The sequence below is a fragment of the Streptomyces sp. NPDC026575 genome (assembly GCF_055567415.1).
On the sequence record NZ_JBVHQM010000018.1, the window covers coordinates 115,344 to 170,957 of the forward strand.

General features: G+C 69.4%; 53 protein-coding genes. 30 read left to right on the forward strand and 23 right to left on the reverse strand.

The annotated features are described in order from the left end of the window. Nucleotides 1–3: 3 nt before the first annotated feature. Complete coding sequence (locus ACZ4NB_RS24720; protein WP_467664782.1) at nucleotides 4–1,089, reverse strand: M4 family metallopeptidase; 1,086 nt, start codon at nucleotides 1,087–1,089, stop codon at nucleotides 4–6. 298 nt (nucleotides 1,090–1,387) lie between these two features. On the opposite strand from ACZ4NB_RS24720, the gene leuA reads away from it, so the two are divergent. From leuA to ACZ4NB_RS24735, 3 genes are all read left to right on the forward strand, one after another. Next, entirely contained in the window at nucleotides 1,388–3,166 is a 1,779-nt protein-coding gene (leuA, locus tag ACZ4NB_RS24725) for a 2-isopropylmalate synthase (RefSeq protein WP_467664784.1), read from the forward strand. A 180-nt stretch (nucleotides 3,167–3,346) separates the two neighbouring features. After that, a complete protein-coding gene (locus tag ACZ4NB_RS24730) occupies nucleotides 3,347–4,384 on the forward strand; it encodes an SGNH/GDSL hydrolase family protein (RefSeq protein ID WP_467664786.1) in 1,038 nt (345 codons plus the stop codon). A 172-nt stretch (nucleotides 4,385–4,556) separates the two neighbouring features. Further along, nucleotides 4,557–5,264 (forward strand): TerB family tellurite resistance protein, encoded by a 708-nt coding sequence (locus tag ACZ4NB_RS24735; protein ID WP_467664891.1) that lies wholly within the window; start codon nucleotides 4,557–4,559, stop codon nucleotides 5,262–5,264. A gap of 154 nt (nucleotides 5,265–5,418) precedes the next feature. Here the strand turns inward: ACZ4NB_RS24735 and ACZ4NB_RS24740 are convergent, their stop codons facing one another. The 8 genes from ACZ4NB_RS24740 to ACZ4NB_RS24775 all read right to left on the reverse strand — a co-directional run bounded on the left by ACZ4NB_RS24740 (nucleotide 5,419) and on the right by ACZ4NB_RS24775 (nucleotide 12,161). After that, a complete protein-coding gene (locus tag ACZ4NB_RS24740; protein ID WP_467664788.1) occupies nucleotides 5,419–6,648 on the reverse strand; it encodes a cytochrome P450 family protein in 1,230 nt (409 codons plus the stop codon). Further along, on the reverse strand, nucleotides 6,573–7,991 hold the full coding sequence (locus ACZ4NB_RS24745) for a cytochrome P450 family protein (protein WP_467664790.1): 1,419 nt from the start codon (nucleotides 7,989–7,991) through the stop codon (nucleotides 6,573–6,575). The genes ACZ4NB_RS24740 and ACZ4NB_RS24745 overlap by 76 nt, the downstream gene beginning before the upstream one ends. Next, a complete protein-coding gene (locus ACZ4NB_RS24750) occupies nucleotides 7,988–8,614 on the reverse strand; it encodes a GTP-binding protein (RefSeq protein WP_467664792.1) in 627 nt (208 codons plus the stop codon). Before ACZ4NB_RS24750 ends, ACZ4NB_RS24745 begins: the two co-directional genes overlap by 4 nt. Continuing rightward, complete coding sequence (locus ACZ4NB_RS24755; RefSeq protein ID WP_393486992.1) at nucleotides 8,589–8,951, reverse strand: DUF742 domain-containing protein; 363 nt, start codon at nucleotides 8,949–8,951, stop codon at nucleotides 8,589–8,591. The genes ACZ4NB_RS24750 and ACZ4NB_RS24755 overlap by 26 nt, the downstream gene beginning before the upstream one ends. Beyond that, nucleotides 8,948–9,376, reverse strand: coding sequence for a roadblock/LC7 domain-containing protein (locus ACZ4NB_RS24760; protein ID WP_393486993.1), 429 nt, complete (start codon nucleotides 9,374–9,376; stop codon nucleotides 8,948–8,950). Before ACZ4NB_RS24760 ends, ACZ4NB_RS24755 begins: the two co-directional genes overlap by 4 nt. Nucleotides 9,377–9,378: 2 nt before the next feature. After that, nucleotides 9,379–10,809: a sensor histidine kinase gene (locus ACZ4NB_RS24765; RefSeq protein ID WP_467664794.1), complete on the reverse strand. Its 1,431-nt coding sequence runs from the start codon at nucleotides 10,807–10,809 to the stop codon at nucleotides 9,379–9,381. A gap of 243 nt (nucleotides 10,810–11,052) precedes the next feature. Continuing rightward, entirely contained in the window at nucleotides 11,053–11,346 is a 294-nt protein-coding gene (locus ACZ4NB_RS24770) for a DUF397 domain-containing protein (RefSeq protein WP_467664796.1), read from the reverse strand. Then, nucleotides 11,328–12,161, reverse strand: a complete 834-nt coding sequence (locus ACZ4NB_RS24775) for a helix-turn-helix domain-containing protein (RefSeq protein WP_467664798.1) — start codon at nucleotides 12,159–12,161, stop codon at nucleotides 11,328–11,330. The genes ACZ4NB_RS24770 and ACZ4NB_RS24775 overlap by 19 nt, the downstream gene beginning before the upstream one ends. Before the next feature lie 137 nt (nucleotides 12,162–12,298). On the opposite strand from ACZ4NB_RS24775, the gene ACZ4NB_RS24780 reads away from it, so the two are divergent. From ACZ4NB_RS24780 to ACZ4NB_RS24795, 4 genes are all read left to right on the forward strand, one after another. Further along, nucleotides 12,299–12,517 carry a hypothetical protein gene (locus tag ACZ4NB_RS24780; RefSeq protein WP_467664800.1) on the forward strand — a complete coding sequence of 73 codons (219 nt, stop codon included), beginning with the start codon at nucleotides 12,299–12,301 and terminating at the stop codon, nucleotides 12,515–12,517. Nucleotides 12,518–12,595: 78 nt separating this feature from the next. Continuing rightward, entirely contained in the window at nucleotides 12,596–13,069 is a 474-nt protein-coding gene (locus ACZ4NB_RS24785; RefSeq protein WP_467664802.1) for a cupin domain-containing protein, read from the forward strand. Between the two features lie 269 nt (nucleotides 13,070–13,338). Further along, nucleotides 13,339–14,085: a DNA repair protein RecO gene (gene recO / locus ACZ4NB_RS24790; RefSeq protein ID WP_467664804.1), complete on the forward strand. Its 747-nt coding sequence runs from the start codon at nucleotides 13,339–13,341 to the stop codon at nucleotides 14,083–14,085. 75 nt (nucleotides 14,086–14,160) lie between these two features. Then, on the forward strand, nucleotides 14,161–14,979 hold the full coding sequence (locus ACZ4NB_RS24795; protein ID WP_384426929.1) for an isoprenyl transferase: 819 nt from the start codon (nucleotides 14,161–14,163) through the stop codon (nucleotides 14,977–14,979). Between the two features lie 96 nt (nucleotides 14,980–15,075). Here the strand turns inward: ACZ4NB_RS24795 and ACZ4NB_RS24800 are convergent, their stop codons facing one another. From ACZ4NB_RS24800 to ACZ4NB_RS24815, 4 genes are all read right to left on the reverse strand, one after another. Continuing rightward, nucleotides 15,076–15,504, reverse strand: coding sequence for a Fur family transcriptional regulator (locus ACZ4NB_RS24800; protein WP_393487002.1), 429 nt, complete (start codon nucleotides 15,502–15,504; stop codon nucleotides 15,076–15,078). Nucleotides 15,505–15,689: 185 nt separating this feature from the next. Then, nucleotides 15,690–16,589, reverse strand: coding sequence for a metal ABC transporter permease (locus ACZ4NB_RS24805; protein WP_467664806.1), 900 nt, complete (start codon nucleotides 16,587–16,589; stop codon nucleotides 15,690–15,692). Nucleotides 16,590–16,603: 14 nt separating this feature from the next. Beyond that, nucleotides 16,604–17,383, reverse strand: coding sequence for a metal ABC transporter ATP-binding protein (locus tag ACZ4NB_RS24810; protein ID WP_467664808.1), 780 nt, complete (start codon nucleotides 17,381–17,383; stop codon nucleotides 16,604–16,606). 41 nt (nucleotides 17,384–17,424) lie between these two features. Continuing rightward, on the reverse strand, nucleotides 17,425–18,390 hold the full coding sequence (locus ACZ4NB_RS24815) for a metal ABC transporter substrate-binding protein (RefSeq protein WP_467664810.1): 966 nt from the start codon (nucleotides 18,388–18,390) through the stop codon (nucleotides 17,425–17,427). 210 nt (nucleotides 18,391–18,600) lie between these two features. Between ACZ4NB_RS24815 and ACZ4NB_RS24820 the strand changes: the two genes are divergently transcribed. Next, nucleotides 18,601–19,983, forward strand: coding sequence for a glycine--tRNA ligase (locus tag ACZ4NB_RS24820; protein ID WP_467664812.1), 1,383 nt, complete (start codon nucleotides 18,601–18,603; stop codon nucleotides 19,981–19,983). Between the two features lie 324 nt (nucleotides 19,984–20,307). Here ACZ4NB_RS24820 and ACZ4NB_RS24825 read toward each other — a convergent pair whose 3' ends face one another. Next, the gene (locus tag ACZ4NB_RS24825) at nucleotides 20,308–20,751 is read right to left on the reverse strand and encodes a hypothetical protein (protein WP_467664814.1); all 444 of its coding nucleotides are present in this window, start codon (nucleotides 20,749–20,751) and stop codon (nucleotides 20,308–20,310) included. A gap of 176 nt (nucleotides 20,752–20,927) precedes the next feature. Here ACZ4NB_RS24825 and ACZ4NB_RS24830 point away from each other — a divergent pair, with 176 nt between their 5' ends. The 4 genes from ACZ4NB_RS24830 to ACZ4NB_RS24845 all read left to right on the forward strand — a co-directional run bounded on the left by ACZ4NB_RS24830 (nucleotide 20,928) and on the right by ACZ4NB_RS24845 (nucleotide 24,798). Next, nucleotides 20,928–22,154: a sensor histidine kinase gene (locus ACZ4NB_RS24830; protein ID WP_467664816.1), complete on the forward strand. Its 1,227-nt coding sequence runs from the start codon at nucleotides 20,928–20,930 to the stop codon at nucleotides 22,152–22,154. Between the two features lie 8 nt (nucleotides 22,155–22,162). Next, nucleotides 22,163–22,801 carry a response regulator gene (locus ACZ4NB_RS24835; RefSeq protein ID WP_399147937.1) on the forward strand — a complete coding sequence of 213 codons (639 nt, stop codon included), beginning with the start codon at nucleotides 22,163–22,165 and terminating at the stop codon, nucleotides 22,799–22,801. Between the two features lie 202 nt (nucleotides 22,802–23,003). Further along, nucleotides 23,004–23,897, forward strand: a complete 894-nt coding sequence (locus ACZ4NB_RS24840; protein ID WP_467664818.1) for a D-alanyl-D-alanine carboxypeptidase family protein — start codon at nucleotides 23,004–23,006, stop codon at nucleotides 23,895–23,897. Between the two features lie 325 nt (nucleotides 23,898–24,222). Next, nucleotides 24,223–24,798 (forward strand): anthrone oxygenase family protein, encoded by a 576-nt coding sequence (locus ACZ4NB_RS24845; protein ID WP_467664820.1) that lies wholly within the window; start codon nucleotides 24,223–24,225, stop codon nucleotides 24,796–24,798. 46 nt (nucleotides 24,799–24,844) lie between these two features. On the opposite strand, the gene ACZ4NB_RS24850 is transcribed toward ACZ4NB_RS24845, so the two are convergent. From ACZ4NB_RS24850 to ACZ4NB_RS24865, 4 genes are all read right to left on the reverse strand, one after another. Beyond that, the gene (locus ACZ4NB_RS24850) at nucleotides 24,845–24,985 is read right to left on the reverse strand and encodes a hypothetical protein (protein WP_467664822.1); all 141 of its coding nucleotides are present in this window, start codon (nucleotides 24,983–24,985) and stop codon (nucleotides 24,845–24,847) included. Between the two features lie 47 nt (nucleotides 24,986–25,032). Next, complete coding sequence (locus ACZ4NB_RS24855) at nucleotides 25,033–25,614, reverse strand: TetR/AcrR family transcriptional regulator (RefSeq protein WP_467664824.1); 582 nt, start codon at nucleotides 25,612–25,614, stop codon at nucleotides 25,033–25,035. 92 nt (nucleotides 25,615–25,706) lie between these two features. Continuing rightward, nucleotides 25,707–26,711, reverse strand: coding sequence for an aldo/keto reductase (locus tag ACZ4NB_RS24860; protein WP_467664826.1), 1,005 nt, complete (start codon nucleotides 26,709–26,711; stop codon nucleotides 25,707–25,709). Nucleotides 26,712–26,827: 116 nt separating this feature from the next. After that, complete coding sequence (locus tag ACZ4NB_RS24865; RefSeq protein WP_467664828.1) at nucleotides 26,828–28,279, reverse strand: MFS transporter; 1,452 nt, start codon at nucleotides 28,277–28,279, stop codon at nucleotides 26,828–26,830. A gap of 101 nt (nucleotides 28,280–28,380) precedes the next feature. On the opposite strand from ACZ4NB_RS24865, the gene ACZ4NB_RS24870 reads away from it, so the two are divergent. Further along, entirely contained in the window at nucleotides 28,381–29,301 is a 921-nt protein-coding gene (locus tag ACZ4NB_RS24870) for a helix-turn-helix transcriptional regulator (protein ID WP_467664829.1), read from the forward strand. Between the two features lie 31 nt (nucleotides 29,302–29,332). Here ACZ4NB_RS24870 and ACZ4NB_RS24875 read toward each other — a convergent pair whose 3' ends face one another. Continuing rightward, nucleotides 29,333–30,796, reverse strand: a complete 1,464-nt coding sequence (locus ACZ4NB_RS24875) for an MFS transporter (protein ID WP_467664831.1) — start codon at nucleotides 30,794–30,796, stop codon at nucleotides 29,333–29,335. Nucleotides 30,797–30,973: 177 nt separating this feature from the next. On the opposite strand from ACZ4NB_RS24875, the gene dusB reads away from it, so the two are divergent. Next, complete coding sequence (dusB, locus tag ACZ4NB_RS24880; protein ID WP_467664833.1) at nucleotides 30,974–32,101, forward strand: tRNA dihydrouridine synthase DusB; 1,128 nt, start codon at nucleotides 30,974–30,976, stop codon at nucleotides 32,099–32,101. 326 nt (nucleotides 32,102–32,427) lie between these two features. After that, entirely contained in the window at nucleotides 32,428–33,045 is a 618-nt protein-coding gene (locus ACZ4NB_RS24885) for a MarR family winged helix-turn-helix transcriptional regulator (protein WP_467664835.1), read from the forward strand. A 61-nt stretch (nucleotides 33,046–33,106) separates the two neighbouring features. Here the strand turns inward: ACZ4NB_RS24885 and ACZ4NB_RS24890 are convergent, their stop codons facing one another. Next, the gene (locus tag ACZ4NB_RS24890) at nucleotides 33,107–34,024 is read right to left on the reverse strand and encodes a helix-turn-helix transcriptional regulator (protein ID WP_467664837.1); all 918 of its coding nucleotides are present in this window, start codon (nucleotides 34,022–34,024) and stop codon (nucleotides 33,107–33,109) included. A gap of 102 nt (nucleotides 34,025–34,126) precedes the next feature. On the opposite strand from ACZ4NB_RS24890, the gene ACZ4NB_RS24895 reads away from it, so the two are divergent. From ACZ4NB_RS24895 to ACZ4NB_RS24915, 5 genes are all read left to right on the forward strand, one after another. Beyond that, nucleotides 34,127–35,668, forward strand: a complete 1,542-nt coding sequence (locus ACZ4NB_RS24895; protein ID WP_467664839.1) for an MFS transporter — start codon at nucleotides 34,127–34,129, stop codon at nucleotides 35,666–35,668. A gap of 695 nt (nucleotides 35,669–36,363) precedes the next feature. Further along, the gene (gene ppdK / locus ACZ4NB_RS24900) at nucleotides 36,364–39,144 is read left to right on the forward strand and encodes a pyruvate, phosphate dikinase (RefSeq protein WP_467664893.1); all 2,781 of its coding nucleotides are present in this window, start codon (nucleotides 36,364–36,366) and stop codon (nucleotides 39,142–39,144) included. 791 nt (nucleotides 39,145–39,935) lie between these two features. Then, a complete protein-coding gene (locus ACZ4NB_RS24905) occupies nucleotides 39,936–40,886 on the forward strand; it encodes a DNA-processing protein DprA (protein WP_467664841.1) in 951 nt (316 codons plus the stop codon). Nucleotides 40,887–41,156: 270 nt separating this feature from the next. After that, nucleotides 41,157–41,783, forward strand: coding sequence for a ComF family protein (locus ACZ4NB_RS24910; RefSeq protein ID WP_467664843.1), 627 nt, complete (start codon nucleotides 41,157–41,159; stop codon nucleotides 41,781–41,783). A 39-nt stretch (nucleotides 41,784–41,822) separates the two neighbouring features. Beyond that, on the forward strand, nucleotides 41,823–43,490 hold the full coding sequence (locus ACZ4NB_RS24915; protein ID WP_467664845.1) for a hypothetical protein: 1,668 nt from the start codon (nucleotides 41,823–41,825) through the stop codon (nucleotides 43,488–43,490). Between the two features lie 188 nt (nucleotides 43,491–43,678). Here ACZ4NB_RS24915 and ACZ4NB_RS24920 read toward each other — a convergent pair whose 3' ends face one another. Continuing rightward, nucleotides 43,679–44,356 (reverse strand): P-loop nucleotide/nucleoside kinase family protein, encoded by a 678-nt coding sequence (locus tag ACZ4NB_RS24920; RefSeq protein ID WP_467664847.1) that lies wholly within the window; start codon nucleotides 44,354–44,356, stop codon nucleotides 43,679–43,681. Beyond that, nucleotides 44,353–45,111, reverse strand: coding sequence for a GntR family transcriptional regulator (locus tag ACZ4NB_RS24925; protein WP_467664849.1), 759 nt, complete (start codon nucleotides 45,109–45,111; stop codon nucleotides 44,353–44,355). Before ACZ4NB_RS24925 ends, ACZ4NB_RS24920 begins: the two co-directional genes overlap by 4 nt. 434 nt (nucleotides 45,112–45,545) lie before the next feature. Between ACZ4NB_RS24925 and ACZ4NB_RS24930 the strand changes: the two genes are divergently transcribed. The 6 genes from ACZ4NB_RS24930 to ACZ4NB_RS24955 all read left to right on the forward strand — a co-directional run bounded on the left by ACZ4NB_RS24930 (nucleotide 45,546) and on the right by ACZ4NB_RS24955 (nucleotide 50,674). Beyond that, complete coding sequence (locus tag ACZ4NB_RS24930) at nucleotides 45,546–45,818, forward strand: DUF6284 family protein (protein ID WP_467664851.1); 273 nt, start codon at nucleotides 45,546–45,548, stop codon at nucleotides 45,816–45,818. Next, entirely contained in the window at nucleotides 45,815–46,270 is a 456-nt protein-coding gene (locus ACZ4NB_RS24935; RefSeq protein ID WP_467664853.1) for a Pycsar system effector family protein, read from the forward strand. The genes ACZ4NB_RS24930 and ACZ4NB_RS24935 overlap by 4 nt, the downstream gene beginning before the upstream one ends. After that, nucleotides 46,267–47,403: a hypothetical protein gene (locus ACZ4NB_RS24940; protein WP_467664855.1), complete on the forward strand. Its 1,137-nt coding sequence runs from the start codon at nucleotides 46,267–46,269 to the stop codon at nucleotides 47,401–47,403. Before ACZ4NB_RS24935 ends, ACZ4NB_RS24940 begins: the two co-directional genes overlap by 4 nt. A 62-nt stretch (nucleotides 47,404–47,465) precedes the next feature. Beyond that, nucleotides 47,466–47,783 (forward strand): hypothetical protein, encoded by a 318-nt coding sequence (locus ACZ4NB_RS24945; RefSeq protein WP_467664857.1) that lies wholly within the window; start codon nucleotides 47,466–47,468, stop codon nucleotides 47,781–47,783. A 106-nt stretch (nucleotides 47,784–47,889) separates the two neighbouring features. Then, nucleotides 47,890–50,007, forward strand: a complete 2,118-nt coding sequence (locus ACZ4NB_RS24950; RefSeq protein WP_467664859.1) for an FtsK/SpoIIIE domain-containing protein — start codon at nucleotides 47,890–47,892, stop codon at nucleotides 50,005–50,007. 202 nt (nucleotides 50,008–50,209) lie between these two features. Next, entirely contained in the window at nucleotides 50,210–50,674 is a 465-nt protein-coding gene (locus ACZ4NB_RS24955) for a hypothetical protein (protein WP_467664861.1), read from the forward strand. A 5-nt stretch (nucleotides 50,675–50,679) separates the two neighbouring features. Here ACZ4NB_RS24955 and ACZ4NB_RS24960 read toward each other — a convergent pair whose 3' ends face one another. Continuing rightward, complete coding sequence (locus ACZ4NB_RS24960; protein ID WP_467664862.1) at nucleotides 50,680–51,618, reverse strand: HNH endonuclease; 939 nt, start codon at nucleotides 51,616–51,618, stop codon at nucleotides 50,680–50,682. Between the two features lie 92 nt (nucleotides 51,619–51,710). Between ACZ4NB_RS24960 and ACZ4NB_RS24965 the strand changes: the two genes are divergently transcribed. The 4 genes from ACZ4NB_RS24965 to ACZ4NB_RS24980 are packed head-to-tail and all read left to right on the forward strand — an operon-like array spanning nucleotide 51,711 to nucleotide 55,359. Next, entirely contained in the window at nucleotides 51,711–52,388 is a 678-nt protein-coding gene (locus ACZ4NB_RS24965; protein ID WP_467664864.1) for a DNA cytosine methyltransferase, read from the forward strand. Next, entirely contained in the window at nucleotides 52,385–53,035 is a 651-nt protein-coding gene (locus ACZ4NB_RS24970; RefSeq protein WP_467664865.1) for a DNA cytosine methyltransferase, read from the forward strand. The genes ACZ4NB_RS24965 and ACZ4NB_RS24970 overlap by 4 nt, the downstream gene beginning before the upstream one ends. Continuing rightward, a complete protein-coding gene (locus tag ACZ4NB_RS24975; protein ID WP_467664867.1) occupies nucleotides 53,032–53,880 on the forward strand; it encodes a bifunctional DNA primase/polymerase in 849 nt (282 codons plus the stop codon). The genes ACZ4NB_RS24970 and ACZ4NB_RS24975 overlap by 4 nt, the downstream gene beginning before the upstream one ends. A 3-nt stretch (nucleotides 53,881–53,883) precedes the next feature. Then, nucleotides 53,884–55,359, forward strand: coding sequence for an ATP-binding protein (locus ACZ4NB_RS24980; RefSeq protein WP_467664868.1), 1,476 nt, complete (start codon nucleotides 53,884–53,886; stop codon nucleotides 55,357–55,359). Nucleotides 55,360–55,614 lie beyond the last annotated feature (255 nt).

Sequence of the window (55,614 nt, forward strand, 5' to 3'; positions counted from 1 at the left end):
GTCCTACGAGGTCGGGACGCCGACCTTGGCCCAGGCTTCCTGCACCGCCTTGAGCTCCTTGCCCTCGCCGAAGCGGGCCCGGGCGGCGGCGACGGTCAGCGCGGCGAAGTCGGCGAACTGGGCGCCCTTGGCGAGCTCGCCGCCGGTCAGCACGTCGTACCAGACCTGGCCCGCGCGCTCCCATGCCTTGCCGCCCAGGGCGGTGGCGACCAGGTAGAACGCGTGGTTGGGGATGCCGGAGTTGATGTGGACACCGCCATTGTCGCCGGCGGTGTCGACATAGCCCGCCATGGTGGCGGGCTGCGGGTCCTTGCCGAGGATGTTGTCGTCGTACGCCGTTCCGGGGGCCTTCATGGAGCGCAGGGCCGTGCCTTTGTCGACGCCCGGGCCGAGCAGGTCGGCGCCGATCAGCCAGTCGGCCTGGTCGGCGGTCTGGCCGAGGGCGTACTGCTTGATCAGGGCGCCGAAGACATCGGAGACGGACTCGTTGAGGGCGCCGGACTGGCCCTGGTAATCGAGGTTGGCGGTGTACTGGGTGACGCCGTGGGTGAGCTCGTGGCCGATCACGTCGACGGGGATGGTGAAGTCCACGAAGAGGTCGTTGTCGCCGTCGCCGAAGACCATCCGCTCGCCGTCCCAGAAGGCGTTGTTGTACTTCTCGCCGTAGTGGACGGTGGCATCGAGCGGCAGGCCGGCGCCGTCGATGGACTTACGGCCGTAGACCTTGAGGTAGAGCTCGAAGGTGGCGCCGAGGCCGGCGTGGGCGCGGTTGACGGAGGCGTCCTTGGAGGGGCTGTCGGACTCCGCGTGCACCTTGGTGCCGGGCAGGTCCTCGCGGTGCCTGGCGTCGTAGATGGTGCGGTTCGGCTTGTCGGCGTCGGCCCGGGCCTCCTGAGGGGCGACGGCCCCGGCGGCCCGGACGCGGCGCTGGATGCGGTGCTGGCCGTCGTGCTCCAGGGTGCGGCGGGCGGGCTCGAAGTGGCGCGGGTCCTCGGACCGCGCCAGGTTGTCGAGGATGTGCGGCGGGATGATCGTGCAGAAGACGGGGGTGGAGGTGGCGGCCTTCTTGCTCGTCTCGTTGAGGTCCATGGACAAACGGTGGCACTGTGTAGTCCACGTGTCACTGGGCGCCGTCGAGATTCCTTAATATGTGTGGTTCGTCGCATTTAGGCCGTAACGCCCGACCCGGTCCCGCATACTGATACGCACCCGCCACTCAGGGCGTACCTCAGCTAGGGTGCTGTGCATCATGCGTTTCGGGCTGCTTCTCCTTAGCTGCCGCGGCGAGGGCCTGTAGTCGTAGGCCGACCCCCTCCCCGCGGAGTTCGGTGTTGCGATCTTTCGCCCCGTCGGCCCCCCAGCGGACACACGAGGAGCCCTACGCACCATGACGAATCCGTCGAGCCCCGCAGCCAACGCCGTCGGCCGCCGTACCCCGGTCACCAACGCCACGCGACTGCAGCGCCCCTCCGGGATGCCGATCCACAAGTACGGCCCCTACGAAGCCGTCGACATCCCCGACCGCACCTGGCCGGACAACCGGATCACCGCCGCGCCCCGCTGGCTGTCGACCGATCTGCGCGACGGCAACCAGGCGCTGATCGACCCGATGTCGCCGGCCCGCAAGCGCGAGATGTTCGACCTGCTGGTACGCATGGGCTACAAGGAGATCGAGGTCGGCTTCCCGTCCTCCGGTGAGACCGACTTCGCGTTCGTGCGCTCCATCATCGAAGAGGGCGCCATCCCGGAGGACGTCACCATCTCGGTGCTGACGCAGGCCCGCGAGGAGCTGATCGAGCGGACCGTGGAGTCGCTGCGCGGGGCCCACCGCGCCACCGTCCACCTGTACAACGCGACCGCCCCGACCTTCCGCCGGGTGGTCTTCCGCGGTTCGAAGGAGCAGGTCAAGCAGATCGCGGTGGACGGTACGCGGCTGGTGATGGAGTACGCCGACAAGCTGCTGGGCGACGAGACCGTCTTCGGCTACCAGTACTCGCCGGAGATCTTCACCGACACCGAGCTGGACTTCGCGCTGGAGGTCTGCGAGGGCGTCATGGACGTCTGGCAGCCGGAGGAGGGGCGCGAGATCATCCTCAACCTGCCCGCCACCGTGGAGCGTTCCACGCCGTCGACGCACGCCGACCGCTTCGAGTGGATGTCGCGCAACCTCTCCCGCCGCGAGCACATCTGCCTGTCCGTCCACCCCCACAACGACCGCGGTACGGCCGTGGCCGCCGCCGAGCTGGCGATCATGGCGGGCGCCGACCGCATCGAGGGCTGCCTGTTCGGCCAGGGCGAGCGCACCGGCAACGTCGACCTGGTGACGCTGGGCATGAACCTCTTCTCCCAGGGCGTCGACCCGCAGATCGACTTCTCGCAGATCGACGAGATCCGCCGCACCAGCGAGTACTGCAACCAGATGGAGGTCCACCCGCGCCACCCCTACGCGGGCGACCTGGTCTACACCGCCTTCTCCGGCTCCCACCAGGACGCCATCAAGAAGGGCTTCGACGCCATGGAGGCCGAGGCGGCCGCCGCCGGCAGGACCGTGGACGAGATCGAGTGGGCGGTGCCGTACCTGCCCATCGACCCCAAGGACGTCGGCCGCTCCTACGAGGCCGTCATCCGGGTCAACTCCCAGTCCGGCAAGGGCGGTATCGCCTACGTCCTGAAGAACGACCACAAACTGGACCTGCCGCGCCGGATGCAGATCGAGTTCTCCCGGATCATCCAGGAGAAGACCGACGCCGAGGGCGGCGAGGTCACCCCGGCCGCCATCTGGTCCGTCTTCCAGGACGAGTACCTGCCCAACCCCGAGAACCCCTGGGGCCGTATCCAGGTCAAGAACGGCCAGACCACGACGGACCGGGACGGCACCGACGCGCTGACGGTCGAGGCGGTCGTCGACGGCCAGGACACCGTCCTGACCGGCTCCGGCAACGGTCCGATCTCCGCGTTCTTCGACGCCCTGCAGGGCATCGGCGTCGACGTACGCCTGCTGGACTACCAGGAGCACACGATGAGCGAGGGCGCCTCCGCGCAGGCCGCCTCGTACATCGAGTGCGCGATCGGCGACAAGGTGCTGTGGGGCATCGGCATCGACCCGAACACCACGCGCGCCTCGCTGAAGGCGGTCGTCTCCGCGGTCAACCGCGCGGCCCGCTGACCTGCACAGATCACCCCGGCGCCGCCATGGCTCGCCCCGAGCCGCGGGGGCGCCGTCGTGCACCCGGGCCACCTGAAGGTGGGGTTTGAAAATCCGCCTCGGTTACTCTGCGTAGTTTCCCGGTACGTTCGGTGGTGCGCCCGTCGGACCGGCCGCGGCGCGGACACCAAGGACGTGCGCATGAGCAGATTAGGTATGCCCGTCGTCGCCCGGCTGGCCCTGGCCGGGGCCGCGGCCCTCGCGGTGGTGGGCTCCTGCCTCACCCCGGCCGGGACGCCGGCCGCCGCGGCCGACCGTCCCACCTATGTCGCGCTCGGCGACTCCTACAGCGCGGGGTCGTTCGTCCGCCCCTGGGACGACAGCGACGGCTGCGGCCGCTCCTACCGCAACTACCCCCACCAGGTCGCCGAGCGGCTCGGCTACGAACTGACCGACGTCACCTGCGGGGCGGCCGAGATCGTCGACGGGGTCCTTCGGCCCCAGCCCACCGACAAGGTCCTCGGCCCGCCCACGACCCCGCCACCGGGCGGCTGGGACGAGGTCCCCGCCCAGATCGACGCGCTGTCCGACGACACCGACTACGTCACCGTCAGTATCGGCGGCAACTCCCTCGGCTTCGGGCCCATCATGACGAAGTGCCTGGAACTGGGCGCCTTCGCGCCGGTGTGGAAGCCCAGCCCCTGCGCCGACTACTACTCCGACGGCGGTGGCGGGGCGGCCTGGCTGCGCGGGCGGTTCGACCGGCTCGACGCCGACTTCGACCGGATGATGGCAAAGATCCGCGAGGCCGCGCCGCATGCGCGGATCGCCGTCGTCGGCTATCCGGCCGTCGTCGCGGACCCCTCCGGCTGCGCGTACGGGCACTTCAACCAGCTCGGCAGCGTCAGAAAGGGCGACATGCCCTGGGTGGACGGGCTCGAACACGACGTCAACGGCCTGCTGGAGAAGCAGGCCGCCGACCACGGCGCGGCCTATGTCGACACCTACGGCCCCAGCGCGGCCCATGGCGTGTGCGAGAGCGGGGACGCGAAGTGGATGTACGGGATCAAGGACGACCTCACGGGTGACGGTCACCAGACCGACCCGCCCGCGGGCCCGTGCCGCCAGATCCCCGGCTCCGGTGAGAGCTGCACCCTCATCCACCCCAACGCCCGTGGCCTGGACAACCAGGCGCGCGAGGTCACCGAGGCGCTCGGGGCGCCGACCTCCAGAGGCTGACGCGGCCCCGGCTCCTGGCCGCGTCAAGGTGCTCCGCCCTTCTCCCCCGGAAGGGCGGAGCCCGTCACCGTCCCGCCAGTTGTCCGATACGAGGTGCTGACGCCGCATCAATGATGTGGCTAACATCACGTCCAATAGGCGACGGGGCCGCAGCGGCATGGAGGCTGGCGTGATGCACAAGATGTGTGTGATGGGCGTGCGCACGTCCTGGCGTACCGTCGCCGACGGCGAGTTCTTCTGCCCGGACTGCGGCGGGGACCGCAACTACCTGCGCCGGACCGGCCAGCGCCGGCTGACCGTCCTCGGCGTCCCGGTGCTCTCCCGCGGCGCCACCGGCCCCGTTCTGGAGTGCTCCGCCTGCCACGGCCACTTCGGCCTGGACGCCCTGGACCACCCCACCACCGTGCGGTTCTCCGCGATGCTCAGGGACGCCGTCCACACCATCACCCTCGCCCTGCTGGCCGCCGGCGGGACGTCCTCCCGCGCCGTGCGGGCCACCGCCGTCGACACGGTCCGCGCGGCCGGCTTCGCGGACTGCTCCGAGGACCAGCTGCTCACCCTCCTCGCCGCCCTCGCCGCCGACACCGGCCTGCCCCCGAGGCCCTCCGCCGCGCTCACCGGCGGCCACTGCGGCCACCACGGCCTCGACCCCTGCGGCACCGCGCTGGCCATAGAGCTCCATGAGTCCCTGGAGCCGCTCGCCCCGCACCTCGCCCGCGCCGGCCGCGAATCGCTGCTCCTGCAGGGCGCCCGGATCGCCCTCGCCGACGGCTCCTACACCCCCGCCGAACGCGAGGCGCTCACCACGGTCGGCAGTGCGCTGATGCTCCGCCCCGGCGACACCCACCGCCTGCTGGCGGCCGCCCGTACGCCCTCCTGACGGCCGCCCCACGCCCTTTCGCCCTGCGCGACGCCCCGCGCGGCCGACTCCCCCGCGGCAGCCCGAGGCCCACGCAGACCGACGCCCCGCCACCGAGAAGGTGGCGGGGCGTCGGCCGTACGCGCAGCGGACCGGCGTCAGGACACGGCCGATATCAGGACGCGGCCGGCGTCAGACGGATCGGCAGGGTGCGCATCCCGGTCGTGATGAACCCGGCCGACGGCTCCAACTCCTCCTCGGGCACCGCCAGTTCGAGATCCGGGAACCGGTCGAAGAGCGCCGGAAGGGCCAGCCGCGTCTCCATCCGGGCCAGCGGCGCGCCCAGGCAGTGGTGGACGCCGTGGCCGAAGCTGAGGTGCTCCACGTTCGGGCGCCGGACGGAGAACTCGCCCGCGGTGGGCCCGTGCTGCTCGGGGTCGCGGCCGGCCGCCACGAACGACGGCAGGATCGCGTCACCCTTGCGGATGGTCGGGCCGTCCGGGATCTCGATGTCCTCGACGGCGAAGCGCAGCGGCAGGTTGGCGACGCTGGGGGACCAGCGGAGGGTCTCCTCGATGACGTCGTTCCAGGATGCCTGGCCGGTGAGCACCTGCTTGCGCTGCTCGGGGTGCGTGAGCAGGTTGTGCACCGCGTTGCCGATGAGGTTGACGGTGGTCTCGTGCCCGGCGACCAGGACGAGCAGCAGCGTGTCGATCAGCTCCTGCTCGCTCATCTTCTGGCCGTCCTCGTCCCGCGAGGCGACCAGCAGGCTGGTCAGGTCCTCGGCGGGCTGCCGGCGCTTGAGCGCGACCAGGCCGCGCAGCAGCTCCTGGGTGGCCATCAGCGTCTTCCCGGCCTCTTCCGGGTCGACGCTGGTCATGATGATCTCGGCGAGCCGGGCCAGCTCCGTGCGGGTGTCGTCGCTCGGTATGCCGAACAGCTCGCAGATGACCTGCATGGGCAGCGGGTGGGCGAAGCCGGCGCGCAGGTCGGTGACCGAACCGGCCGGGGCCGCCGCGAGGTCCTCGATCAGGGCCGCGGTGATCCGCTCGACCGACGGCTGCATGGCCTCGGTGCGGCGGGCGGTGAAGGCCGGCGCGATGAGCTTGCGCAGCCGCCGGTGGTCCTCGCCGTACGCGGTGAACATGTTGGTGACGCCGACCCAGGTCGCCAGCCAGCCGTCCTGGTACTCGCCGCGCTGCCAGGCGGGCCAGTGTTTGCGGGGGTCCTTGGAGACGCGCGGATCGGTCAGCAGCTTCTTGATGAGGGCGTGGCTGGTGATCGACCATGCCTCCGGGCCCTCGGGGATCTGGACGCGGGTGACGGGCCCTAGCCGACGGAGGCGTTCGGCCTCTGCGTAGACGTCGGATCCGGAGGGGTCGAGGGCGACGAGCTGTTGTCCCATGGGGTGGCTCCTGCCTGATCGGGGGTGATGGGAGAAAAGCGGGCCGGGAGAGCGGTCAGGGCCCGTTGGAAGGCGCCGGGGCGCCAGCTCAACTCCTCTATGGAGACGGCGAGTTCGATGTCGGAGAGCCAGGCGGTGAGACGTTCGATCGCGGTGGTGGCGATCACCAGCGCATGCCGCGGCACCGGGCAGGCATGGGGCCCGGACGCCCAGGTCAGATGCGCGCCGCTGCCCGAGCCGCTGTCCAGCGTGACCTCGCCGAACTGGGTGTTGGCCGCCGCGTAGGAGACCAGCACCAGCTGCCCCTTGCGCACCCAGGTGCCGTGGAAGAACACATCGCGGCGGGCGTAGTGCGCGGAGTACTGGCCCATCGGCGGGTCGTTCCACAGCACTTCGTTGATGGCGTCCTGGACGGTCAGCGCGCCACCGGACAGGGTGCTGTAGTAGCGGTCGTCGGAGAGCATCCGCGACAGCGCGTTGGCGATGAGGTTGGCCAGCGGCTCGTTGCCCGCGGCCATGGTCACCACGATCTGCGCGATGACCTCCTCGTCGGACAGCCCGTTGGGGTGGTCCAGGAACCAGGACGTCAGGTCCGCGCCGCGCTGCGCCTTCTTCCGGCCGACCAGCTCCATGATGTACGCCGAGAACGCCGCGTCGGCGGCCGCCGCCTCCTCCGGCGTGGCCCCGTCCATCAGCCCGCCGATGGCCGCGATCAACTGGTCGCCGTACTCGTCCGGCATACCGAAGAGGTTGTTGAACATCAGCAGCGGCAACTGCTGGGCGTAGGCGGACATCAGGTCCACCTCGCCCGTCGCGCCGAACTTCTGGATCAGGGAGTCCGCGGCCTTGCGGACCCGCGCCCGCAGCTCCTGCGGCTCGACGAGCCGGAAGCTGTCGGTGATCACCTGGCGGTAGCGGCGGTGCACGTCCCCGTCGTTGAACAGGGCGTTCGGCCGCCAGCCCAGCATCGGCATGACCGCGGTGTCGGCCGGCACCGTCTGCATCCAGGCCCGGGAGTCCTTCGACCAGGTGGCCTCGTCGTTCAGCAGCTCCAGCGCGGCCCGGTAGTCGGTGACCAGCATCGCGGTCACGCCGGTGGCGATCTCCACCGGGGCCAGGGCGCCGTACTGGCGCAGATAGGCATAGTAGCGGTGCGGGTCGGCGGCGAACTCCGGCTCGTAGAGCCTGACGAGCGGGTGGCCTTCGACCTGGTCCAGCGGATGGCCGCCCGGAGCGGGGGCGCCCTGGGCGAGGGCGTCCGCCGGCCCGGCGGCCGCTGCGCCCTGGGCATGGGCGGGGCAGCCGGGTGGTGGGGCGGCACCCGGCTCGTACGGGGAAGTCACGAGGTCTGGTTCTCCTGGGGCGTGTGGGCGAGAACGTGCCCGACGAGCGCGATCAGCGCATCGACGGACTGGTCCCGGTCGCGGGCGTCGCACATCACCAGCGGCGTCTCGGGGTGCAGGTCGAGGGCCTCGCGGAGCTGCGGCACGTCGTAGTGCGGCGCGTCGGGGAAGGTGTTGACCGCGACCGCGTAGCGCAGTCCCGCCTCCTCGATGATGTCCATCACCTCGAAGGAGTCCGCGAGTCGGCGGGTGTCGGCCAGGACGAGCGCGCCCAGCGCGCCGCGTGCGATGTCCTGCCACAGCGGACGGAATCGTTTCTGCCCGGGGGTGCCGAACAGGTACAGCACCAGATCGCCGGGCAGCGTGAGCCGCCCGAAGTCGATGGCGACGGTGGTGGTGGTCTTCTCCCGTACACCGGCGAGGTTGTCGACGAACGCACCGGACTGCGTCATCACCTCTTCGGTGTGCAGCGGCGGGGTCTCCGACAGCGCGCGGATGAGCGTGGTCTTGCCGACCCCGAACGGTCCCGCGACCAGGAGCTTGACCAGGGTCTGGTCGGCTCCCGAGAGGTACATGCCGTCGGTGCCGGTGGCGTTGCTAGGACTTGAGAGAGCGGAGTCCATCGAGAACCCTCTCCAGGATCTGCCGGTCGAATTGCTCGGCTTCGGGGATGGGGACACGGGCCTGCAGCCGCCCGGCATCGACGAGATCGGCCACCAGCACCTTCACCACACTGACGGGCAGCTGAAGGTGGGCGGCGACCTCCGCCAGAGACAGCGCCCCGGGCTGCAGCAGCTCCAGGATGCGGTGCTCTTCCGGGCGTACCTCACTGGTGATCGGCATCCCCGCGCTGTGCAGCAGGGTGAGCCGGTCCAACGTGTTACGGCTGGGCTGGGCGCGTCCGCCGGTCGCAAGATAGGCCGGTACGAGGCGCCGTCCGCTGCTCTGGCGCGGCGTCATGCCGGCGTACCGAGGTCCCGAGCCGGGCTGTTCATGACCTTGCTGCCCAGGGTCGTGACCTGGATCTGCATGTGGTGCGCGACGACGCCCATGTTCACCTCCGGGCCGCAGAAGACGGCCAGGCAGGTGTTCTCGCCGGCCGGTATCGCGAAGACGAAGCCCTCGTCGGACTCGATGACGGTCTGCCGCAGCCTGGTGTCGTCCTTCCCGGCGAACGCCGCGGTGACGGCGCGGCCGGCGCCCTGCAGCGCGGACATCATCGCGGCGACACCCTCGGCGCAATCCCGGGTCAGGCCCGGCGAGGCGCCCTCGATGAAGCCGTCACCGGAGATCACGGCTGCGTGGATAACATGCGGCAGCTCCAAGAGGGGGGCCAGCACCCAGGACTTGTCCTCGGTGACGCGGCGGCGGGTGGGGCTGTTCATGGCTAGACGTTCCCTTCGGGACTGCGAGGGGCTTCGGACTGGGCTGCCGCGCGGCCGGACTCGGTGCCCTGCTGGAGTGCGGCCCAGCGAGAGGCGGCCTCCTCCGGGGAACGCTCGTGGACGGGCTCGGTGCGCGGCAGACTCTGCTCCTGCTCGGCCACCGGCTGCCGGCGGCGCCTGCGCGGCAGTCCGCCCTCGGCGGAGGCCGCCGCGGCGTCGGGCTGTGCGGGCACGCCGTGTGCCGGAGCGGCCGGCGCGGGGGTGTGCGGTGTGGGGGGAGTGGGGGCGGCGGCTCCGGTCGGGAGTACGGCGGGCCGCTCGGACGCGCCGGAACGGCGCGGCATCGGAGCCATCACGGACATGGGCTGGGCGCTCTCGTCGAGGACGGTGAGGAGGGGGTCACCCGGGATGTAGACAACGGCTCGCACGCCTCCGTACGGCGAGGACTCGATGTGCACGCCGAAGCCGTACTGGCGCACCAGCTGGCCGGCCGCCGCGAATCCGGACCGCGGCGGGTCGCCGAGCTGGGTCAGCAGCAGGTCCGTGTCGCTCGCGAGGAGCTCCATCGCAGCCTTGACCTCGTCGTCGTGCATACCGACGCCGTAGTCGTCGATGATGACCGACGCACCGCGGTTGCCCTGCTGGAGCGTGACGGTGACGGGCAGCTCCCGGTGCGAGTGGTGCAGCGCGTTGGCGAGCAGCTCGGTGATGGCGATCGCGATCGGCTCGACGGCCCGGGCGACCACCGCGACGGGGTCGCGCAGCTGGTTGCTGACCTGTACGCGCTCGTAGCCGCGCAGCCGTGAGGCGGCGCCGACCACCAGCTCGGAGAGGTAGGAGTCCTCACGCGTCAGGCCCGGCCAGGCGCCACACACCACGCCGGTGGCCTGGATGCGCCGCAGCGCCTGCTCGTTGAGGAAGTCGGCGGCCAGCAGGTCCTGGGCGACGGACGGGTCGTCGTAGCGGTGCTGCATGTCCTGAAGCGCCGTCTGGAGGCGGTAGAGCAGCGCCTGGATGGTCGTGGTCGCGCCGCGCAGTGTGGACTGCGCCGCCGCGTCGACCCGGGACCGCTCCTTGGTGATGGCCTCGCCGACCTGCTCCAGTACGGCGTTCAGGGCCTGGTCGGTCTCCGACCCGGCGAACCGGGCGTCCAGCAGCCCGCGTACGGGCACGTGCGGGTGGGCCAGCGCCATCGTCAGGTCGGGCAGCCTGGTCCCGGCCAGGTGCCGGATCTCGGCCTCGGTGGCGCGAAGCCGGGCCGAGAGCTCCGTATTGCTGTGGAGCGTGGCGCTGTTCTGTTCCTCAGCGGCGGTGAGACGGGCCGTCAGGGCCTTGCGTTGTCCGCTGGCCCGGATCGTGAGCGCCGCCAGGACCACGGCGGCGGCCGTACCTGCGCTGAGGCACCACAACAGCGCCTCCGGTATGGATGTCATCGAGATCCTCTATATGGGGACTGAGGGGGGCGGCCGGACATCACGGCTTCGTGGTGCCGATCATCACGGGATGCTACCGGGGAGTTGACGAGCCGTAAGGGCCGATCGCGGGGGGTGACTGAGAAGTGCGGAAGGTCACGTTCCGCCCGCGTATGCCCTGGACCATAACGTGATGTGGCCCTGTCATCCAGGAGAGATGGCAGGGCCCTTGTGCTCTTGTTGTGACGGCTCGGTGAAGGCCGGTCAGGTGGCCGTGAACCGCGCGTTCTTGACGGCGTCGACGAAAGCGGACCATGCGGGCGCGGAGAACGCCACGGCCGGACCGTCCGGAACCGCCTTGCTGTCGCGGACGGGGACCAGGCCGGGGAGGTCGTCGGAGACCTCGATGCAGTTGCCGCCGTCCCCGTCGCTGTAGCTGCTCTTGCGCCAGGTGGCGGCGCCGGGGAAGTCGTGGGCGACTTCTACGCAGTCCCCGCCGTTGCCGTCGCTGTAGCTGCTCTTGCGCCACTGAGCGGTGCTCAGGTCGTAGTCTCGCATCGTCTGTAGTCCTCGGCGGCTGATTCGATCAGGGCTAGGGACGCCTCGGGCGACAGTGCGGCGGCCCTGAGCAGATCGTATGCCTCTTGGGATCGCTTCACCATTGCCGGATCATCCAGCAAATTCCCCGAAAACACGGCTTCTGTATAGGCGGTCGGCGGAGCGTCCTCGAACTCCATGAGCTTCAGCGTTCCAGTGGGCAGGGCATAGGCGCCCGCGCTGAACGGGATCACCAGCACGAGCGCGATCCAGTCACGTGCCATGGCGGCGATGTGGTCCAGTTGCTCGGCCATGACCAATGGGCCACCCACGGGGATGCGTAGCACGCATTCGTGCAAGATCGCCCAATACGCAGGCCGCGTTGTGTTCTTGAGGATCCGCGCGCGGTCCAACCTTGCGGCGACCATCTCCTCTACGTACTCGGACGTCGCGAATGGGTTGGTCGCACGAGTGATTGCCCGTGCGTACGGGGCCGTTTGCAACAGCCCCGGCATCACCGTTGGTGCGAACTCACAGATCTTCGTCGCCAGCCGCTCCAGATCTGCCGCGGCCGCGAAGTAATCCGCGTACCGCTTGTCGTCGATCAGCTTCCGCCAAGCCCGCTCGAAAAAGCCGTCGGTTTGTAGAACCTCGTCGATCCGGATCGCCACGTCCAGCTGCGGCTTGCGAATCGCCTGCTCGAACTGGCCGATGTAGCCGCCGGAGACGAACACCCGCCGCCCCAGTTCGCCCTGCGTCAGTCCGGCGAGCTCCCGGCGGTACTTGAGTTCCGCGCCCCAGTGCTCCCATGCCGCCATGCGTGAGCCATTGGCCATGGCTGACTCCCTCTAACTCCCACCGTGTGCACGGCAGTTGTAGTGCCGATCCCGTGCCGATCCCATTGCGCAGCGTAGTTCCGCAGCGTCACGCTCTGCATGCAAACCGTGAACAACCCTGCGAAAGGCGGACGATCATGAACCACCTCAAGGAAGTCGATGCCGTGACGAAGGAACTGCGCGAGGCCCTCGCCGGCGCGGGGGTCGTCCTGCCGTCGCTGCGCCCCGACCCCGTCTCGATCGCGCACCGCTACAACCCGCCGCTCGTCGAGCTGGGCCGCTGCTCGATGGAGGTCGCCCGGCAGCTGACCGCGGCGCTGGCGCCGACGCACCAGTCACGGGGCGAGCGGCCCTGAGACCTACCCGGACGGCGGCCTTCCAGCGGGTGAGCAGCGGGGACACGTGTGGAAGCTACGAGGGCAAGGAGCGACTGCATGGCGAAGAACTCCGTCGTACGCCGAAAGGGCGACGGCGACGCATTCTGGCTGTTGAACGGCCTCTACGAGGTCAAGGCGTCCGGTGACGAGACCAACGGCGAGATGACCGTCATGGAAATGACCATTCCGGAGGGAGGTGGCCCACCGCCCCACTCCCACCCCGGAACCGAGAGTGTCTACGTCGTCGAGGGGACGCTGCGCTTCCACATCGGCAACGAGACGTTCGAAGGCGGCCCGGGATCGTTCTTCCACATCCCCGCGGGGACGTTGGAGCGAATGGAACCCACGAGCACGGTCCGTGTGGTGATCACCTACACGCCGGGCGGTATCGACAAGTTCTTCGCCGAAGCCGGTGAACCGGCCCAGCGACGCGAGCTGCCACCGCCGTCGGACACGGCCCGGGACGTCGAGCGCATGGTGGAGATCGGCCGACGGCACGGCATCGACATGAGGCCGCTGCATCTGGCCTAGTACCAGCGGAGTGCGACGGTGTCTGGTCCTGGTCCTGGTCCTGGTCCGCCGGTCCACCGGCACTGGTCCGCCGGACGGAGACCCCCACCGGCCTCTCCCCAACCACCCACCCACGGGAGGGGGCGGACCGTAGGACGGAGTCCGTAGGGCCGCCCCCGCAGCCGAACAGCCCCGCGCAGCGGCACCAGCCCGCCGCAGGCGAACCACGCGAAACCCACGGCGGGACATCCGGCAACGTGGGAGGCGCCGCCATGCGGAACAATGGCCGCATGAGTCTGTTCCGCGACGACGGCATCGTGCTGCGCACCCAGAAGCTGGGTGAGGCGGACCGGATCATCACGCTGCTCACCCGGGGCCACGGCCGGGTCCGGGCCGTGGCCCGCGGCGTACGGCGCACGAAGTCGAAGTTCGGGGCGCGCCTGGAGCCGTTCTCGCATGTGGACGTGCAGTTCTACGCCCGCGGCAGCGAGCTGATCGGCCGCGGCCTGCCGCTGTGCACGCAGAGCGAGACGATCGCTCCGTACGGTGGCGGGATCGTCACCGACTACGCCCGCTACACGGCCGGCACGGCCATGCTGGAGACCGCCGAGCGGTTCACCGACCACGAGGGCGAGCCGGCGATACAGCAGTACCTGCTGCTGGTCGGCGGCCTGCGGACGCTCTCGCGCGGTGAGCACGCCCCGCATCTGGTCCTGGACGCCTTCCTGCTGCGCTCGCTCGCCGTCAACGGCTACGCGCCGAGTTTCGACGGCTGTGCGAAGTGCGGGCTGCCCGGGCCCAACCGGTTCTTCTCCGTGGCGTCGGGCGGAGTGATCTGCGGCGACTGCCGGGTCCCCGGAAGCGTCGTACCCTCCTCAGAGGCCATCGGGCTCCTCAGCGCGCTGCTGACCGGCGATTGGGAGACCGCGGACGCCTGCGAGGCCCGTCACGCCAGGGAGGGCAGCGGGCTGGTCACGGCGTATCTGCACTGGCACCTGGAGCGGGGCCTGCGCTCCCTCCGGTACGTAGAGCAGTAGCGCACAAGCACATAAGAACCACATCACGCATCACATAACGAACCCCCGAAGCGACACATAGGAGACGTGGGCCGCATGGCACGACGCGGGATTCTGGGCCGTAATCGGCGCGAGTACGAGACGCCCGAGCCGCACCCTTCCGGTGCGCGGCCGCCGAAGATCCCCAGTGATCTGGTCCCGAACCATGTCGCCGTCGTCATGGACGGCAACGGCCGGTGGGCCAAGGAGCGCGGGCTGCCGCGCACCGAGGGCCACAAGGTCGGCGAGGGCGTCGTCCTGGACGTGCTCAAGGGCTGCATCGAGATGGGCGTGAAGAACCTCTCGCTCTACGCCTTCTCGACGGAGAACTGGAAGCGGTCGCCCGACGAGGTCAAGTTCCTGATGAACTTCAACCGGGACGTGATCCGGCGGCGGCGCGACGAGATGGACGCGCTGGGCATCCGCATCCGCTGGGTCGGGCGGATGCCGAAGCTGTGGAAGTCCGTGGTGCAGGAGCTCCAGATCGCCCAGGAGCAGACCAAGAACAATGACGCGATGACGCTGTATTTCTGCGTGAATTACGGCGGTCGGGCGGAGATCGCGGACGCGGCGGCGGCCATCGCGGCGGATGTGCGGGCCGGGAAGCTGGATCCGTCGAAGGTCAACGAGAAGACCGTCGCGAAGTACATGTACTACCCGGACATGCCGGACGTGGACCTCTTCGTGCGGCCGTCCGGCGAGCAGCGGACCTCGAACTACCTGATCTGGCAGAGCGCGTACGCCGAGATGGTGTTCCAGGACATTCTGTGGCCGGACTTCGACCGCCGGAACCTGTGGGACGCGTGCCTGGAGTACGCCAAGCGGGACCGCCGGTTCGGTGCGGCGCCGGCGCCGGACGGCCACCCGGCCACGTAAGGCGACGCGAACGCGCCACGGGCCGCTCCCTTGAGGTTCAAGGGGGCGGCCCGTGGCGTTGGTGCCGGTGTCACCGCGATTTTGGTGCTCCCGGCGTTACTTCTCCTCGGCGGCCCGCTCGGCGCAGTCGCCGCACGTCCCGAAGATCTCGATGGTGTGCGCCACGTCCCGGAAGCCGTGCTCCGCGGCGATCTGGTCGGCCCACTTCTCCACCGCGGGGCCCTCGACCTCGACGGCCTTGCCGCAGGACCGGCACACCAGGTGGTGGTGGTGATCGTCGGTGCTGCACCGGCGGTAGACCGCCTCGCCGTCGCTGGTGCGCAGCACATCGACCTCGCCGGCGTCGGCGAGGGACTGCAGAGTGCGGTAGACGGTGGTCAGCCCGACCGAGTCACCGCGGTGCTTGAGCATGTCGTGGAGTTCCTGGGCACTGCGGAACTCGTCCACCTCGTCGAGTGCGGCGGACACCGCGGTCCGCTGCCGCGTCGACCGGCCGCGTACCGGAGATCCCGCGCTCGTCGCCACCGTTGCCTCCCTAGGACGTCAGGGACCTCTCCCTGCGCATGCGTCCCGCCATTGTGCCAGGTGATGCCCGGATCCCCGGTGGGACGCTTACCGCTGCGCGGACATCTCCCCGTCCCCCCGTGGGCACATCTGCACGTACCCCTTTACGTATATCCATGCGCCGACTCGGGCGGGCTTAGGCGGCGCTATCCGGCCACGTTCACGTCGTCCGCGGGGGTGCGGCCGCCGGGTACCTCCAGGGTGCACCCCGTACCGGTCTGTGCGGCAGCCTTTGCGCGCCTTTTCGCCAGCGGCCCGGCGAGCGAGGTGAAGACGACGAACAGGCCGATGGCGAGCAGCACGATCGTCGCGCCGGATGGCACGTCCACGTAGTAGGAGGCGGTGGTGCCCGTAAGAGTGACCGCCACACCGATCGCCACGGCCACCGTGAAGGTGACCGCGAAGCTGCGGCTGATCTGCTGCGCGGCCGCGACCGGGATCACCATCAGGGCGCTGACCAGCAGCAGGCCGACCACGCGCATGGCGACGGTGACGGTGACCGCGGCGGTCACGGCGATCAGGAGGTTGAGCACCCGCACCGGCAGGCCGGTCACCCGGGCGAACTCCTCGTCCTGGCAGACGGCGAACAGCTGGCGGCGCAGGCCGACCGTGATCGCCAGCACCAGCGCGGCGAGCACGCAGATCGTCGTCATGTCCTGCGGCGAGACGGTGGTGATCGAGCCGAAGAGGTAGGTGCCGAAGTTGGCGTTGGAGCCGGCGTCGGACAGGCTCATCAGCATCACACCGCCCGCCATACCGCCGTAGAACAGCATGGCCAGCGCGAGATCGCCGCGGGTCCTGCCGTACCAGCGGATCAGCTCCATGACGACGGAGCCGGTGACGGCGACGGCGGTGGCGACCCAGACGGGGCTCTGGTTGAGCAGGAAGCCGAGGCCGACGCCGGTGAGCGCGACATGGCCGATGCCGTCGCCCATCAGGGCCTGGCGGCGCTGGACGAGGTAGATGCCGATGGCGGGGGCGGTGACGCCGACGATCAGGGCGGCGATCAGGGCCCGCTGCATGAAGGGGTAACTGAGGATTTCCATGGCGATGACAGGCCCTAGGTCAGCAGGCCGGTGCGGAGCGGCTCCGCGGCGGCGTCGGCGTGTGGGTGGACGTGGTCGTGGCCGGGCAGCGCGTGCTGGCCGACGGCCTCGGGCGGCGGGCCGTCGTGGACGACGCAGCCGTCGCGCAGCACCACCGCGCGGTCGATCAGCGGCTCCAGCGGGCCCAGCTCGTGCAGGACGAGCAGGACCGTGGTGCCGGCGGCGACCTGTTCGCGCAGGGCGGCGGCGAGCACCTCCTGGCTGGCCAGGTCGACGCCGGCCATCGGCTCGTCCATGATCAGCAGTTCCGGTTCGCCGGCCAGCGCCCTGGCTATCAGCACCCGCTGGTGCTGCCCGCCGGAGAGCGCGTCGACGGAGTCCTTGGCGCGGTCGGCCATCCCGACCAGCTCCAGGGCGCGGTGCACGGCGGCCCGGTCGGCCTTGCGCAGGATGCCCAGCTTCGTACGGGCCAGGCGGCCGGCGGTGACGACCTCGCGGACGGTGGCGGGGACCCCGCCGGCCGCGGTGGTGCGCTGCGGGACGTACCCGATCCGGGCCCAGTCCTTGAAGCGGCCGAACTCCGTACCGAAGAGGGACAGCGCGCCGCCGGTGAGCGGGACCTGGCCGATCACCGAGCGCACGGCGGTGGACTTGCCCGATCCGTTGGCGCCCAGCAGCGCGACGACCTCGCCGGAGCGGACGGTGAGGTCGACGCCGCGCAGCACGGGGCGGGCGCCGAGGGAGGCGGTGGCGCCGCGCAGGTCGATGACCGGCTGGGGTTGCGGCTGGTTCACGGTGTCCTCCGTAACGGGCTGGGGCGGTGGGACGGGGCGGGTCACTTGGTGCCGAGGGCCTTCTGCAGGGCGGCGAGGTTGGCGCGCTGCACGCCGAAGTAGTCCTTGCCGCGGGACTTGGTGGTGATCCCTTCCAGCGGGTCGAGCACATCGGTCTTCAGGTGCAGATCGCCGGCCAGGGTCCTGGCGGTGGCCGGGTTGGCGATCGTCTCGAAGAAGACCGTGGAGACGTGGTGCTCGGCGGCGAGGGAGTGCAGGCTCCTGATGCGGTGGGCGCTGGGCTCGGACTCGGGGTCGAGTCCGCTGATGGCCTCCTCGGTGAGGCCGTAGCGCTCGGCGAGGTAGCCGAAGGCGGCGTGGGTGGTGATGAAGGTGTCGGACGCCCGCTTCTTCAGCCCGTTCCTGAAGTCGGTGTCCAGCGCCCGGAGCTTCTTCACCAGTGCGTCGGTGTTCTTCTGGTAGTCGGCCTTGTGGCCCGGGTCGGCCTTGGCGAGGGTCTTGTTGACGCCCTCGGCGACCTCGGCGTACTTCACCGGATCCAGCCAGATGTGCGGGTCCTTTCCGCCCTCGGACCCGGAGTGCGCGTGCTCGCCGCCGGCGTGGTCGTGGTCGTGGCCGTCGACCTCGGCGCCGTGGGCTTCGAGGGAGGTCAGGGCCGCCGCGTCGGCGACGTTCTCGACGCCGGACTGGGCGATCGCGCTGTCCACGGCGGGCTGCAGGCCCTTGAGGTAGACGACCGCGCCGGCCGCGCTGAGCTGGGCGGTCTGCTGGGCGGTGAGGGTCAGGTCGTGCGGCTCGACGCCGGGCTTGGTGAGACCGGTCACCTCGACGTGCTCGCCGCCGATCTGCTGGGCGAGGAATTCCATCGGGTAGAAGGACGCCGCCACCTTCAGCTTGCCGTCATCCGTGCGCGTCGTGTCGGCCGTGGAGCAGGAGGTAAGGGCCAGGAGGCCGAGTACCGCGGCTCCGGCGACGGCGGCGGTGGATATGTGACGGCGTATGTTCATGACAGTCATTTTCAACAAACTTGGAAACGGTTGTCAACAAGGTCGGGGCGGGTGTGAGCGGGGCGACAGTGGTGCGAAACCGATTTGGCCTGGGGGGTGCGCCCGCCGGTACCCTGAACTATTCGTCCATCCGTCTCCCGACCACCCCCCAGCGCGAGACGCCCGGGCGTATGCCCATTCATCGTTCGTCGTCGTAATGAAGAGAGCACCGTGGCCGCCGACAAGATCGATACCATCGTCAGCCTGAGCAAGCGCCGTGGCTTCGTATACCCCTGCAGTGAGATCTACGGCGGCTCTCGGGCTGCCTGGGACTACGGTCCGCTGGGCGTCGAGCTCAAGGAGAACATCAAGCGTCAGTGGTGGCGCTCCATGGTCACCTCGCGCGACGACGTCGTCGGTCTCGACTCGTCGGTGATCCTGGCCCCCGAGGTGTGGCAGGCGTCCGGCCACGTCGCCACCTTCACCGACCCGCTCACCGAGTGCACCTCCTGCCACAAGCGCTTCCGCGCGGACCACCTGGAGGAGGCGTACGAGGCCAAGCACGGCAAGCTCCCCGCGAACGGCCTCGCCGACATCAACTGCCCGCACTGCGGCAACAAGGGCGGCTTCACCGAGCCCAAGCAGTTCTCCGGCCTGCTCTCCACCCACCTCGGCCCGTCGCAGGACACCGCCTCGGTCGCCTACCTGCGCCCCGAGACCGCCCAGGGCATCTTCACCAACTTCGCCCAGGTCCAGCAGACCTCCCGCAAGAAGCCGCCGTTCGGCATCGCGCAGATGGGCAAGTCCTTCCGGAACGAGATCACTCCGGGCAACTTCATCTTCCGCACCCGTGAGTTCGAGCAGATGGAGATGGAGTTCTTCGTCAAGCCGGGCGAGGACGAGCAGTGGCAGGAGTACTGGATGGAGCAGCGCTGGAACTGGTACCGCGACCTCGGTATCCGCGAGGAGAACATCCGCTGGTACGAGCACCCGGCCGAGAAGCTCTCGCACTACTCCAAGCGCACCGCTGACATCGAGTACCGCTTCAACTTCGGCGGCACCGAGTTCTCCGAGCTGGAGGGCGTGGCCAACCGCACCGACTACGACCTGTCCGCGCACTCCAAGGCGTCCGGCCAGGACCTGTCCTACTTCGACCAGGAGGCCGGCGAGCGCTGGACTCCGTACGTCATCGAGCCGGCGGCCGGTGTGAACCGCGCGATGCTCGCCTTCATGCTCGACGCGTACGTCGAGGACGAGGCGCCCAACGCTAAGGGCAAGATGGAGAAGCGCACGGTCATGCAGCTCGACCCGCGCCTGGCGCCGGTCAAGGTCGCGGTGCTGCCGCTGTCGCGCAACCCGCAGCTGTCGCCGAAGGCCAAGGGCCTCGCCGCCGACCTGCGCAAGAACTGGAACATCGAGTTCGACGACGCGGGCGCCATCGGCCGCCGCTACCGCCGCCAGGACGAGATCGGCACGCCGTTCTGCGTCACGGTCGACTTCGACACCCTCGACGACAACGCCGTCACCGTGCGCGAGCGCGACACGATGAAGCAGGAGCGGGTGTCGCTGGACCAGATCCAGTCGTACCTGGGCGGTCGACTGCTGGGCTGCTAGTCCCTGGCGGGGCGGTGTCGATGTAGTCCGTCGCGGGGTGGCGTCGGAGGAGGCCCTCGCGGGGTGGTGTCGGCGTAGCACCGTCGTATTGCCGCAAAGTGCCGGTCGGGCTCGGAGTCATCCGGGTCCGGCCGGCACTTTTGTGTGTGGGGGTGTGGGCTGTCGGTTGTCGGTTGTCGTGCCGGAATACCGTTCCCTGCCTCCGCGTTGTGGCCCCGCAGGGGGGCCTCGCGCCCCCTACGGGATGTGTTCGCCCACCCCCTAAGGCCCCCCACCCCCTAAGGCCCCCGCCCCCTAAGTGCCCCACCTGCCCCGGCGCCCCCACTACCCCCGCGCCCGCCCCGCCGCGAGCCACGCGCACAGGGCCGCCAGGGGGAGTTCGGCCGCGACGGCCATGGCTATGGCGGTGGCCAGTTCCGGGCCGGGGGCGGCGGTGGCGAGGTCGATGCAGGCGTCGGCGAGGAGGAGGACGGCCGCGGCGGCCGCGGGCGCGCGGTGGCGGTGGCGGTGGCCGCCGCGCAGCAGGCGGGTGCCGGCGGTGAGGAGTGCGGCGGCTTCCAGCGCGTCGAGGGCGACCCAGGCGGCCGCCTCGGCGGGTGGGAGCGTGCCGGCGAGGTAGCCGAGCCAGGGGAGCAGGGCGAGACCTGCTCCCGCCAGGATGCGGCCCTGCCACCGGCGGGCGGCGCCGACCCTTGCGGGCCCGTGGCAGGCCACCGGCGTCGCGTAACGTCCGTCGTCCGCAGGGGAGTTGAAGGCGGTCAAAGCCATGGCAGGGGTCTCTTCCGGTGTCTGGAACCCGGCCGTCGGGCTCGTGATCAAGACTCCGGTTTCCGCCGGCCGCAGTCAGTAACGCCGCTGTCCGACCTGGGGTGGCACTAGCTACACCCCCGGTACGGCAGCGGACTTCATGGCGGCCCGCGGTGCCCGCCGCCTACGGTTGGATCATGAAAATCCCGCCCCGGCTGCGGCGCGTGCTCACCCGCCTGACCCGCGATACGTCGTTCCTCGCCCTGGGGGCGCCGCTGCACCTGTTCATCGGGTTCCTGCTGTTCATGATCTTCGGCCTCGTCTGGGAGATCATCGAGGGGCACGACGCCGGCGTGCCGGTGGTCCTGGGCTTCACGGTGGTGCTGACGGTGCTCTCCGTACCGGCACTGACCGCCGCCCAGCGCTGGCGCTTCCGGCAGCTGCTCGGGATCGACATCCGACCTTCGGGATGGCGGCGGCCGCAGCGGCAGTTCGGCTACCACTGCCTGCTCGGCACGCTGCTCGGCGGGCTCGAAGCGCTGCTGCTGTCCCTGCTGCTGGCGGGCCTGGCCGCCGCCACGGTGTACGTATGGATCTGGGGGGTGCCCTTCACCTGGCGGGCCGGCCACCCCGGCTACACCACCCAGGCGTTCTACGTCACCCTCGCCGGCCTCGCCGCGCTCGCCGCCGTCCCCTCCCTCGCCGCGGCCCTGGTGCGCCTTGAGACGCGCCTCGGCCCCGAACTGCTGGGGCCCGACCCGAGCGCGGACCTGGTGCGGCGGGTGGCCGACCTCACCGAGAGCCGCGCCGGGGCGGTGGACGCCGCGGACGCCGAACGGCGGCGCATCGAACGCGATCTGCACGACGGGGCGCAGCAGCGACTGGTGTCGCTGGCGCTGAATCTGGGGCTGGCCAAGGCCACGCTGACGGATCTGCCGCCGGAGGTGCGGGAGGTCATCGACACCGCGCACCGCGAGGCGAAGGAGGCGATCGAGGAGCTGAGCAGCCTGGTGCGGGGGCTGCACCCCGCCGTACTCGACGAACTGGGGCTGGATGCGGCGCTCTCCGGACTCGCGGCCCGTGCGCCGCTGCCCGTACGGCTGCGGGTGGATCTGCCGCCGGAGCTGCCGCAGCGGGCGACGCCGGCCGTCGAGGCGGTCGCGTACTTCGTCGTCTCCGAGGCGCTGACGAACATCGCCAAGCATGCGCCGCAGGCGACCAGGGCGGATGTGACGGTCACCCGGCTCGGCGGGATACTGCGGGTGGTGATCGCCGACGACGGTATGGGCGGGGCCGATCCGTCCAAGGGGAGCGGTCTGACGGGGCTTGCCCAGCGAGTGCGGTCCGTGGACGGGACATTCCGGATGAGCAGCCCCTTGGGGGGCCCGACCATGATGAGCGTGGAGCTGCCGTGCCCGATGTGAGGCGTGCCGTGATCGCCGAGGACTCCGTCCTGCTGCGGATCGGGTTGGTCAAGGTGGTGGAGATGGCCGGGTTCGAGGTGGTTGCCGAGTCCGGCGACGCGCAGGGGCTGCTGGCGGCGGTCGAGGAGCACCGGCCGGACCTGGCGGTGGTGGACGTACGGATGCCGCCCGGCTTCACGGACGAGGGGGTGCGGGCGGCGCTGTCGATCCGCCGGCAGTGGCCCGGCACGGCGGTGCTGATGCTCTCCCAGTACGTCGAGGAGCGCTATGCGGCCGATCTGCTCGCCACGAACACCAGCGGGGTGGGCTATCTGCTCAAGCAACGGGTCGCGGATGTCGAGGAGTTCATCGAGGCGCTGCGGCGGGTCGCGGACGGCGGCACCGCGCTCGACCCGCAGGTCGTCGCCCAGCTGCTGGTGCGGCGGGCGAGCGATCCGCTGGAGCGGCTGACGGCCCGCGAACGGGAAGTGCTCGCCCTGATGGCCGAGGGCCGGTCCAACGCGGGGATCGCCGCCCAGCTGGTGGTGAGCGAGAGCGCGGTGGCCAAGCACATCAACAACATCCTCGCCAAGCTCGACCTGCCGAAGGCCGACGGCGATCACCGCCGGGTGCTGGCGGTGCTGCACTTCCTTGGGATGGGTTCCTGATGCGTCGCGTAACGCGTCGTCGTTGACGTGGTGTGAGCCGCTGCCCGTCCGCTGTGGTTCCGCCGTGGTTCCGCCGCGTGAAATGGCGGAAATAAACGCCGTCGGCGCGCATCCATTGGTCAGTCTCAGGCGTCTCACGACCGAGCGGCTTTCTCATATGGGCCGCACTGCAGGGGTATCAGGGGTATTTGGAGTATTCAATTTGAAAACTGGCATCAAGGGCATTCGTCGCGTCTCCGCAGTTGCCCTCACCGCGGGAGCCGTTCTGACGGCCGGGGTGTTCGCCGCCCCGGCGCAGGCCGCCACGCTCCCGACGCCCACGGTCGTCGCCAAGGGCGGCTTCGTGATGAACAACGGCACGGGTAAGACGCTGTACACCAAGGCTGCGGACACCCGTCGCTCCACCGGCTCCACCACCAAGATCATGACGGCCCGGGTGGTGCTCGCGCAGCCGAATCTCAACCTGGACTCCAAGGTCACGGTCCAGAAGGCGTACAGCGACTACATCGTCAACAACGACTGGGCCTCGTCGGCCCGGCTGATCGTCGGCGACAAGGTCACGGTCCGTCAGCTGCTGTACGGGCTGATGCTGCCGTCGGGCTGCGACGCGGCGTACGCGCTGGCGGACAAGTTCGGCAGCGGCTCCACGCGGGAAGCGCGCGTGAAGTCGTTCATCGGCAAGATGAACTCGACCGCCAAGAGCCTCGGGCTGACGAACACGCACTTCGACTCGTTCGACGGCATCGGGCACGGCGCGAACTACTCGACCCCGCGCGATCTGACCAAGCTGGCCAGCAGCGCGATGAAGTACTCCACGTTCCGCTCCGTCGTGAAGACGAAGTCGACGAAGCAGAAGGTCACCACCAAGAGCGGTGGCTACCGCTACATGGAGTGGACCAACACCAACGGCCTGCTCGGCAGCTACGCCGGCACCATCGGCGTCAAGACCGGCTCGGGCCCGGAGGCCAAGTACTGCCTGGTCTTCGCCGCCACCCGGAACGGCAAGACCGTCATCGGCACGGTCCTCGCTTCCTCCTCGGTCGCCGACCGCACGGCGGACGCGAAGAAGCTGATGGACTACGCCTTCAAGAAGTAACCCGGGCGAGCCCGTCGGCCCGAACCGGGCCAGGCGTGGGGCCCGTCCGCGACCACACGGTCGCGGGCGGGCCCCTTCGCCGTCTTGGCGGCGGGTTTCGTAGCGGCTTGGGTAGCGGTCGCGGGGCGGGCCTCGTAGGGTCCTTCGCGACGGCGGCGGGCGGCTATGGAGAAGCCGGAGAGGTCTGGAGAGCGGGGAAATCCAGAGCACCCCGGAGAAGCGGGCGAGGCCGAAGAGGTCCGAAGAGGTCCGAAGACGCCCGTAGGGTCCGGAGTGGCCGGAGCGGCCGGAGCAGCCCGGAGAAATACGGAGGAGTCGAGGAGCCATGAGAGCACTGCAGACCGCCGCGCTCCTGTTGGCGACGCTCGGCGCCGGTCTGATGGCCGGGCTGTTCGCCGCCTTCGCCTACGCGGTCATGCCCGGCCTCGCCCGGACCGGCGACCGCACCTTCGTCCAGGCCATGCAGAACATCAACCGGGCCATCGTCAACGGCTGGTTCCTGCTCCCCTTCCTGCTGCCGATCCCGCTGCTCCTCCTCGCCACGGTCCTGGCCTGGAACGGTCACGGCAGTGTGGCCCTCCCCTGGATCCTCGCCGGGCTCGCGATGTACTTGGCGGGCTTCTTCATCACCGGCGGTGTCAATGTGCCGCTCAACAACGCCCTGGACAGGGCCGCCACGGACGGCACCGCAAGCGCCTCGGAGGGTGGGGCCGACACATCGGATGGCGGGGCGGAGGCACCGGACGGCGAGCCCGTGTCGCGCGGCCGTCTCCACGCCGCCAGGGACGCCTTCGAAGGCCGGTGGGTCACCTGGAACACCGTCCGCGCCCTCGCCCACACCGCCGCCTTCGCCCTCCTGGCCTGGGCACTCTTCCTCCACGGCACGGCGGGCACGACCTAGGTGCATTCCGACACCAGGCAGGGGGTGTTCACGCCATGCGGAGTGCTCACGTCATGCGGGTGCTCACGCCGGTCGGGGTGCTCACGCCGGGCGTATCGATGACGGCGTGCATGCCGATGCCGATGCCGACGACGACATGCATGCCGATGCCGATGCCGATGCCGATGGCGCCGGGCACGTCGATCACGGGCGCTGGGCGCGCCCGCACGGCGGATCGGTGCCGCCTCGGGTGCCTCAGCTGCGCAGGCCCCGGAGGACCAGTTCGCGGACGGCCTCGAAGTCGGCGGTGATCTCCGGGCGGGACCACTCGGGGGCGTAACACGGGTCGTGGAAGCGGCCGGTGGCGTCGAAGACGGCGCGGGCGGCGATGGCGGGGGAGGGGGTCTGGAAAGCGCCCTGGCTGACGCCGGCCTCGATGATGACGGTGAGCTGGCCCTCCAGATCGGTGACATGGCGGTCGACCACACCGCCGCTCTCGCCGATCAACGTCATGTACGTGGCGAACAGTTCGGGGTCGTCGCCGGCCTTGTGCCGCTTGGCCTCGAAGAGGGCGGTCAGCCAGCGGTCCAGGCGCTCGGGGGCCGGACCCTCCTCCGCGACGATGACCGACAGCTCCTGGCTCGTACGGTCCAGCCAGCGCGCCGTGACCGCCTCCCGCAGCGCCGCCTTCGTACGGAAGTGGCGGTAGACGCTGCCGTGGCTGACGCCCAGGGCGCGTGCCACGTCCACGACCGTGGCCTTGGCCGGGCCGTAGCGGCGCAGTACCTCCTCGGTGGCTTCGAGGATGCGCTCGGGGGTCAACGTCTCGGGGGGCATGGGGCGGGGGGCCTTTCGGAGCGAGCGGGCGGGGCGGCGGGCGCCAGGTACCTACGGACGGTACCTGGCCCGTGCCGCCGGGCGCCCGCCGGTCAGCGCTCGCTGTCCAGATGAGCCATCTGATCGGTCGGGTATCGCTCGCCGGCGGCGGCGTCGGCCGGGATCGCCTGCTCGATCTCGGCCAGCTCCCCGGCGTCCAGGCTGATGTCGAGGGCACCGAGCGCTTCGGTCAGGCGGTCGCGCCGGCGGGCGCCGACCAGCGGGACGATGTCCTCGCCACGGGAGAGCACCCAGGCGATGGCGGTCTGGGCGACCGAGACGCCCTTCTGCTCGGCGATCTTGCGGAGCGCGTCCACCAGATCGAGGTTGCGCGAGAGGTTCTCGCCCTGGAAGCGCGGGCTCATCCCGCGGAAGTCGTTCGCGGCGAGCTTGCGGTCGCGGCTGAAGTGGCCGCTGATCAGGCCGCGGGAGAGCACGCCGTACGCGGTGATGCCGATGCCCAGCTCGCGGGCGGTGGGCAGGATCGCGTCCTCGATGCCTCGGGAGATGAGGGAGTACTCGATCTGGAGGTCGGAGATCGGGGCGACGGCGGCAGCCCGGCGCAGGGACTCCGCGCCCACCTCGGAGAGGCCGATGTGCCGCACATGGCCGGCCTCGACCAGCTCGGCGATGGCGCCGACGGTCTCCTCGATCGGGACGTCCGGGTCGATCCGGGCGATCCGATAGATGTCGATGTGGTCGGTGCCCAGGCGCTGGAGGGAGTACGCGGCGAAGTTCTTCACCGCGTTCGGCCGGCCGTCATAGCCGGTGAAGCCGCCCTCGACCGTGCGCAGGGCGCCGAACTTGACGCTGGTCTGCGCCTTCTCGCGGGCCGCCGCGGGGGCGGTGCGCAGGGCTTCGTTGATCAGTAGTTCGTTGTGGCCCATGCCGTAGAAGTCGCCGGTGTCGAGCAGCGTGATGCCGGCGTCGAGGGCGGCGTGGATGGTGGCGATGGACTCGCTGCGGTCGCTGTCGCCGTAGAGGGCGGACATGCCCATGCAGCCGAGGCCGAGGGCGGAGGTCTGCGGGCCGCTGGTGCCCAGGGTGCGGGTCTGCACTGCGTACTCCTGAGAGGGATGGGGGACGGGGATGCAGTGCATTCACTATGGCATGACGGCTGACAGATTTCAATATCTGTCAGCCGTCATGGTGAGAGAGGAGGTGCGGGTCTCCGTCAGCGCACCGTGCGGGGCAGGCGCAGCGCGAGGGCCGTCGTGCCCGCGACGATCGCCAGCTGCGTCAGCAGGGCGGCGAGCAGCGCATCGCGGATGCCGACGGCCGGCAGCAGCGCGAGGAAGAGGGTGCCGAGGGTCGCCACGCCCAGGGCGAGGCCGGACTGCTGGGTGGTGACCATGACCCCGCCGCCCACGCCCGCCTGCGCGACCGGCAGTTCGCTCAGCACGATGCGCAGCAGCACCGGCAGCACCATGCCCTGGCCGAAGCCGAGCACCGCCATGCTCGGCGCGAGGCCGGCCACCGAGGTGCCGGGCCAGCTCGTGTGCACGGTCAGCGCCAGGGCGATCAGCCCGGCGCCCTGGATCAGCGAACCGGCGATCACCACCCGCCGCCCGAACCGCCGTATCAGCCGCGGCCCGGCCAGCGAGGCGAGGAAGAAGGTGACGCAGAGCGGCGCCAGCGACACGCCGGCCGCGAACGGGCCGTAGTGCAGACCGTTCTGGAGCGCCACGGCCACCACGAACATGAACCCGCCGAAGCCCAGCGAGAACGGGACGATCATGGCCAGGCCGCTGTTCACCGAGGGGATGCGCAGCAGCGACGGCGGCACCAGGGGGGTGCGGCCGGCGCCTTCGGCCCGGCGCTCGACGTACAGGAACGCGGCGCCGGCGAAGGGGAAGACGGCCAGCAGGACCCAGGACCACAGCGGCCAGCCGGCCGCCCGGCCCTCGGTCAGCGGCAGCAGCAGGGTGATCAGGGCGGTGGCGAGCAGTACGGTGCCGGGAACGTCGGCCCGGGCCGGGCGCGGGGAGCGGGTCTCGGGGACCGTACGCGCCGCCAGCAGCCAGGCCGCCGCGGCGATCGGGACGTTCACCAGGAAGACCGCGCGCCAGCCGGTGCCCGCCAGGTCGGCGGAGACCAGCAGACCGCCGAGCACCTGTCCTACGGCGCTGGAGACACCGGCCGTACCGCCGTAGAGGCTGACGGCCTTGGCGCGCCGCTTGCCGGTGGTGGTGGCCTGGATGGTGGCCAGGACCTGCGGCAGCAGCAGCGCGGCCGCCGCGCCCTGCGCGACGCGGGCGCCCACCAGAGTCCCGGCGTCCGGCGCGAGACCACAGGCCAGCGAGGTCAGACCGAAGGCGGCCAGGCCCCACAGGAACAGCCGGCGGCGGCCGATGGTGTCGCCGAGCCGGCCCCCGAGGACCAGCAGCGTCGCGTACGCGACCCCGTAGCCGGCCACCACCATCTCCAGCATCGCGGCGCCCGCGTGCAGATCGTGGTCGATGGTCGGCAGGGCGACATTGACGATGAAGAAGTCGATCAGGGGGAGGGCCGCGCCCAGCAGGACGGTCAGCAGGCCCAGTGGGGTCAGCGCGGCCGTGGCGGGGTGCTGCCGCGGGGCGTCCGCCGGGGCTTCCAGGATGGTGGTCTGTGTTCCGGTATCGCTCACGGGGTCGACGATCGTCGACCGCTCAGACGGGTACCAGAGTTTCCTTATCCTGGTACTCGTGCTACCTGGCAACCGGCTGGGGCCTGCGGCAGGCTGGAGGCATGACCGTCGACGCGCCCCTGACGCAGGCTGCCACACGTCCCGTTGCCGCCGCTGCCCCGCCGGCCGTCGCCGCCCCGCGCGACGACACCGCCCGCCGGGCCGAGCTGGCCGCCTTCCTGCGCAGCCGCCGCGAGCGGATCACCCCCGAGCAGGTCGGCCTGCCGCGCGGCAGGCGCCGGCGGACCCCCGGACTGCGCCGCGAGGAGGTCGCACACCTGGGGGCGGTCGGTGTCACCTGGTACACCTGGCTGGAACAGGCCCGGGACATCCACGTATCACCGCAGGTCCTGGACGCGGTGGCCCGCGCGCTGCTGCTCGACCGCGCCGAGCGCAGCCACCTCTTCGCGCTGGCCGGGGCGGTCGACCCGCTACCGGGCAGGGAGTGCACGGGCGTACCGCGCGAGTTGCGGCAGATCCTGGGGCAGCTCGCCCCGTTCCCCGCGGTCATCCAGAACAGCCGGTTCGACATCCTCGCCTACAACAGCACCTACGGGCAGCTGATGTGCGACCTCGACGCGCTGCCCGAGGAGGACCGCAACTGCATGTGGCTGGCGTTCACCCACCCCGAGTGGCGGGCGAGCGTGGTCGATCTGGACGCCACGATGCGGGTGATGGCCGCCAAGTTCCGGGCTTCGATGGCCGAGCATGTCGCGGAGCCGGCCTGGAAGGCGCTGGTCGCACGGCTCACGGAGGCGTCGCCGGAGTTCCGGGAGATCTGGGCGCAGCACGAGGTCGTCCGCCCGATGAGCTCCGTCAAGCTCTTCCGGCATCCGCGGGTGGGCGTACTGCAGCTGACGGCGACGAGCCTGTGGACGGGGCCCAACCCCGGGCCCAAGCTGCTGTCCTACACCCCCGTGGACGAGACGTCCCGCGAGCGGCTGCAGCAGCTGGAGGAACTGGCGGCGCGCGCCGCGGCGTAGACGGGCGGGCTGCGGAGCAGACTGCCGTTACTCACGACCGCGCCCCCTCCGCCCCCGTCGCCCGCTCACCCCGTCGTTCCTCCTCGAACAGTGACGCCGTGCGGGCTGCCGTCGCCCTCGCCCACCGGCCCGTCGTCAGGGCGCCGAGCAGCAGGACGGCGGCACCGCAGCCGGTGATGATCCACCAGGCGGGGCGGCCGGCCGCGAGGAACTCGTCCTCGGTGGCCGCGGCGTGCGCCCCGCCCGCCAGTACGGCGCCGATCACCGCAACGCCGAGGGACTGCCCCACCTGCCGGCTGGTGGAGGCCACGGCGGCGGCCACCCCGGCCTGGGCGCGCGGCATGCCGGACACCGCGGTGTTGGTGATCGGCGCGTTGACCAGGCCGAAGCCGATCCCGAAGAGGACGTAGCCGGTGAACATCAAGGCGGCCGACGACTGCGCGTCGAAGGCGGCGAAGAGCAGTCCGCTGGCGCCCATCGCGGTACCCGCGAGCAGCAGTGGCAGCCGCGGCCCGCGGCCGCCCACCAGCCGCCCCGACACCGGCGCCCAGATCAGCGTCATCCCCGCCATCGGCAGCATGTAGAGCCCGGCGGACAGGGCGGACAGCCCGCGGATGTTCTGCAGGTACAGGGTGTTGATGAACAGGAAGCCGCCGAGCGCGGCGAAGGCGCAGACCGCCACGACGGTGGCGCCGCTGAACGGGGCGCTGTGGAAGAACCGCAGATCGAGCAGCGGCTCGGCGCGGCGCCGCTCGTAGGCGATCAGTGCCGCCAGCGAGACGATCGCCACCAGCACGCACGCGGTGATCTCGGTGGACGCCCAGCCGGCGGCCGGCGCCTCGATGATCGCGTACGTCAGCGAGCCGAGCAGGGTGATCACCAGCAGCTGGCCGACCGGGTCGACCCGGCGCGGCCGGGGCGCGCGCGACTCGGGCACGTAGCGCAGGGTGAGCAGAAGCGCGAGGGCACCGATCGGGACGTTGATCCAGAAGATCGAGCGCCAGCCGACGCTCTGCACCAGCAGCCCGCCGATCACCGGCCCGGCCGCCATGCTGATACCGACGACGCCGCCCCACACCCCGATGGCGCGGGCCCGCTCCCGGGGCTCGGTGAAGGTGTTGGTGATGATCGACATCGCGACGGGGTTGAGCATCGAGCCGCCGACCGCCTGCACCATCCGGAAGACCACCAGCCACCCCAGGTCCGGCGCCAGGCTGCACAGCAGCGACCCGATCGCGAAGACCACCAGCCCGACCAGGAAGACCCGTCGCCGCCCGAGCCGGTCGGCGGTCGACCCGGCCAGCATCAGCAGCGACGCCAGCACCAGCGTGTAGGCGTCGATCGTCCACTGCAGGCCGGCGACCGAGGCGCTCAGTTCGCGCTGCATGGAGGGCAGGGCGACGTTCAGGACGGTGTTGTCGAGGCTGACGATCAGCAGGCTCAGGCAGCAGATCGCCAGGACGAGGAGTCGACGCCGGCGGCTGAGGTCAGGCATGGTTGAACGCTACAACCATCTGGGCCGGTCGGCTCTGGCGGGGCCACTCCGGCGGCTCTGGCAGGGCCACTCCCGCGGTGCGGGACAATAGGAGGTCGCAGCGGCCGGTCCCCCCGTACGGCCGAGGCCCGCCCGCCCCGCCAACGGAAGTCGAAGAAAGCCGAAGGTATCGCCGCCATGACTCTGCTGCAGATCGGTCCGCACGCGGTGCAGCCGCCCGTGGTCCTCGCGCCGATGGCGGGGATCACCAACGCCCCGTTCCGGACGCTGTGCCGGGAGTTCTCCGGCGGCAAGGGCCTCTTCGTCAGCGAGATGATCACGACGCGGGCGCTGGTCGAGCGCAACGAGAAGACCATGCAGCTGATCCACTTCGACGAGACCGAGAAGCCGCGCTCGATCCAGCTCTACGGCGTCGACCCGGACACCGTCGGCAAGGCCGCCCGCATGATCGCGGAGGAGGACCTCGCCGACCACATCGATCTCAACTTCGGCTGCCCGGTCCCGAAGGTGACCCGCAAGGGCGGCGGCTCCGCGCTGCCGTACAAGCGCAACCTGCTGCGCTCCATCCTGCGCGAGGCGGTGGCGAACGCGGGCGCGCTGCCGGTGACGATGAAGATGCGCAAGGGCATCGACGACGACCACATCACCTACCTGGACGCCGGGCGGATCGCCGCCCAGGAGGGCGTCACCGCGATCGCCCTGCACGGACGGACCGCCTCCCAGCACTACGGCGGCACCGCCGACTGGGACGCCATCGCCCGCCTCAAGGAGCACGTCCCCGAGATCCCGGTGCTCGGCAACGGCGACATCTGGTCCGCCGACGACGCCAAGCGGATGATGCGGGAGACCGGCTGCGACGGGGTCGTCGTGGGGCGCGGCTGCCTGGGTCGGCCCTGGCTCTTCGGCGACCTGGTGGCGGCGTTCGAGGGCACCGGCACCTACGCCCAGCCGACGCTCAAGGAGGTCGCGGCGGTGATGCTGCGGCACGCCACGCTGCTCGGCGAGTGGATCGGCGACGAGGCGCGCGGTGTGATCGACTTCCGTAAGCACGTCGCCTGGTACACCAAGGGCTTCTCGGTCGGTTCCGAGATGCGCCGCAGCCTCGCGGTCACCTCCTCGCTCGACGAGCTGGACGCGCTGCTGTCGGAGCTGGACCTCGATCAGCCGTGGCCGGCGGGCGCGGACGGCCCGCGCGGCCGTACGTCGGGCCGCAACCGCGTCGTCCTGCCGGACGGCTGGCTGGACGACCCCTACGACTGCCGGGGCGTCGACGCGGACGCCGAGCTGGACACCTCGGGCGGCTGAGACCGGCCGCACCCGGGGCGCCTCGTCGCACGGCTCCCCCGAACGGGGGAGCCGGACCCCGGCGTCTCCCCCCTGCTGGTGAGGCGCCCCACTGCTCGGCGCAGCAGCATTGCCCGTGCCACACCGGCCCGCCGCGGTACGGGGGTTCGCGGCGGAGCCGGGCGTGTCGGCGGCACGGATGAGGAACGGGCGGTGAGCGCCGCGCTACCGTTTGAGTCCGTACGGGGTGCGGGCGCACGGCCGACCGTACGGCCGCGCACCGCCCCCGGCAGGCAGCGGGCAGGTTGCGGACCGGCACCGCGGACGACGCCGAGGGAGATGCCGTGGTGAACGCAGACCCTGTCCTGTGGGCCACCGAGCAGGCCGGGGCCAGGGAGAAGCCCGGGAGCGCCGGAGACACCGAGCGGGCCGTCCAGGCCAAGCTCGGTGACACTCCCGTCCGTTACGAGCAGATGGCCGCGGTGGCGAACATCTACCGCGCGGCGGCCGCGGTGCGCCAGCACTTCGAGAACTCCGTACTGCGCGGCGCCGAGCTGACCTGGACGTCCTTCGTCGTGCTGTGGGTGGTGTGGATCCGTGGCGAGCGGGAGACCCGCCGGGTCGCCGAGGAGGCGGGCATCTCCAAGGGCACGCTCACCGGCGTCGCCCGCACCCTCCAGACCCGCGGTCTGATGGAGCGCAGGGCGCATCCGGACGACGGGCGGCTCGCCCTGCTCTCCCTGACGCCCGAGGGCGAGCGGCTGATGGCCCGGGTCTTCCCGGAGTTCAACGCCGAGGAGGCATTCGTCACCGAGGGGTTGAGCGACGACGAGGCGCTGGACCTGGCGGATCTGCTGCGCCGGGTCGTGGTGCAGGTCGAGACCCGGGGCGCCCAGCGGCGACTGGAGCTGCTGGACGGCCAGGCCCCGCCACCACGGCGCAGCGGCCGACGGGCGAAGCGATAGGGCCTGTCCGCGGTCAGGACTCCGACGACCAGGACTGCGACCACCAGGGCCCGACCACTCATCAGCTCCCCGCCCCCGCCCCCGCGGCCACCAGCCCCGCCGCTCCGATCTCCCGGTAGCGGTCGAGCAGTTCGCCGATCACCCGGGCCGCGTCCTGGTCGGCGGGCGTATAGACCCACATCTTGGCGTCGGGGACGGCGGTCGTCGTGAAACCCGTGGCGGTGATCGCGACGGTGCGGCCGTCGACGGTACGGAATTGCTTGCGGTGCGTGACCGGTGCCGAGACCTCGTGCCGGGACCACAGTTCCACGAAAAGCGGGCTGGCCTCGGAGAGTTTCCGGATATACGCGCGCCAGCGCGGATCGGTCAGCCGCCGCCCGAATTCGGCCCGCAACTGCCCGACCATGAAGGAGACTTCCCGTTCCCAGTCGACCAGCGGCTGACTTTCCTCGTCCGCCGTGAAAAGCCGCCACAGCACATTGCGGTCGGACGGCGCGAGCAACTCCATCCGCGGGTCGAGCGCGGCGTATGCGTCGTTGAAAGCCAGTACGTCATATCCGGCGGACGCCACACTCGCCGGCAACGGGCTCAGCGAATCCAGAATGGTCTGCAAGTTCTGCGCCTCGGGCGGCAGCGGATGCCGGGCCGGCGGGCAGCCGACGGCGCCGGGGACACCGGCGAGCCGGTGCAGATGGGCGCGCTCCTCCGGGCCGAGCAGCAGCGCGCGGGCGATGGCGTCGAGCACCTGCACGCTCGGATTGATCGCCCGGCCCTGTTCGAGCCAGGTGTACCAGGCCACTCCGACGCCGGCGCGCTGGGCGACCTCCTCGCGGCGCAGTCCCGGGGTGCGCCGTCGCGGCCCGCCGGGCAGGCCCACCTCCTCGGGCGTGATGCGCTCCCGGCGGAGTCGCAGGAACGCGGCGAGTTCACCGCGCCGGGAGGCCGCGGCGGCTGCGCTACGGGTGGTGATCGCTGACACCGCACCATCATGCGGGATGCCGTCACGCCGTGCCAGATACCGCCGGTACCAGGATCACTGGATCTCTGGTACCCGAATACGGCGGTCGTGATCATCGCTGTCATGAGTGAGTCGACCTACGACCCGGATATCCCCGTAACGCGGCCGACGCCGGCCGCCGCCCCGCCCCACCGGAAGAGAAACCGACCGCACCCCAACGGAATTCTCCTCGTCATTCTCGGCGCGGTGTTCATGGCGCTGCTGGACGCGACCGTGGTGAATGTCGCCACCCCGACGATGCGCACCGATCTCCATGCCACCGGTTCCGCACTCCAGTTGATTGTCGCCGGCTATACGATTTCCTATGCCGCGCTGCTGATAACCGGCGCCCGGCTCGGCGCCCGGCACGGATTCCGCACCGTCTTCCTGCTCGGCCTCGCCACCTTCACCCTGGCCTCGTTCGGCTGCGGGCTGGCACCAGGGGCGGGGGTGCTGATCGGCGCCCGTGTGGTCCAGGGTGTCGGCGCGGGGCTGATGGTTCCCCAGATCTACAGCCTGATCCAGCTGACGTTCGAAGGCCGGGCCAGGGCCCGGGCGTTGAGCCTGTACGCGACGGTGGTCGCCCTGGCCGTGGTGGTCGGCCAGGTCGCCGGCGGGCTGCTGGTCAGCGCGGACCTGTTCGGCACCGGCTGGCGCCCGGTCTTCCTGATCAATGTGCCGGTGGGGGCGGCGCTGCTGGTCGCGGCGGTGAGGCTGCTGCCGCGCCGGACCGCCCCGTCGTCCAAGGGGCTGGACCTGCCCGGCGTCCTCACGCTGACCACCGCGCTGCTGCTGCTGGTCGTCCCGCTGGTCCTGGGCCATGAGCAGCACTGGCCGCGGTGGGCCGTTGGCGCTCTGATCGCCGCGGTCCCGGCGTTCGCGCTGTTCGTGCTGGTCGAGCGGGCCGTTGCCCGCCGGGGCGGCGCGCCGCTCGTCCCGGGCCGGGTGCTGAGGTCGCGAGCCCTGGTGTGCGGTGCCGCCGCCCTCTTCTTCAGCATGGCCGGATACGCCGGCTTCCTGTTCTCCTTCTCCCAGCACCTGCAGTCGGGGCTCGGCGAGTCCGCGATCCGCGCCGGGCTGACCTTCGCACCGCTGGCCCTCGGCGTCGCCACCGGCAGCCTCACCTGGCAGAGGCTGCCCGCCCGTTGGCATCTGCGCATGATCGCCGCCGCCTGCGTGCTGGCCGCGGCCGGCTACCTCGGCATCGGCCTTACCCTGAGCGCGGGCGGCCGGGGCGGTCTCGTACTCCTGGTGCTCCAGCTGCTGTGGGGCCTCGGCCTGGGCTACACCACCAGTCCGCTGCTGACCCTCGCCCTGTCCGGCATCGCCCCCGCCGATGCCGCCGATGCCAGCGGGGTGCTCACCACCGTCCCGCAGATCGCCCAAGTCGTCGGTGTCGCCGCGTACGGCAGCGTCTTTCTGTCCCTCGCCGACGGGCCGCAGGCGGCCGGCACCCAGGCCGGATCCGTCTCCGCAGCCGTACCCGGATCCGTGTCCGCGGCCGCTTCCGCATCCGCCGAAGCCCTGCACGCCACCGCGCTGCCGGTCGCGGTCGGCGCCCTGCTCGGTGCGCTGGCGCTGGTCCCGCTGCTCCGCGGCCGTACCGGAAGGGCCTCGCGGCGGTGATCCGGTCCGGGGGCCCGCGCGGTGGACAGGTGATCGTGCACGAGACCACGGCGCGTGAGTGGTGCTCCCCCTCCTCGCATCCGGGCCGATGTCGGCAAGCGGCCGGCCGAACGGGGCGATGAGCTCGACGCACCTCATGTGGTGCCGGCCGAGCGGTATACGAACCCGGACGTCGACACGGCCTTCCCGCCGACCGGGAACTATGGCCTGATCCTGACGCTCGGTGCCCCGCCCCCGAGTTGCTGGGGCCCGGCCCCCGGTTCCCGTGGGCGACCCGAATCAGCGGGTGGCCGAATTGCGTGCAGATCTGCCGTCCGTCCGGGAGCGGGCACGCATCCTGGTCGACGGTTTCGTGGATCGGGTGGCGGCCGCAGCGGGTCCAAATGATGGGACCCCAGCACACATGAGCGCGTGATTCTCGCCACCCCTGATAGGTGGCGCGCTCAGATGAGCGATGTGCGCCGGGCTCCACCTCTCCAATGGTGGCACCCGGTGCCACGCATCATGTGTTCGAGTGATCAAGTCATGGATTGCGCTCCGTAGTGATCACTCCCTACTTCGATTGCGCTGCGGAGTGATGCATTCAGGTAGTGAACGCAGGCAAGAACGCATGATCACTTTCGATCTGCTGGCGGACGCCTGGTTACACGCTTATGTCGACCAAGTGGACGTACCCATACGCCTTCGATCTGGGTATGTTCCTCGCCGTCAGGGCAGCCCGTCGGCGAGGAGTCAGTGCCGTGCCGGAAACACAAGATCCCCACGTAACCCAGCCTTCTTCCGCGAAGTTCGTCTACGACTTCACCGAGGGCAACAAGGAGCTCAAGGACCTCCTAGGCGGCAAGGGTGCGAACCTTGCCGAGATGACCAACCTGGGGCTTCCCGTCCCTCCGGGCTTCACGATCACCACCGAGGCCTGCAAGGTCTACCTGGAGAGCGGCACCGAGCCGGCGGCACTGCGTGCCGAGGTCTCCGAGCATCTCGACGCCCTTGAGCGGAAGATGGGCAAGAAGCTCGGTCAGGCCGACGACCCGCTGCTCGTATCGGTACGTTCCGGGGCGAAGTTCTCCATGCCCGGCATGATGGACACCGTCCTCAACATCGGCCTCTCCGACGCGTCGGTTTCCGGCCTCGCCGCGCAGGCCGGCGACGAACGGTTCGCGTGGGACTCCTACCGCCGCCTCATCCAGATGTTCGGCAAGACCGTGCTGGGCGTCGACGGCGAGCTCTTCGAGGACGCGCTGGAGGAGGCCAAGCAGGCCAAGGGCGTCCGCGTCGACGTCGACCTCGACGCCAAGGACCTCAAGGGCCTGGTCGCGGACTTCAAGGACATCGTCGCCAAGGAGACCGGCCGGGACTTCCCGCAGGACCCGCGCGAGCAGATGGACCTCGCCGTCCGCGCGGTCTTCGACTCCTGGAACACCGACCGCGCCAAGCTCTACCGCCGCCAGGAGCGCATCCCCGGCGACCTCGGCACGGCCGTCAACGTCTGCTCCATGGTCTTCGGCAACCTCGGCCCCGACTCCGGCACCGGCGTCGCCTTCACCCGCGACCCCGCCAGCGGCCACCAGGGCGTCTACGGCGACTACCTGCAGAACGCGCAGGGCGAGGACGTCGTCGCCGGTATCCGCAACACGGTCCCGCTCGCGGACCTGGAGCAGATCGACAAGGCGTCCTACGACCAGCTGATGCAGATCATGGAGACGCTCGAAACGCACTACAAGGACCTGTGCGACATCGAGTTCACCATCGAGCGCGGCAAGCTGTGGATGCTGCAGACCCGGGTCGGCAAGCGCACCGCCGGTGCCGCCTTCCGGATCGCCACCCAGCTCGTCGACCAGGGCCTGATCGACGAGGCCGAGGCGCTCCAGCGGGTCAACGGCGCGCAGCTCGCCCAGCTGATGTTCCCCCGCTTCGACCTGGGCGCGAAGTCCGAGATGATCGGCCGCGGCATCGCCGCCTCCCCGGGCGCGGCGGTCGGCAAGGCCGTCTTCGACTCGTACACCGCGGTCAAGTGGTCGCGCTCCGGCGAGAAGGTCATCCTGATCCGCCGGGAGACCAACCCCGACGACCTCAACGGCATGATCGCCGCCGAGGGCATCCTGACCTCCCGCGGCGGCAAGACCTCGCACGCCGCCGTCGTCGCCCGCGGTATGGGCAAGACCTGTGTCTGCGGCGCCGAGGAGCTGGAGGTCGACACCAAGTCCCGCCGGATGACGACCGGCGACGGCACCGTCATCGAAGAGGGCGACGTCGTCTCCATCGACGGCTCCACCGGCAAGGTCTACGCCGGCGAGGTGCCGGTCGTGCCCTCCCCGGTCGTGGAGTACTTCGAGGGCCGGATGCACGCCGGCGCCGACGACGCGGACGAGCTGGTCAAGGCCGTCCACCGGATCATGGCGTACGCGGACCGGGTCCGCCGGCTGCGCGTGCGGGCCAACGCCGACAACGCCGAGGACGCCGCCCGCGCCCGCCGGTTCGGCGCCCAGGGCATCGGCCTGTGCCGCACCGAGCACATGTTCCTCGGTGAGCGCCGCGAGATGGTCGAGCGCCTCATCCTGGCCGACACCGAGACCGACCGGGACGCCGCGCTCGCCCAGTTGCTGCCGCTGCAGAAGGCCGACTTCATCGAGCTGTTCGAGTCGATGGACGGGCTGCCGGTGACCGTACGGCTGCTGGACCCGCCGCTGCACGAGTTCCTGCCCGACATCACCGAGCTCTCGGTCCGGGTCGCGCTCGCCGAGGCCCGCAAGGACGCCAACGAGAACGACCTCCGGCTTCTGCAGGCCGTGCACAAGCTGCACGAGCAGAACCCGATGCTGGGCCTGCGCGGCGTCCGCCTCGGCCTGGTCATCCCCGGCCTGTTCGCGATGCAGGTGCGCGCGATCGCCGAGGCGGCCGCCGAGCGCAAGAACGCCAAGGGCGACCCGCGTGCGGAGATCATGATTCCGCTGGTGGGCACCGTCCAGGAGCTGGAGATCGTCCGCGAGGAGGCCGAGCAGGTCATCGCCGAGGTCGAGCAGACCCACGGCGTCAGCCTCCGGCTCACCCTCGGCACGATGATCGAGCTGCCCCGCGCCGCCCTCACGGCCGGTCAGATCGCCGAGTCCGCCGACTTCTTCTCCTTCGGTACCAACGACCTCACGCAGACGGTCTGGGGCTTCAGCCGCGACGACGTCGAGGCCAGCTTCTTCACCGCGTACCTGGAGAAGGGCATCTTCGGCGTCAGCCCGTTCGAGACCATCGACAAGGACGGCGTCGGCTCCCTCGTCCGCAACGCCGCCGCGGCCGGCCGGGCCACCCGCCCGGACCTCAAGCTCGGTGTGTGCGGCGAGCACGGCGGCGACCCGGAGTCCGTCCACTTCTTCCACGAGGTGGGCCTGGACTACGTCTCCTGCTCCCCGTTCCGCATCCCGGTCGCACGACTGGAGGCGGGCCGCGCGGCCGCGGAGAGCAAGGGCAGCGACAGCCGCTGACCGCTCCGGTCGCCGCGGGCGCCCAGCGCGTCCGCGGCGACCGGCGACCAGCCCACCGGAGCCGTCGGCGGGGCCCCGAACCCTCACCAGCCCCGCCGCAGGCTCCGGCACCTAAACGAGGGCGGCACCTTGTGCGGAGGTGCCGCCCTCGCCCGCATCATCTGTGGAAACTGTCAAGCTACGCCGCTGACCAGGGCATATGACGTTTGTTGGCGTTGGCTGACGTTGAACCCGCGCGAAGCTGTTGTGCCCTCGTTGTGCCCTCGCGTGCGGCCGGGTCGTCCCGTAACGAGCCGCTACTGCAGAGGCCCCGCCCCCCTCGATTTGGCATCCCCAGGGCACGACCGTTGTCTTGCAGGTTCAGGCGGCGGAAGATGCGAGATTTCAGCTCGCGAGGGGTTGCCCCCAACACGCTTTCCAACTGTCCGCGTGGCCGTCCGGGGGCGTTCGTCGGGGTTCACGGGGCAGGTCAGATGGAGTGCGCGCACGTTGGCGAACGGCGGCGGTCGGCGGTGCACTGGACAAAGACCAGGACAAGCATCGACTCGGGGTCGCGCATCAGGTTGGACGCATGAACGCCGCTGCGCGGCGGAAGGTCACGTTCGGGTGACGCTCCGGGTATGCCAGCTGTGACTTGCGTTCCATCGGCGCAGGTCATCTGGGTCATCTGCTGCAAGCCCACAGTCCGTCCATTCTCGGAGTGTGTAACGGTGGCAGCGTGGTGTACCTGACCTCTAGACTTTCAGTCATCGATCCTTCGAACAGTGATCTTTGAGTAGAAGGAGATAGAGATGATCGATGAAGCACGGATGCGCTTGTTAGCGCTTTGCTCACTCCGCATAGAGGGTAAGAGCGTCGATTGGTCACTGATCGCCCGGTGTGCGTTGAAGGGGCACCTCGACAGCCTGTGTGAGGGGTTCATCCCCGAAGAATCTGCCGCCGCTCGGAAGGCCCTTCCGGTACTCCGTGAAGGCCTAAGGGCGCGTGCTCTGAGCGAGCACTTCAGCCGCGTTGAAGGCGAGTTGGAGCAGGCCAGGGGAGTCGGAGCCAGTCTAGTCACGGTACTAGATCCTGAGTACCCCGAGAATCTGCGGACCGTAACCGATCTGCCTCCATTCTTGTTCTACCGCGGGAAGCTCGATTATGAAGCTGACGCGCGCTCAGTCGCAGTCGTAGGTACGCGTGACGCAACAGATCTGGGCCTTTCACGAGCCCGCATGGTGGCGCGTGAACTCAGTGAAGCCGGGTACACGATCTCGTCAGGTCTGGCTCGCGGTGTCGATTCGGCCGCGCACCGCACAGCACTCCATTTCGAGCGTCGGACCATCGCAGTAATCGGCACGGGCATTACAAGGTGCTACCCGAAAGAGAACTTTGATCTCGCGGAGGAAATCGCCGAGCAAGGCCTAATTACCTCTCAGTTCTGGCCTTCCCGTTCACCTGGTCGAGATACTTTCCCGCGACGAAACCACGTCACGTCTGGGATCAGCCTGGGCAGCGTCGTGATCGAGGCGTCGGGGACTTCTGGCGCCAAGATGCAGGCTCGCGTGGCAGCCGAGCAGGGTCGGCACGTGCTGTTGCTCCAGTCCCTTGTGGATCAGCAGCCTTGGGCGCAGAAGATGGTTGAGGCTCAGCGGGCCACCCCCGTGGCGAGTACCGAACAGATGCTCGAAATCCTGATGCGTCCCGTTCGCGCAGAGGAGGCGCAGGCCCCAACGCAGCTCCTGTTTGACGCTAGGTGATTGCCTGCTGGCGGACGGCATGACTAGCCTTGCGGTGGGGTTCGAGCTGCACACAGGGGGTCGAGGTTGTCCTACCGCCGTTTTCTGCGTCCTAACGATCGTGACTGGAGTACCAGGAACTGGGTGCAGTGGCTGCACGAGAAACACGCCGCCCCGTCAGTCCTGCCTGAGGATGCTGGCACATGCTCCTTATGCCGAACCCCAACGCGAGTTGGCCCGCAGGGAACGCCTTATGAGCGCTGTTACGACTGCCGGCACACTCTGTCGTCGGTGCTAGATGGATTCGTTCCGATTTGCTATTCCCTCAATGCTGGCCTTGAGGGAATTCTGGCGTGCGCCAAAAATGAGCCTTCCGATGCATGGTTAAGGCTGCCATTAGGGTCACTCCTGTGGACGTTCATGGCGCAGCATCTACGATGCGTGGAGAGTTTTTACGGCGGGGAATTTAATCTGCGCGTTGCGATGCCATCGCATTCTTCTACACGTGGAGGACTCCGGCATTTAGATGCCGTGATTGATACTGTACGGGACTTCTCCTCCGAATGGGTCAGCGGCGCTCTATATAAGAATGAGGCTTCGAAGGCGGAAACGCGGCGGGCGCAGATAGTGCCGGGCTTGTTTACCGCAAGCCCTGCCGTAAAGGGGCAACGAATACTGTTGTTCGATGACACCTTCACGACCGGTGGCACTATGGTCAGTGCCGCCTACGCACTGAAGCAGGCCGGCGCATCGTCGGTCGTTGGCCTTTCTTTCGGGCGTCAGCTTAGGGCTGACTGGAAGGACTCTAGGGGGTTCGTGGCTTCTTTGGCCGACAGGGAGTTGGAAATCGACAAATGCGTCGTGCATGGCGGCCAGCTGGCAGATCCATTTTCCTTCGTTTTCCATCAGCCCGGCTGACGTGCGCCAACCAGGTCTGAAGTCGGAAGGTTGACTTAGATGAGCATCGAGCAGCTCAAATCGCTCGAACAAGCCATCGATAAGGAAATGGCGAGTCGGGAAATTTTCAAGATGCCCGCACCTTCTGTCCTTCGCGATGTGTTCGGGGCTATATCGATGGCCGACTCCCGTCCCGAGATGAACGGGTTGGCCAATATGCTTAAGAGAGGCCTTGACGTCGCGCTGCCTTTGCTCATAAAGAGCACCACATCAACCAGAGAAAGCGATATCGGGGTAGTATTCGAAGATCTAGAATTCCTGTCGCATTACTACCTCATCAGAGAGTATCTGTACTACAGTTACAACTCACCAGGATCCTTCTCGTGGAAATTTGAGCAAAACCGGATATCCATCGAATTCGCCGACCCTTCTATACCTCGACAGTTCGCCCAGGGGTGGAATGCCACAATTTTGGACGGCATCGAGATGCACCGTCAGGGCGTGAATAGTCCTGAGATCGAAGAATTGCTGCGCGGCAAAGAAGAATACGGCAATGGCGAGCACATCGTGGAGGCTTTCGCGTCAACACTCGCCGAGGCTAAGGTGCGTGCGCGCCTGAAGTTTGATCTGCTGGACGCTGCCTCCGCCGAGATTTCCCTGAAGGGATACAGCTACGAGAGTTTCCGTCGCGTGTACGAGTATCTCCTCGCCAAGGCGCTCTATCATAGATACTATGCTAGGGCTAATTCTACTTGGGCATCCTTCCAGTTCCCAAAGGATCAGATCGTAGAGGAACTCGTAGTCGGCACCGGATTGACCGACTCGGAAATTCGCTCCATTCTTGGCGATCTGACGTACTCGCCTAACAAGAAGCTCCAGCCAATGTATTACAATATCGTCGACCATCCCGCGCTCCCGGAACTCCTAATGACCGCCGAGAGCATAATTGACGATGACATACCGGCACACCTGTTGAGAGTCCAAGCCAGTCGAGACCCGAACTGGTTCCTTTCTAGAGTCAGCAATAAGCTTGGGGATCAATTTGTCGATCGCCTCGCATCGATGTTCGGGGAAGCCGGCTTCCTGGTGCAGCGGAATGTCCAACTCGCCTCGATCGATTCAAAGGCTCCCGATATCGATCTACTGGTTATTTCGCGCGAGGAAACGCTTGGATATTTTGTTTTCGCTATTGAGGCTAAAGCGACCCTCCCAGCCTACTGGGCGAAAGACTACCTTCGGGCCCTGAACAAGGGCGGCCTCTCGAAAGCCTTTGACCAGGTGACTAGCGTGCTCGAAACGTTAGGATCGGAAGCTGGAATCAACCTTCTGGCTGAGCGAGTCCTTTCTCTGGACCCAACGCCTCTCAGTGACGGCCATATAGTACTCAAGGCTCTCATTGTGACATCGCAGAACTCAGGGATGTTTTTCGAAAAAGAGAGCTCTGGTTGCGCAATCATTGACTATCGAACCCTCGGGCAGATGATTAAAGCCAGCGATGGCGATGTTGTTTATATCGGCCGGATGCTTGAGTCGATCCGTGAAGCTCCGCTCCCGGAAATAGCTAAGATGAGCGTGGATATGGAGGGTATTTCGGTGACATACGATGTCGTCGCCGGATCGGACCCTGTGTTCTTCCCGCCCCACGAGTGGCGGTCCACTGGGTTGGATGTCCAGGTTGCAAGAGACTTCTTCGCTAATGGCGGCTCGCGCCAAAAACCATTGGGATAGGATGCGCCTCCTTAACCAATTGGACGGCTTTCCTTCGCCAGTGAACCTAAAGCGTTGCTAAAGACGGAACACGGGCCCGTACCTCGCTCCGGCGCGTCAACGGGCTTGCACACCTCCGGACGGGGGTGAATGAGGCGGAAACCGAGACGGGGAACCGCAGGGTGATCTGCGGTTAAGCCCGTACTGCGTCAGGGGCGAGAGGATTCCATGGCCGCTATCACGTCCGCAGGGTCGCCCTCGTAGAGGAGGTGCGGTTCGTCTGCTTGAGGGGGGACGAACCGGGTTCGGTACCGCTGGAGGTCGCTCTCCGAGAAGTAGATCGAGTTCGGATCGTCTGCGTGGAACTCGTTGCGCTTGCTGATCCGTGCCCAGAGCTCATCATGGCTGGCTGCGAGGTAGACGAGTACGGGGACCGCGCCAGCCTCGGTGGCGATGGCTTGCCATCGCGCCCGGTCCTCCGGGGTCCAAAAGCCGTGGTCGACGACGACATCATGCCCGGCCTTGAGCTGTTCCCGGAGGTCGACCGCCACGTCTTCGAGGACCGGCCGTTCAAGGGTGGGAAAGGTGCCCCGGGGGAAGTCGACTCCGTAGACGCCGTGCCGGCGGTGCATCTCCTCATCCGGGCACAGTCGTACGAACCCGCGAGCCGTGAGAGCGCGGGAGAGCGTGGTCTTGCCGGAGCCGGGTAGTCCGGCCATCAGGACGCAGAACGGTCGGTGTGGGGACATCGGTCTCGTCAAGGTTCGGGAGATGGTAGCCACCTCTGCTTCGGCTTCGGGCGTGATTGTGCCAGCCCGGCGAACCGCAAGCAGCGTATCTAGTCGGTCTTCGAGCATGCTCACGAGCGTGTCATCCACGACCGTCACGAGGTGACCTCCGACTCTGTGCGCCATGTCCGGCCCGGCCCTCCGAGGTCGACGCCGTACTCCACGATGTTGCCCTCGCTGTCGACGAACTTCGCGGTCATCACGACCACAGGTTCGGCCGGCGGGTTGTCGGGGTCCAGTTCCAAGAGCCGCGCGTACTCCGGCGTCAGTTGGCGGGCAGAGGCTGTGTCGATGCGGTGGCTGATCGGATGCCCGGTTGCCTGGGCAATGAGCTGAAGCGAGGTTCCCCCCGTCAGGCGTTCACTCGCTGCTAGCTGCGGGATCAGCTTCCCGTACCGAGCGGGAATCCATGACGTGCTGTGAGCCACGATGCCGTGCCGGTCCCTGTAGACGCGGCTACGGCGAACGACCTCGGAGCCGGGCTGAATGTCCAGTGCTTGCGCCACCTCAGAGGGCGCGGGCACCACGGCCGCCTGGTGCGAGTCGGACCGCTCGCCGTCCCCCCAGCTAGAGCCGGTACGGCGTTCCCGGTCCTGCCGCTGAGCTCCGGAGGACATCGGAGTCGGCTGGTCCAGTACTTCGGTGCCGATGCCGTGGATGCCACGGACGAGCCCCTCGTTGCGCAGCTTGCGCAGGGCTTTCTCGGCTGTCGCCGTGCTCACCTTCCACTCTTCCGAGAGGTTCTTGATGCTCGGCAAGAGGGTTCCTGGCTGTAGCTGACCAGACGTAATCAGCTCCGCGTAGTGGGCGGCAATCCTCGCGTAAGGCGCCCGATTGTCGGCCTGGCCTGCCATGTCGTCCGCTCCTCGTCGTCAGATCCCTGAGGTTCCCTAGCTTACCGCTTGACACCACAGGGAACCCTAGGGAACCTTAGGGATGTGCCCGCCGGTCGGATCGGTTGAGCGGCGGTCGCCTCGACACACCTGTGTCCGCCGCCCGGAGGGCTCCGTGAAACGGGCTCGAAGGAAGCGCCGGCTCCTTGACAACTGAATGGGGATCACGCCGCCTCTCCTCGGCCAAGAAGGCAGCCACACGGGATCTCCGTGTGAGGTACAGCGCGATTCGACTCTCCGCAGCGCTCATGTCTGCGGCCGGTTGCCTCCGCTGCTCGTCGCGTACGAGCAGCGCTGAGGGGAGCCGGACTTACCGACTTCAACGGCGCGCGGCTCCCGGGTGGCACCCCGGGAGCCGCAGTTGGGCCGTTCCACTGTGAGAGGAGCACGACCCAATGAGGTACATCGTTCCTGTTCAGGCGGTTGTTACCGCCGCTGATTTCGACCGTGAGCCGACGGACGCGGAGCTGGATGCGATCGAGGCGGAGATGCCGCTCATCTCCGCTCGTGTCGCGCTGCTGGATGTGCAGATTGCCTTGCTGGACCGGGTGCCATCGGAGCTGGATGAGCGTCGGTTGCGTCGGGCGCGGCGCCGGGTGCTGGCCGCCCGGCGGGAGCTTGCGAATCTGTCCTCCGCCCCGGCGTTCGTGCCGGAGGTGGGGGCGTGAGCTACCGGGACACCGCGCTGACCGCCGCGCACGCGGAGGTCAAGGCCGAACTGGCTCGCACTGACACCAAGGCGTCCCTCCTGCTGGCGTTCACCGGCGCCATGCTGGCCGGAGCCTGGACGGTCGCCACCAGCGTCCACCTGCCCACCGCCGCCCTCGCGTTCGGCGCGGCCGGTGTGGCGGTGTTGCTGGCCGCCGCCAACTACCTGCTGTGGACGGTCCGCCCGAACCTGGGCGGGGCCCGCCCGCAGGGCTTCCCGAAGTGGGCGACTCTCACCCCCGACGAGATCCGCGAAGCGTTCGCCGAGGACGACCGCCCCGCACACATCGCCACCCTGTCCCGCATCGCGGTGGCCAAGTTCGGCCGCCTGCGCCGCGCTATCGACCTGACGTGCCTGGCCGGAGCCCTGCTGGTCGTCGCGGGCGTCATCACCTGGGGCGGTGCCTCATGAGCATGAGCACCTACCGCCAGGAGCGGCGGGCCGACCAGGCCGCCGAGGCCGAGCAGCGCCGCATCGACGCCGCAGCCGCCGAGGACCGTCGGGCCGAGCGCCAGAAGACGGCCGATGAGCGGGCGGCGCGGCTGCGGGAACAGGCCCGTGCCGACAAGCAGGCCGACCGCGCCGATCGCCAGGAGCGCCGCCGGGAGCGGGCCGAGCGCTGGGCCGTGGCGTTGACGCCAGAGCGGATCTACCGAAACGGCACCCTCGCCCTGGTCGTCGCCTCCGGGCTCGCCTCCCTGCCCGCGCAGATCGTGCACTTCGTCGGCATCTCCGTGATGCTGCTGCCCGTCCCGCTGGGGCTGGAGGGTGCGGCGTGGGTGATGGCGGCTGGTGTCGCCTACGCCGATGCGCGCTCCGCGCCCGGCTGGGTGCGCTGGCTCCTGCGGGCCCTGGTCGCTGCCTGCGCTGGGTTCGCGGCGTCCATCAACTACGGCTACGGCCTCTCCCTGGTCGACGGCCCGCACGGGCTGTCGGCGGACAACGCTGCGGCGGCCGGCGCCGGACTCGCTGCCGTCACGGTGCTGGGTCCGGCTGTCTTCGAGATCCGCCAGTGGGTCTCCACCTTCGCCGCCCGCGACGAGGACGCCAAGGAGCGCCGCCGCCACGCGGCCCGTCGCCGTCGTCACCACGGCGACGTGCTGCGAGTCGCGCGCCGTCTGGTCTCCGCCGCGCCCTTCGGCACGCTGCCCGCCGAGGAGGCGTGGAAGCGTGCGTGGGAGGTCGTGCACGGGCCGACCGAACCCGGCATGACACCCCGCCTGGAGAAGCGAGGCGTTGCCTCCGCGACCTGCCTGATCGAGGCGCGCCAGCCCGACGCCGATGCCGTCGCGCGACGCATCCGCGCGGGGCTGGCGCACCCGCAATTCGTGCTTCCTGACACCGGCAACGTCGTGCCGATTCACCGCGAGAAGCCGCAGGTCGCAACCCAAGTCCCCCCTACCGCCGAGAAGCCGGCCAAGGGTGCCCGGAAGCGGCCCGTTCCGCCGCGCCGCCGCAAGGGTGACACCCCCCGGTTCCACTCCGCCGCGAAGGTCGCCGCAGCCGACACCGCCCGCCGCCCCACCGTCACCGCCAACGTCTGAGAGGACCGCCATGCCGAACACCGCCGCCGCAGACGCGGCCGTCTCCCTGAGGAGCATCTGACATGAGCAACTCCGACCTGCGCCGTCTGGACCGTGAGATCCGGGCGACCGAGAAGAAGCTGGAAGCGGTTCGCCGGGGCGAGTTGTGGCCGATGAACGGCCGTGAGCGCCGGGCTATGGCTCGCGCCGTGGCTGGCGGCTCCTACCGGGCCGCCCGGGGCCGCAGCACGGGCCGTGCCGAGGAGCAGATGGACGCCACTGGCAGCGCTGCCGAGATGCGGCTGAGTGCGGAGCTGACTGCCCTGCACGGCGAGCGTCAGCGCCTAACGACCGAGGCCGCCCGCGACAAGGCCAAGAGGAAGTCGTCCGGCTGGTTCTAACCAGCCGGTTCCTTGCGCCGGGGTGACCGGGACTTTCCACGGACACGGCCACCCCGGCCCTCTCCCTTACTCTCGCCCCCTGGGGGCAGTCAGGAGCACTTCCAGCATGTCTGAGAACGTCGTCCACCTCCACAAGCCCACCGACCCCCCGACCCCCGACACCGCCCCCACCGTGCTCACGGTCGTCCCCGACGCGCCACCGGCCCCGCCCGTGCCGCTGTGGATCCGGTCCGGCCGCGCGGTGAAGACTGCCGCCACCCACGAGTCGACGCGGGCGACGGTGCGGGCTGCGGCCCGGCACGGCCTCTACACCTTCAACGGCGGGCGGATCGTGGGCCGCCGGGCCTGGGACGGTCGTACCGGGTCCCGGTACGAGCGGATGATCCGGGCGGCGGAAGCCGCGGGGAACCTGGAAGCGGCAGAGGAGTGGGAGGAGCGGTTGCAGCGCTTCCGCGCCGCCCGCCACCACCGCCGCATGGACCTCCTGCACTCGCCCGTGGAGGCCGCCAAGGGCGTGGCCGTCGGCGCCGGCATGAGCATCGGTGTCCTGGTCGCCCTCGGCGTCGTCATGGCCCTCAACAGCGGCCACGTCGGCGACGTCATCACCCCTCTGTCGGCGACGATCGACTTCATCGCGCTGCTGATCCGGATCGTGCAGGTTGTCTGGGGCCCGGCGCTTTCGATCGGCCCGTTCCTTGCGCTGCTCGCCCTGTGGTCCGTGGGCCGCAAGCAGCAGGCCGCGCCGAGCTGGGCACTGCCCGCTAACGTCCGCGACGGCGAGGGTGAGCCGATCACGCCGTCGATCGTGGTCAAGGCCCTGCGTGACCTCGGAGTGCCGGCCCTGGCGCGCGCCATCAAGGAGATGGGCGACGCTGGCGCTTCCATGCTCGGTCCGATCCGGATCGCCGGATGCGGTGTGGAAGTCGACGTGACCCTTCCCTCCGGGGTCTCGACCAACGAGGTCCAGAACAAGCGCCGCAAGCTCGCCGAGAACCTCACCCGGCACGAATACGAGGTGTTCATCACGATCCCGCAGGCCGCGCGGACGGTGCGGCTGTGGATCGCCGACTCGGGTGCGCTGGACGAGCCGATCGGCCCGTCCCCGCTGGTCACCGATGAGTCGATGACCGCCGACTACGCCAAGGGACGCGCCCCCTGGGGTCAGGACCTGCGCGGGGATGCTGTCGCGCTGAGCCTGTACCAGCGCCATCTCCTAATCACGGGCCTGTCGAACCAGGGCAAGACCGTGGCCCTGCGCTCCCTGGCCCTGTGGCTCGCGCTGGACAAGTCGGTGCAGTTCCTCATGGGTGACCTCAAGGGCGTGGGCGACTGGGCCATGTTCGACGGTCTCGCCACGACCCTGATCCAGGGTCCGACGGATGAGCACGTGATCCAGGTGACCGAGATGGTCGAAGGCGCGGTGGACGAGATGAACCGCCGTATCCAGGCGCCGCCCGGCACCGTGTTCCCGCCGCTGATCGTGCTGGTCGACGAAGCACAGGTGGCGTTCATGTGCCCGGCCAAGGACGCCGAGAAGCGTCCCTACGGCGGTTCCAAGGCCAACTCCCGGTACTTCATGGCCGTCCGGAAGATCCACAACCAAGGGCGGGCCGTGAACGTGCTGATGTGGCAGGGCACCCAGGACCCGACCAACGAGAACCTGCCCAAGCTGGTCCGCGAGGGCGCCCACACCCGCGCCTCCCTCGCCCTGGGCACCGAATCCCAGGCCCGCATGGCACTCGGGGACAAGGCCGTCGACGGCGGGGCGGCTCCGAACTTGCTGCGTCCGGGCCTGGACCGGGGAACCCTGGTCGTCGCCTCCGACGGGATCACCATCCCCGCCGGACAGTCGTCCATCACGGTGCGCACCCACTACATCGACGACGACGCAGCCGAGGCCATCACCGACCGGGCAAAGGCCCTGCGCGATGGTGTCACCACCCTGCACGCCATCGCGCGAGAAGAAGAGCACGACCCTCTGGCCGACATCGCCGCCGTCGTCGGCGACGCACCGCGCGTGCGGACCAAGGACGTGCTGGCGCGGCTCGCCACGCGGAACGCGGACGCGTACGGCGGCTGGTCGTTCATCGACCTCAAGCGTGTCCTGGACGACGCCGGTGCCGAGCCGTACAAGTCCGACGGCGTGATGGTCGTCTCCCGCGATCGCGTGGCCCGCGCACTCGCCAACCGCGACGGAGATGGTTCCGCTTCCTCCGACGGATGACAGGGAGCGCACCGCCGACGGGTCAGGGAGGCAGGGAGAACTCCCTGACCACCTCCCTGATCCGACTCTCTGGCCCTGACCTGCACAAATGATCGTTCAGGGAGTCAGGGAAGCACGCAGGTCAGACCCCGAAATGCCCCTCCGCAGCGCCCCTCAAGGGGGCGTCTCTGCCTCCCTGGCCCTGTGCCGGAAGGGATTCCGCATGTACCCCGACCACACCCGCGGCGCGTCCGTACAGCGGGCCGCGGAAGTCCACCAGCCCAGCCCGTACCCGCTCGCCAAAGCCACCCCGGCGCCGGTCGTGCCGGTGCAGCCCGGCACCGTTCCGGCGGTGGCGAGCATCGTCCTCCCGGACGGCCGCGTCGTCACCGGCTACGCCATCGAACCCGCCCGCCCGGAACCGGTCACCGCCAAGCCGCCCGTGTCCCGCGCGGCCGTGAACGTCGCCCTCGGGGGCATCGGCTTCCTCGCGGTCTGCGGCGGGCTGATCCTGCTCACCGCGTTCATCGCCGCGCTCACCGCGTTCATCACCCAGCTCATCATCCTGACCGCCGTCATCTTCGGCGGATGGATCGCCGCGCAGATCTTCAGCACGAGCGGCCACCAGGGCGACACCACGGTCAACATCCGCAAAGCCGTCTTTAAGCGCAACCACTTCCACGGCTGAGCACCTCAGCTGCGGTGCTCGTGCCAGTGCGCGGCCAGCCAGGAGCGATGCTCAGGGCGCAGGCGCGCGTGTGGGGCCTGGCCGTGCAGCTGCTCGTAGAGCGGGTAACCGTGCAGGCTCGCGTCGACGTCAATCAGGCCAGTGTCTGGCCGGATGCTGATCTGGCCGCGGTCGAACAGCCGGTGCAGGTCTGACCGGAGCAACAGCCCCCCGTGTTCGAAGTGCTCTTCGGCTTCGGCGTATCCGTACAGGTGTGCCGCGTCCAGCACGGCTGCGGGAGCGGGGCCGCTGAGGGCGCAGTTCTCGCCTTGCTCGCTCAGCAGCTGCGCACGGAACCCCTGCTGGCCGTTGCGGGTGCGGGTGCGCACGATGCGGTGCCCGCCACGTACCGGCCGCCAGGCTCCGTGGCCCGTCTCGTCCGGGTCGGGCCAGCCGGGGCCGGAGGCTTCTTCCAGAGCCGCGCGCAGCTTCTCCCATCGCGCCGGACGCATGCTCAGCTGCGAGTTCGGGGAGTCGCACAGCGCCCGCAGCTGTCGGCCCGTCAGAGTGCCGCGCCCGTCCTTCCACTGCGCCGCGTGCAGAGACCGGTAGGTGGTCACGGGTTCGATCCGCTGCACCGGTTCGTCAAAGAGTGCTCCGCACTGGTTGCACCGGCAGGCCGGCGTGAGCCGGGTGCGGCGCTTGAAGTCCGCCCGTGAGCACTGCGGGCAGGAGTAGCGGGCCTTTTCGGCCTGGCCGGTCTCGATGTCCTCGATGACCGAGACGCCGATGAGTTCCTGCTTGTTCCAGACGGCGATCACGTCCCCGGCCGCTATCTGGCCGGAGTTGGGGACGGTGCTGTCCCAGCTGTAGTGCTCGCTCGGGTTGTCGTCGTAGCCGTCATTTCCGCCGTGCTGCCGTGCGTCTCCGACCGCGAGCACCAGCCAGGCCGTCGTCATTGCCATTCCCCCCTGTCTCGCCTGAAGAGGCAGCCGCCTCCCGCCAAAGACCGCGGCTGCCTCACCCCGACCCCTCGAAGGAACCGGAGAAAACAAGGATGACCCATCCCACTGACAAACGGCCCCGCCTGCTGGACCTGTACTGCTGCCAGGGCGGTGCCGCGAAGGGCTACGCCGACGCCGGATTCGACGTGACCGGCGTCGACATCGCCCCGCAGCCCCGCTACCCCTACCGGTTCATCCAGGCCAGCGCCGTCGCCTTCCTCCAGGAGCACTGGATGGAGTTCGACTTCATCCACGCCTCCCCGCCCTGCCAGCACGACAGTGAGTGCCAGCGCCTGCGCGGCAACGACCATCCCGATCTGATCGGCCCCACCCGCGACGCGCTCAATGCGACCGGCCGACCGTGGGTGCTGGAGAACGTGCGCGGCGCGGCGCCCAAGCTGCATGTCCCGGTGATGCTGTGCGGGCAGATGTTCCGCCTGGCCAACTACCGGCACCGGTTCTTCGAGACCGGCGGCGGCTTCACCCTCGACCAGCCCAGCCACTCCGCGCACCTGGTGCCGCAGGCCAAGATGGGCCGCCCTGTCCCGCCCGGTCACTACGGCCAGTTCGTCGGCAACTTCTCCGGCGTCGACTTGGCCCGTCGCGTGCTCGGGGTGCCGTGGATGAACCGCGACGGCATTCGCGAGTGCATCCCCCCGGCCTACACCCGCCACGTTGGCACCGCCGCTCTGTCGCTGGTGGCCGCGGACCGGCTGGGGGTGGCGGCATGAACGCCCGTCTGCTGCCGCTGCGGCGCCCTAACCGGTTGCGGGTGCTGGACCTGTGCTGCGGTGCGGGCGGCCTGTCCATGGGCTATTACCTCGCCGGATGCGACGTCGTCGGCGTCGACATCGCCCCGCAGGCCAACTACCCCTTCACCTTCGTCCAGGCTGACGCCCTGGCCTATGCCGCCCAGCACGGCCACACTTTCGACTTGGTCCACGGGTCCTGGCCGTGCGAGCGGTACGCCACCGTCACCAGGTGGCGCGGCAACCCGGACGCCCACCCCGATCTGATCGACGCGGGGCGGGAGACCATGCAGGCCACCGGCCGACCGTGGGTCATGGAGAACGTCCCCGAGACCGCCGCCGCGGGCATGCTGCGCCCGGACTACCTGCTGTGCGGCACCCAATTCGGCCTCAACGTCCGCCGCCACCGCGCCTTCGAGACGTCGTGGGGCGGTGGCGGTGACCTGGTCCCGCCCTGCTGGCACCGCAAAGACCTGCTGTCCTTCGCACACAAGGGCGAGCGTGCCTACGCCGACGCCATGGGCTGCACCTGGATGACCAACCTGGAAGCCCGCAAGGCCGTACCCCCGGCCTACTCCCATTGGATCGCAACGCAGTTCCTCGCCTTGGAAGGGAGGGCCGCCGCATGACCACAACCCCGTATCCCCTGCACACTGCGCTGAGCCTCGCGGCGTCTGGCGTGCCCGTGCTGCCCCTGCGCCGCGGCAAAGTGCCGTTCGGCAACTGCCGTGCATGCAAGGGGAACGCGTGCGGCGGCCGGTCGAACATGAAGAACGCCGGCCCCTGCGAGTGCGCCGGCGTCTGCCACGCCTGGGCCGCAGCCACCACCGACCCCCGCGTCCTCACCTCGCCAGCATGGGCATCCGCGTGGCGCAAGGCGGCCGCCGTTGCCTACCACCCCGGTGGAGCGGGGCTGACAGTGGTCGACCTGGACGACGCGGCAGCCATCGCATGGGCCCGTGAGGCCCTACCCGCCACCCGTTTGGTGCCGACGACGCGGGGCGAGCACTGGATCTACCGGGGTCCGATGCAGTCCGCGAACGCTGTGCGGCCCGGCGTCGACATCAAGTCGCTTATGTCCTACGCGCGGTGGCTCGGTCCCGGAACCGGCACCATGACCGATCTGCCCGACGCCGTCCGCGCGCTGGCCGTGAAGAAGCCCTCCACGGTCCGGCCTGCACGGCCCGTCGTCACCGTGCCCGCGCGGGTCGGGGGAGGGAAGTGTCGTCACCGCACGCCCGTCTACCTGGAGCGTGGCATCTGCATGGCCGAGCAGCGCATCGCCGAGGCCCGCAGTGCGGTCCACACGACCGTCTACCGGACTTTCCTCGCCGTGCTGTCCGCCCACGGCGGGTGTGGCTGCCTGACTGACGCCCACGTCGCGCGGTTGTTCGCCGCCGCGCAGGCCAAGGGCGAGACCGTTCGGCACTGCAATGACGCGTGGACCAACGCCCGCACCGCACTGGGGATGTGAGCCATGTCCGAGGAGGAGAAGACCCCGGCCCGCGAGGTCATCACCGACTACGCGCAAGCCCACTTCCGGTACTTCCGTACCACCGAAGGCACCGTCTACGCGCAGAAGAACGGCCACCCCGTGGCTCGCCCGATCCGTTCCCAGGGCACCACGGGCAGCCACCGGCAGGAACTCATGGTCGGTCTCTTCAACGACGGGATCGGCGTGTTCAACGGCACGTCACTCAAGGAGGCGTTGGACTTGATCGAAGCACTCGCGCTGAGCCAGGACGTCCAGCCCACGCACATCCGCGTCGCCCCCGGATACGACGGTGCGACGTGGCTGGACCTGGGCCGCGACGACGGGCAGTCCGTCCGCGTCCACCCCACCGGGTGGGACATCTGCACCCCCGACCCGCGCGAGGTGTGCTGGCGGCGCACCCAGCTCACCGGGGAACTGCCCCTGCCGGCCACGGACACCGACGGCAAGGGCATCGACCTCCTGCTCAGGCTGACCAACTTCGCCACCGCAGAGACCGAATGCCTGGCCCTCGCCTGGCTCATCGGCTGCCTCGGCCCGTCCGTGCCGGTTCCCGCCCCCTTCCTCACCGGCCCGCAAGGCGCGGGCAAGTCCACGGCGGGGCGGATGCTGGTTCGGATCATCGAGGGCATGACCGGCGACCTGCGCCGCGCCCCGAAGGACGAAGAGAACCTGATCACGGCAGTCGCCGCCGGATGGGTCACTGCCCTGGACAACCTGAGCCACCTGGCCCCGGACCTGTCCGACCTGATGTGCTGCATCGTCACCGGAGCCGAGAGCATCAAGCGCGCCCTTTTCAGCGACGGCGACGTCGTCCGCTCCCGCTACCGCCGCCCCCTGCTCCTGACCGGCATCGACGTCGGCGTCATCCGCCCCGACCTCGCCGAACGCCTTCTACCGCTGCGCCTGGAGCGCCCCAGGGTGCGGCGGACCGAGGCGGAACTCTGGACCGAATTCGAAGCAGCCCTGCCTGTCATCCTCGGCTCCCTCCTCGACCTCACCGTCAAGGTCCGGGCGACCGACGCCGACATCCCCACCGACCTGCGGATGGCCGACTTCGCGCACCTGTGCGCGCAGATCGACGCCGCGACCGGCTTCGGTACGCTCCCCGCCTACCGGAGCAGCCTGGACGACCTCAACGACGACGTCATCGAAGGCGACCTGCTCGCGCAGACCGTCCTCAAGCACGCCGCCACCCTCGACCCGGGCACGGAAACGCGGATGACGTCCTCGGAGTGGCTGAACTGCCTCACCGGCCTCTACAGCGGCGACGAACTTCGCCCCCTGCCCAAAGGGTGGCCCACCACCGGGAAAGTTCTCTCGGACCGCCTCAAGCGCCTTCAGCCCACCCTCGCCGCCCGAGGCGTCCTCATCGACTGGGGCCGCACCAAAGAAGGCCGCTACATCGAAATGACCCAACGCCCGGCCCTACCACCCCACGAGCAACACCCGCTGCTCTGACCGGCATCCGCGACCGGCACGGACAAGCAAGAGGAGCACCCCGGGCACACGGGCGGGGGGTGCTCCTCTTGCTGTTCGGCGGAACGCCGCCCCAAGACGCGCCGCGAAGCGGCTCCTTCTTCACGCTTGAAGCGGCACCGCACCACAACAGACACCCCCTCTCTTTTTCCTAAGAAAGGGAATGCTGCGTCACCCGCGTCACCACGGGGCCCGAAACAGCCCCTGAGCTGCTGCGATCCGGATGACGCAGGACGG

Excerpts from the sequence above, each read along its gene's own strand:
- ACZ4NB_RS24780 (WP_467664800.1), top strand. The coding sequence starts at position 12,299 with ATGAACCACCTCAAGGAAGTCGATGCCGTGACGAAGGAACTGCGCGAG.
- dusB (WP_467664833.1), top strand. The coding sequence starts at position 30,974 with ATGACTCTGCTGCAGATCGGTCCGCACGCGGTGCAGCCGCCCGTGGTC.
- ACZ4NB_RS24895 (WP_467664839.1), top strand. The coding sequence starts at position 34,127 with ATGAGTGAGTCGACCTACGACCCGGATATCCCCGTAACGCGGCCGACG.
- ACZ4NB_RS24945 (WP_467664857.1), top strand. The coding sequence starts at position 47,466 with ATGAGCAACTCCGACCTGCGCCGTCTGGACCGTGAGATCCGGGCGACC.
- ACZ4NB_RS24955 (WP_467664861.1), top strand. The coding sequence starts at position 50,210 with ATGTACCCCGACCACACCCGCGGCGCGTCCGTACAGCGGGCCGCGGAA.
- ACZ4NB_RS24720 (WP_467664782.1), bottom strand. The coding sequence starts at position 1,089 with ATGGACCTCAACGAGACGAGCAAGAAGGCCGCCACCTCCACCCCCGTC.
- ACZ4NB_RS24965 (WP_467664864.1), top strand. The coding sequence starts at position 51,711 with ATGACCCATCCCACTGACAAACGGCCCCGCCTGCTGGACCTGTACTGC.
- ACZ4NB_RS24815 (WP_467664810.1), bottom strand. The coding sequence starts at position 18,390 with ATGAACATACGCCGTCACATATCCACCGCCGCCGTCGCCGGAGCCGCG.
- ACZ4NB_RS24755 (WP_393486992.1), bottom strand. The coding sequence starts at position 8,951 with ATGACGCCGCGCCAGAGCAGCGGACGGCGCCTCGTACCGGCCTATCTT.
- ACZ4NB_RS24750 (WP_467664792.1), bottom strand. The coding sequence starts at position 8,614 with ATGGACTCCGCTCTCTCAAGTCCTAGCAACGCCACCGGCACCGACGGC.
- ACZ4NB_RS24960 (WP_467664862.1), bottom strand. The coding sequence starts at position 51,618 with ATGGCAATGACGACGGCCTGGCTGGTGCTCGCGGTCGGAGACGCACGG.
- leuA (WP_467664784.1), top strand. The coding sequence starts at position 1,388 with ATGACGAATCCGTCGAGCCCCGCAGCCAACGCCGTCGGCCGCCGTACC.
- ACZ4NB_RS24740 (WP_467664788.1), bottom strand. The coding sequence starts at position 6,648 with ATGGGACAACAGCTCGTCGCCCTCGACCCCTCCGGATCCGACGTCTAC.
- ACZ4NB_RS24730 (WP_467664786.1), top strand. The coding sequence starts at position 3,347 with ATGAGCAGATTAGGTATGCCCGTCGTCGCCCGGCTGGCCCTGGCCGGG.
- ACZ4NB_RS24875 (WP_467664831.1), bottom strand. The coding sequence starts at position 30,796 with ATGCCTGACCTCAGCCGCCGGCGTCGACTCCTCGTCCTGGCGATCTGC.
- ACZ4NB_RS24925 (WP_467664849.1), bottom strand. The coding sequence starts at position 45,111 with ATGGCAGGCCAGGCCGACAATCGGGCGCCTTACGCGAGGATTGCCGCC.
- recO (WP_467664804.1), top strand. The coding sequence starts at position 13,339 with ATGAGTCTGTTCCGCGACGACGGCATCGTGCTGCGCACCCAGAAGCTG.
- ppdK (WP_467664893.1), top strand. The coding sequence starts at position 36,364 with ATGTTCCTCGCCGTCAGGGCAGCCCGTCGGCGAGGAGTCAGTGCCGTG.
- ACZ4NB_RS24970 (WP_467664865.1), top strand. The coding sequence starts at position 52,385 with ATGAACGCCCGTCTGCTGCCGCTGCGGCGCCCTAACCGGTTGCGGGTG.
- ACZ4NB_RS24775 (WP_467664798.1), bottom strand. The coding sequence starts at position 12,161 with ATGGCCAATGGCTCACGCATGGCGGCATGGGAGCACTGGGGCGCGGAA.
- ACZ4NB_RS24975 (WP_467664867.1), top strand. The coding sequence starts at position 53,032 with ATGACCACAACCCCGTATCCCCTGCACACTGCGCTGAGCCTCGCGGCG.
- ACZ4NB_RS24930 (WP_467664851.1), top strand. The coding sequence starts at position 45,546 with ATGAGGTACATCGTTCCTGTTCAGGCGGTTGTTACCGCCGCTGATTTC.
- ACZ4NB_RS24735 (WP_467664891.1), top strand. The coding sequence starts at position 4,557 with ATGCACAAGATGTGTGTGATGGGCGTGCGCACGTCCTGGCGTACCGTC.
- ACZ4NB_RS24795 (WP_384426929.1), top strand. The coding sequence starts at position 14,161 with ATGGCACGACGCGGGATTCTGGGCCGTAATCGGCGCGAGTACGAGACG.
- ACZ4NB_RS24845 (WP_467664820.1), top strand. The coding sequence starts at position 24,223 with ATGAGAGCACTGCAGACCGCCGCGCTCCTGTTGGCGACGCTCGGCGCC.
- ACZ4NB_RS24760 (WP_393486993.1), bottom strand. The coding sequence starts at position 9,376 with ATGAACAGCCCCACCCGCCGCCGCGTCACCGAGGACAAGTCCTGGGTG.
- ACZ4NB_RS24805 (WP_467664806.1), bottom strand. The coding sequence starts at position 16,589 with ATGGAAATCCTCAGTTACCCCTTCATGCAGCGGGCCCTGATCGCCGCC.
- ACZ4NB_RS24825 (WP_467664814.1), bottom strand. The coding sequence starts at position 20,751 with ATGGCTTTGACCGCCTTCAACTCCCCTGCGGACGACGGACGTTACGCG.
- ACZ4NB_RS24905 (WP_467664841.1), top strand. The coding sequence starts at position 39,936 with ATGATCGATGAAGCACGGATGCGCTTGTTAGCGCTTTGCTCACTCCGC.
- ACZ4NB_RS24940 (WP_467664855.1), top strand. The coding sequence starts at position 46,267 with ATGAGCATGAGCACCTACCGCCAGGAGCGGCGGGCCGACCAGGCCGCC.
- ACZ4NB_RS24770 (WP_467664796.1), bottom strand. The coding sequence starts at position 11,346 with ATGCGAGACTACGACCTGAGCACCGCTCAGTGGCGCAAGAGCAGCTAC.
- ACZ4NB_RS24915 (WP_467664845.1), top strand. The coding sequence starts at position 41,823 with ATGAGCATCGAGCAGCTCAAATCGCTCGAACAAGCCATCGATAAGGAA.
- ACZ4NB_RS24870 (WP_467664829.1), top strand. The coding sequence starts at position 28,381 with ATGACCGTCGACGCGCCCCTGACGCAGGCTGCCACACGTCCCGTTGCC.
- ACZ4NB_RS24765 (WP_467664794.1), bottom strand. The coding sequence starts at position 10,809 with ATGACATCCATACCGGAGGCGCTGTTGTGGTGCCTCAGCGCAGGTACG.
- ACZ4NB_RS24980 (WP_467664868.1), top strand. The coding sequence starts at position 53,884 with ATGTCCGAGGAGGAGAAGACCCCGGCCCGCGAGGTCATCACCGACTAC.
- ACZ4NB_RS24855 (WP_467664824.1), bottom strand. The coding sequence starts at position 25,614 with ATGCCCCCCGAGACGTTGACCCCCGAGCGCATCCTCGAAGCCACCGAG.
- ACZ4NB_RS24830 (WP_467664816.1), top strand. The coding sequence starts at position 20,928 with ATGAAAATCCCGCCCCGGCTGCGGCGCGTGCTCACCCGCCTGACCCGC.
- ACZ4NB_RS24785 (WP_467664802.1), top strand. The coding sequence starts at position 12,596 with ATGGCGAAGAACTCCGTCGTACGCCGAAAGGGCGACGGCGACGCATTC.
- ACZ4NB_RS24950 (WP_467664859.1), top strand. The coding sequence starts at position 47,890 with ATGTCTGAGAACGTCGTCCACCTCCACAAGCCCACCGACCCCCCGACC.